Source organism: Frateuria defendens, from assembly GCF_001182895.1.
GTDB classification, from domain to species: domain Bacteria; phylum Pseudomonadota; class Gammaproteobacteria; order Xanthomonadales; family Rhodanobacteraceae; genus Frateuria_B; species Frateuria_B defendens.
This window is the reverse complement of sequence record NZ_LFQR01000036.1, coordinates 1-56,449: the sequence shown is the minus strand read 5'-3', so window position 1 is coordinate 56,449 and position 56,449 is coordinate 1. Positions and strand designations below refer to the sequence as shown.

Genomic DNA, 56,449 nt, shown 5'->3' with positions numbered 1-56,449 from the left:
CGCAGTGACCGGCAGGGGCTCGGCGACGGGCTCGGGCGGCTCGGCGCCCGGCGGCACCACGGCCAGCTCCTCGCGCGCGTCGAGCCAGGGCTTGGCCTTGTCGAGCAGGCGGAACATCAGCGGGTTGATCAGGATGGAGAGGATCGCCGCCGCCAGCAGGATGTCCTGCGCCGTCTCCGTCACCAGCCCGCGCGCGAGGCCCACGCCGATCAGGATGAAGGAGAACTCGCCGATCTGCGCCAGGCTCACCGCGATGGTGAGCGCGGTGCGCAGCGGCCGCTTGAACGCCAGCACGAGGCCGAAGGCGGCCAGCGACTTGCCCACCACGATGATGAAGAGCGCCACGAGCACCGCCAGCGGCGCCTCCAGCAGCACGCGGTAGTTGAACAGCATGCCGATGGAGACGAAGAACAGCACCGCGAAGGCATCGCGCAGCGGCAGTGTTTCCTCGGCAGCGTCGTGGGCGAGCTTGGATTCGCCCATCATCATGCCGGCGAAGAACGCGCCCAGTTCGAACGACACCCCGAACAACCCCGCCACGCCGAACGCGGTACCCAGCGCGATCGCCAGCACCGCCAGCCGGAACAGCTCGCGGGAGCCGGATTTGGCCACCGTCTTCAGAATCCAGGGAATCAACCGCTTGCCGACGATCAGCATCAGCGCGATGAACAGCGCCACCTTGCCGAAGGTGATGCCGACCGTGCGCGCGATGGCGCCGACGGAAAGGCCCTCGCCCTCCCCGCTCAGCGCATCGCCCACCGCCGGCAGCAGCACCAGGGCGAGCACCATCGCCAGGTCTTCTACGATCAGCCAGCCGATGGCGATGCGGCCGCGCTCGGTGTCCATCAGCCGGCGTTCTTCCATCGCGCGCATCAGCACCACCGTGCTCGCCACCGACAGCGCCAGGCCGAACACGAAGCCCTGCGCCACCGGCCAGCCCAGCGCCCAGCCGAGCAGCATGCCGAGCGCGGTGGCCACGGCGATCTGCGCCAGCGCGCCAGGGATGGCGATGCCCTTCACCGAGAGCAGGTCTTTCAGCGAGAAGTGCAGGCCCACGCCGAACATCAGCAGCACCACGCCCAGCTCGGCCAGTTGGTGCGCGAGGTGGCTGTCGGCCACGAAACCCGGCGTGAACGGGCCTGCCACCACGCCGGCAATCAGGTAGCCCGCCAGCGGCGGCAGTTTCAGCTTGTGGGCGGCCGCGGCAAACACGAAGGCCAGCACGATGCCGCCGACGATGGTGGCGATGAGCGGGGCGTCGTGCATCGGGCGGTCCTTGTCGTGGTGAACGGCAGTGCGCAGCAGGCCGCGGAGCGGCACTGTTTTCTTTTATGGGCTGGACGATTAGAACGCAATCCCGCGTCGGCCATTCCCTGGCGGATGGGTAAGGCGAAAGCGCGGGATACGGATGGGCCATCGGGACACGGCCGTCGGCCCGGGCGGGCCGTCACGCTCCGTCACCTGGCTCGCCGCGGGAGTCGATGGGGACTTCGCCGTCGGATAGTTGCGGAACGACTCGGCAGCTTGGCGGGCGAACGCACCATCAAAACGCAGGATGACGGAGGTACCCCAACGACCGCGTGGTGAAACGCGCGATGCGGCACCCGCCAAGGCAACAGGCGCCTCTCGTTCCGCACTACTTTCCGGCCCCAGAGCCTGTTCAAAGTCCTGCCATTGACGCGGCTTGGCTCCTCCCCCTGCTCGCAGCTGCTCGCAGGGGGAGGCTTGGGAGGGGGTGAATCCTTGCCTTAAGGCCAGTGTTTACCCCTCCCCAACCCTCCCCTGCATGCAGGGGAGGGGCAGGTAGGAGAGACTTTGAACTGGCTCTCACGAACTTGGCCGCATAGCACCCGGCACCCGGCGCCCGGCGCCCGGCGCCCGGCGCAAGCATCGCCGTGCGCCGATCAATCCGGCGCGTTGATCACCGCCAGGAAGTCGCGCCCGTAGCGCTTGAGCTTGGCCTCGCCCACGCCGCTCACTTCGCCCAGTTCCGATTCGTTCGCCGGCATCGCGCGCAGCATCGCCAGCAGGGTGGCGTCATGGAATACCACGTAGGGCGGCACACCCTGCTGCTTGGCCAGCTGCGAGCGCAGCGCGCGCAGCGCGTCCCACAGCGGCTGCTCGTAGGCCTCGATGCCGAGGCTGGAACCGGTCACCACCTGGCTGTCGCGGCGGCGGCGCGAGCGGCGCTCTGGGCGCGCGTCCTCGCGCAGCAGCACCTGCTTGCCGCCGACCAGCACCTCGCGGCTGGCGCGGGCCAGGCGCAGGGTGCCGTAGCCGTCCGCATCGGCCTCGAGTAGGCCCGCGGCGAGCAGTTGGCGGAACACCGAGCGCCATTGCTTCTCGTCCATGTCCGCGCCGATGCCGAAGGTGGAGAGCTTGTCGTGGCCGAGGTCGCGCATGCGCTCGTTGTCGTTGCCGCGCAGGATGTCGATCACATAGCCCGAGCCGTAGCGCTGGCCGCTGCGGTAGACCGCCGACAGCGCCTTCTGCGCCGGCACGGTGGCATCCCAGGTCTTGGGCGGTTCGATGCAGTTGTCGCAGTGGCCGCAGGGGCCGTGGTACTGCTCGCCGAAGGCACCGAGCAACACCTCGCGACGGCAGTGCGTGGCCTCGGCGTAGGCCAGCAGCGCCTCGAGCTTCTGCCGCTCGACCCGCTTGCGCTCGTCGGCCGATTCGGACTGCGCGATCATCTGGCTCATCGTCACCACGTCGGACAGGCCGTAGATCATCCACGCCTCCGCCGGCAGGCCGTCGCGGCCGGCGCGACCGGTTTCCTGGTAGTAGCCCTCCATCGAACGCGGCAGGTCCAGGTGCGCCACGAAGCGCACGTCGGGCTTGTCGATGCCCATGCCGAAGGCCACGGTGGCGACCATCACCACGCCGTCCTCGCGCAGGAAGCGCTGCTGGTTGCCGGCGCGCGTGGCGGCGTCGAGGCCCGCGTGGTACGGCAGCGCCCCGAAGCCGGCCTCGGCCAGCCACGCGGCCGTCTCGTCCACCTTCTTGCGGCTCAGTGCGTAGACGATGCCGGCCTCGCCGCGGTGGCCGTCGAGAAACTCCATCAGCTGCCGCCGCGCGTTGTGGCGCTGGCCCACGCGATAGCGGATGTTCGGCCGATCGAAGCTGGACATGAACTGCCGCGCGTCCTGCAGCGCCAGCCGCTCGACGATCTCCTCGCGTGTGCGCGGGTCGGCGGTGGCGGTGAGCGCGATGCGCGGCACCTCGGGGAAGCGCTGGTGCAGGAGAGTGAGTTCGCGGTACTCGGGCCGGAAATCGTGGCCCCACTGCGACACGCAGTGCGCCTCGTCGATGGCGAACAGCGCCACCTCGGTGCGCTCCAGCAGGCCGAGGAAGCGCTGCGTGAGCAGCCGCTCGGGCGCCACGTAGAGCAGGTTCAGCTCGCCCGCCAGTAGGCGCCGCTCCACCTCGCGCTGGTCTTCCGCGCCCAGGCTGGAGTTGAGGTAGGCCGCGGCCACGCCGGCCTCGCGCAGGGCGTCCACCTGGTCCTGCATCAGGGCGATCAGCGGCGACACCACGATGCCGGTGCCCTGCCGCAGCAGCGCGGGAATCTGGTAGCACAGCGACTTGCCGCCGCCGGTGGGCATCAGCACCAGCGCATCGCCGCCCTCGGCCACGTGTTCGACGATGGCCTGCTGCTGACCGCGGAAGGCGGTGTAACCGAAAACGCTGTGGAGGATGTCGAGGGACGAGGCGTGCATCGCACGCATGCTAGCAAATCGAGGCGTGGCGGCTGTCGGCGGCGGCCGTTGGAGGACGATGGGCGGCGGCGCGGCGGCATGTAGGGAAACGGGAGGGGAACGTGCTACTTGGCCGCAGCCGGCAGGGATCGGTTCTCATCGCCGATGCCGCCGTCACGGCCGGAAAGCCGGGATGTCCGCAACGCCACCCAGAGGCACCGCCCATGGAAAGCAGGCGGTAGCCACCTACTCCCCCGGCATCCCCCACAACGCCCGGTCCATGTCCGCATCCAGCCCGAACGCGCTGAGCGCCACGCGGCCGTTCTTCACCGCCACGCCCTCGGCCCGCAGTAATCGGCACTGCTCGCGGAACCCCCGGCTGCCGCGCGGCAGCGCGATCTCGCCGCTGGCGCGCAGCACGCGGTGCCAGGGCAGCTGCATGCCCGCGGGGGTTTCGCCCAGCAAGCGGCCGACCAGCCGCGCCCGGCCCGGCAGGCCCGCGCGGGCGGCGATGGCGCCGTAGCTGGCGACGCGGCCGCGGGGGATGGCGGCGATCGCGGCGTAGACGCGGGCGTGGCTGTCCTGCATGGGCGCGGCTTCGGCAAGCATGGCGGCAGGTTACCATCGGCTTCCGCCAGTCCGAGGAAGCCGCGTCATGCGCCACTTCGAAGCCGTGCGCTCCCATGTCGGCAGCCGGCATGCGCTGCGCCGCAACGACCCGTACGTGATCGGCTTCGACCTCACGCTGCCCGGCGGCCGCCACCAGGGCATCTACCTCGCCGAACTGGAAGACGAGGACGGCGGCCGCTACCTGCGCATCTCCACTCCGATCGGCCCGCTCGCCGGCACCGACCCGCGCCGCTGCCTGCGCTTCAACTGGGCGCAGCGCACCGGCTACCTCGCGCTGGCCGACCTCGACGGCTCGCCCTATCTGCACCTGTGCGAAAACCGCCCCTACGCCTGGTTCGACGCCGGCGAGCTGGACCGCCTGATCGCCGAGCTCGGCGCACTCGGCGACCAGCTCGAACAGGCCGTGGTCAGCAGCGGCGACGACTTCTAGGAGCCGTGCAGACTTGCGGGGCCGCGGCGGCTCGCTGCCCGCCACGCCTACGCGACCGCGGGCCCCGCCACAGCCTGGCTTGCCGGTCGACGAGGGCCTCCGCCGCCCGCTGCCGGATGCGGAAGGAACCCCTACCCGCCCGGCCGCCGCCACTCGCGCGTCAGAAGAACTGCCGCGCCAGCCGCAGGAAGCCGTAGGCCAGCAGCGCGGTGACCGGCAGGGTGAGGATCCAGGCCCACACCATGCGCTCCACCACCGACCAGCGGATCGCGCTGAAACGCTTGGCCGCGCCCACGCCCATGATCGAGGCGGAGACGTTGTGCGTGGTGGACACCGGCAGGCCGAAGGCCGAGGCGGTGAGGATCACCATCGCCGAGCTGCCCTCGGCGGCGAAGCCGTTGATCGGGTGCAGCTTGACCATCTTGTGGCCGAGCGTCTTGATGATGCGCCAGCCGCCGCCCGCGGTGCCTGCGGCCATGGTCAGCGCGCACACCACCGCCACCCATGCCGGCACGTTGAAGCCGCCGTCGGCCGAACCGTTGATGCGCAGGAAGCCGAGCCACGCCGGCAACTGGTCGAACTGGCCTGCCGCGGTGGCGCCGGCCAGCGCGAGCGCGATGATGCCCATGCTCTTCTGGGCGTCGTTCATGCCGTGGGCCAGGCCCATGGCACTGGCCGAGGCGATCTGCGCCTTGCCGAAGAAGGCGTTGACGAACGGCGTGCGCCCGAAGCGGCGCAGGAAACCCTTGCGGTTGGCCAGCCACGAGAACAGCGCGTACAGCGCGCCCATCAGCAGGAAGCCGATCACGAAGCCCAGCAGCGGCGAGATCACCATCGGCACCACCACCTTGGGGATCACGCCCTTGCCCTGCCACCAGTGCGCGCCGTCCTGGGCCCAGATCACCGCGGTGAAGCTGTCGCCGGCGGCGGCGATGGCCGCGCCCACCAGCGAGCCGACCAGCGCGTGGCTGGAACTGGAGGGCAGCCCCAGCCACCAGGTGAAGAGGTTCCACGCCGTGGCCGCCGAGAGCGCGCAGATCAAGAGCTCCGGCCCCACCGCCACGATGTGCGTGTCCACCAGCCCGGCGGCGATGGTCTTGGCCACCGCGGTGCCCCACAGCGCGCCCACCAGGTTGGTGACGGCCGCCAGCAGCACCGCCTGGCCGGGGCTGAGCACCTTGGTGGCCACCACCGTGGCGATCGAGTTGGCGGTGTCGTGGAAGCCGTTGATGTAGGTGAAGGCGAGCGCGATCAGCACCACCACGATGAGGAGGCCGAGACTCATGGGGCGGGCGCCTTAGGAGTTCTTCAGGACGATCGAATAGACGATGTTGCCGACGTCGCGGCACTTGTCGATCGCCTTCTCGATCAGCTCGAACAGATCCTTGGCGAGCACCGCGCGCATGGCGTCGTCGCTTTCCAGGTAGAGCGTGCGGTAGGGCGAGAGCAGCATGCGGTCGCCCTCGGCCTCCAGCGCCTGCAGGCGGTCCTGCAGCTTCTTCACCGGGCCGATGTCGAGCCCGTTGCGCAGCAGGCCGATCATCTCGGCCACCACCGCGGCGGACTGCTCGAGCACCTGCGCGCGCTGGGCGAAGTCCACCCCGCTCATGCGCTCGGCCACGATGCCGTAGCGCTCGGCGAACTTCTCGATGGTCTTGGGGATCTTGTACAGCGCGGAGTTCAACGCCTCGATGTCCTCGCGGTCCAGCGCGGTGACGAAGGTGTTCACCAGCTCCTCGCTGATCTGCGCGGCCAGCGCCTTCTCGCGGGCGCGGGCGCCGGCGAAGGCGGCCATCACCGGGGCGCGGTCGGTGCGGGTGATCAGGTCGAGCAGCGCGCGGGTGCTCTCGCGGGCCGCCTCGGCGCTTTGCTCCAGCAGGCCGTAGAACTTGTCGCCTTTGCCGAAAATCGTCTGCAGTGAAAACATCCGGGCGGTGCCTGAACGGGTGGGGATGGGCGGAAATGTTACAGGACGGCCACACCGCACCGCACCACGCCGGCGTGCCGCAGCCCCCGCGAGGCCGTACACTGCCTCGCATGGAGCCTCCGTCCCGACCCCCGCGATGCTGACCGAGATCGCGCTCGTCATCCTGTTGTCCCTGTGCAACGGCTTTTTCGCGCTGTCGGAAATGGCGCTGGTCGCCTCGCGCAAGAGCCGGCTGAAGGAGCTCTCCCAGCACAGCCGCCGCGCCCGCGTCGCGCTGCGCCACGCGGAAACGCCCGAACGCTTCCTCTCCACCGTGCAGGTCGGCATCACCCTGGTGATGCTGATCACCGGCTCGGTGGCCGGCGACGCGCTGGGCGACCACTTCGCCACCGCTTTACGCAGCAGCAGCGTGGCGTGGCTGGCGCCCTACGCGCATGCCGCCGGCATCGTGCTCGGCTTCGTGCTGATCTCCTTCCTGCAGATCGTGATCGGCGAGCTGGTGCCCAAGCGCCTCGCGCTGGCCTCGCCGGAGCGGTTCTCCGCCGTGGTAGCGGTGCCGATGCTGCTGCTGGCGCGCGTGGCGGCGCCGTTCGTGTGGCTGCTCAACGCCTCCAGCGGCGTGCTGCTCAAGCTGTTCGGCGTGGGCGCACAAGGGCGCGGCGTGATCACCGAGGAGGAAATCCGCCTGCTGGTGGCCGAGGGCGCCGAGCAGGGCGTGCTGGACGCCGACGAGCGCAACATGCTCAACCGCGTGCTGCGCCTGGGCGACCGCACGGTGGACAGCGTGATGACCCCGCGCATGCGCATCGCCTGGCTCGACATCGCCGCCCCGCGCGAGGAGAACATCGCCGCCATGCGGCGCACCGCCTATTCGCGCTACCCCGTGTACCGCGGCGACGAGAGCGAGGTGGTGGGCGTGCTGGAGGTGAAGACCCTGCTCGGCGGCATCGCCAGCGGCATGCCCGAACTGTTCGGCCACCTCGCCAGGCCGGTGTTCGTGCCCGCCACCTCGCGCGCGCTGGACCTGCTGGAAGAGTTCCGCGACGCCGAGACGCCAGTGGCGCTGGTGGTGGACGAGTACGGCGACATCGAGGGCCTGGTCACCCTCAACGACCTGCTCGCCGCGGTGGTCGGCGTGGCCCAGCTCGGCCACGGCGGAGGCGGCGGCGAAGAGCAGCCGATGATCGTGACGCGCGAGGACGGCAGCTGGCTGATCGACGGCTCGCTCTCCAGCGACGATCTGCGCGAGCTGCTGCAGGTGCACCGGCTGCCCGGCGAGGACGAGCACGAATACCGCACCGTGGCCGGCATGGTGATGGCCGCGCTCGGCCACATCCCGCAGGCGGGCGAGGTGTTCGCCTGGCGCGGCATCCGCTTCGAGGTAGTGGACCTCGACGGCGCGCGCATCGACAAGCTGCTGGTCACGCCCGCCCCGCGCACCGAGCCGGCCGACGACGAGCAGTGACGGACTCCGTCGCCGCGGCGCCCGCGCGCTTCGCCGCCGGCCTGTCCACCCTCTGCAGCGCTGCGCGGGAAGCGCCGCAGGCGCCTCGTGCATCCTCACATCGGGTTCAAGCGCCGTCGGCATGATGGGCCGCATGGGCCGCAAACCGCACGACCGCCGCACCACCGAGATCCTCACCGATGCGCTGACCGCGCAGGACGGCGAACGCATCGCGCTCGGCACGCTGATGGCGCCGCTGCAGCGCCGCGCCTTCGGCTTCCTGCTGCTGCTGCTGGCCATCCCCAACTTCATTCCGGTGCCGCTCGGCGTGGGCGGCGTGATGGGCGTGCTGGTGGTCGCGCTGGGGCTGCAGATGCTGGCGGGCCTGGAGCGCCCGTGGCTGCCCGGCTGGCTGGCCCGGCGCATGCTGCCGCGGGCCGCGCTGCTGCGCTTCCTGGCCCGCATCGCGCCCTTCACGCGCTGGCTGGAACGCCTGTGCCAGCCGCGGCTCGAACGCCTCACGGTGCGCCCGCTGACGATCGCCTCCGGCCTGGTGATGGTCCTGCTCGGCCTGCTGCTGGCGCTGCCGATCCCCTTCACCAACTACCTGTTCGGCGGGCTGCTGCTGGCCTTCGCTTTTGCGCTGATCGAACGGGACGGTGCGCTGCTGCTGGGCGTCTGGGCGATCACGCTGACCTGCGTGGCGCTCTCGGCCACCTTCAGCCATGCGCTGGCGGGGCAGTGGCGGGAGTTGTTCTGAGGGCCTGTTCACGCTCATGATGCGCCTCCACCGTAGGAGCGCGCCTTGCGCGCGACAAGCCTACGCAGCGGCAAGGGCGTGGCGCCCCGGTCGCGCGCAAGGCGCGCTCCTACAGATTCGATGCCTTCCAGGCGCTCAGGAACCCGGCCGCCGCGCCAGCCCCGCCATCCGTTGCGCGTCGGCGAGAATGCCGTGCAGGATGCGCAACTCGCGCTCGTCCGGCTGCGCGCGCTGGAACAGGCGGCGCAGGCGCAGCATGATCGTGGTCGGCTCGCGGCCCTTGTGGAACTCGATGTCGTCCAGCGTCGCGGCCAGGTGATGGAAGAACTGCTCCATCTTGGCCGCGTCCGCCGGCGGCTCGTCCTGCGCCACCGGCGCCGGCGGCGCCGCGTCGGCCAGCAGCGCCACGCGCAGTTCGTAGGCCATCACCTGCACCGCCTGGGCGAGGTTGAGCGAACTGTAGTCCTCCACGCTGGGAATGCGCACCATCGCATGGCAGCGCGCCAGCTCCTCGTTCTCCAGCCCCGTGCGCTCGTTGCCGAACACCAGCGCCACCTGCTCGCCGCGCGCCGCCGCGGCCAGCGCCCGCGCCACGCCTTCGCGCGGGTCGAGTTCTTCCAGGTTCACCCCGCGCCGCCGTGCGGACAGGCCGAGCACGAAGCTGGCGCCGGCCAGCCCGTCCGCCATCGTCTCGTGCACCGACGCGGCCGCGAGCACATCGGCCGCGCCGGCGGCCAGGGCATCGGCCTCGCGGTGCGGGAAGCGTTCCGGCCGCACCAGGTCCAGCCGGGTGAAGCCCATGGTGCGGATCGCCCGCGCCGCGCTGCCGATGTTGCCGGGGTGCGAGGTGCGCACCAGCACGAAGCGGAAGCGGGCGGCGAGATCGGTCATGGGCAGCGCAAGGGAGCGAGGAGGGGCCGACAAGCATAGTCGATGCTCCACGGGCGCCCCACCGCGATGCCCGCCCCACCATCAAGCCCCGCCGCGCGCCGCCCCTGCCCTGCATCGCCACGCCAACCACCCGCCTCGCGGCGCAGGCCGGCATCCGGTCCGGCGACGCATGCGAGGCATCCGGCCTCCGCCTTTTTCGCGCCCCGGTCGCCCTGCGTCACCGTGAAACACCCGCAAGCGGCGCCCCGCCGCGCTTTGCGGCCTTGCCGCCCCATGCCTCGCCACACCGCCTCTGCTAGAATCGCCGGCCGCGACCCCGTTCTTTTTCCCAAGCCGAAGCCATGCCAAGACCCGCCGTCACCATCGCGGCGCGCGCCGCGCGCTCCGCAGGCCACGTGATCCTGCGCTACATGAACCGCATCGACGGCCTCAACGTCGTCGAGAAGCAGCGCATGGACTTCGCCTCCGAAGTCGACCGCCTCGCCGAGGCCGAGATCGTCAAGGAGCTGCGCCGCGCCTACCCCACCCACGCCATCCTCGCCGAGGAAGGCGGCGCCATCGGCAAGAGCCCGTTCACCTGGATGGTGGACCCGCTCGACGGCACCCACAACTACCTGCGCGGCATCCCGCATTTCTGCGTCTCCATCGCCCTGTGCGAGAAGGGCGTGCCCACGCACGGCGTGGTCTACGACCCGCTGCGCGACGAGCTGTACACCGCCAGCAAGGGCGACGGCGCCTACCTCAACGACCGCCGCATCCGCGTCGGCAAGCGCGACTCGCTGGGCGGCGCGATGATCGCCACCGGCTTCCCCTACCGCCAGCGCGAACACCTGGACGCGCAGCTCGGCATGACCCGCGCCCTGCTCGGCCAGGCCGAGGACATCCGCCGCTCCGGCTCCGCCGCGCTCGACCTGGCCTACGTCGCCGCCGGCCGCTACGACGGCTACTTCGAGATCGGCCTCAAGCCCTGGGACATGGCCGCCGGCGCCCTGCTGGTGCACGAGGCGGGCGGCCGCTACTGCGACTTCGCCGGCCGCGACGGCCTGCCGGTGAGCGGCAACCTCGTCGCCGGCAACCTGCACGTGACAAAGGCGCTGCTGGACGCCATCGGCGAACAGGCGACGCCGGCGCTGCTCAAGGCCTGAGCCTGCCATGACCGGAACGACGAAGGCGCCTTCGTCGTTCCGGCCGGCCCTTTGCCGGCGCAGGAGCCGGGCACGCACCGCACGGGAGCCAGCGCATCGTGCAGAAGCGCTATGCGGAGCGATGGCCGGAAGTCCATATCGAGTATGGATGAACGCGGCCCTCGCACCCTCCGCCGTGCGCCGCGCGCCCGCCATCACCCCGCCCTGCGCGCATAGCTGACCGTCAGCAGTTCCCAGATGTGCCCGTCGGGCTCGCTCCAGTAGACGATGCGGCCGCCGTGCCGGGTGTTGATCTGCATGTCGGCCGGCCCGAGCGGCGTGCTGCGGTAGCGGATGCCGGCGGCCCCGATCCGTCCGAGAATGGCGTCGAACTCGGCTTCCTCCACGCGGAAGCAGTAGTGGCACGGCGGGAACGGTTCGGTGGCCTGGTCGAAGTCGAGGGTCAGGCCGTCGTTGACGTACACGGGGCAGAACGGTCCGATGCCGCCCTCCGACCACGCCACGCCGAACAGGTCGGCCAGGAGCTTCGCCGCGGCGAACTTGTCGCGGGACGGCACCATGAGGTGATCGAGCTGGATCGTCATGGCAGTTCCTCCCGATCCCGGGGATCGGCCCGTCTGCGGAAGCGGCGTCGGCCGCGTACGAGAAAGCGCCTGCGGCACGCAGTGTATCCCCGCCACCACTCCCGGCGTCACGTCGTCACAGCAGGCACGCCTGCCCGGCCGTCGGGCGGCTCCTTCACAGGGCGCCAGAGGCTGATCTTTGGTTCTTGCAAGAGCGCGCCTGCGCGCGACAAAACCTGCGCAGCGATCACATCCCAACGCCACGGTCGCGTGCAGGTGCGCCGACAGAAGGCAACCCGCCTCAGGATTCCGCCTGCCCCGCCTCGCGCAGGAACCCCCGCAAAAACGGCACCGTGATCCGCCGCTGCGCCGCCAGCGAGGCCTGGTCGAGCTTGTCGAGCAGGTCGAGCAGCGCGCCGAGGTCGCGGGCGTAGCGGGCGAACAGCCAGTCGAGCACGGTGTCGTCCAGCTCGATGCCGCGGGCCGCCGCCTGGGTCTTGAGCACGTCGCGCCGCTCGGCGTCGTCCAGCGGCTTGAGCGCGAACTGGGTGCAGGCGCCCAGGCGCGAGCGCAGGTCGGGCAGGCCGAGACCGAGCTGGGTGGGGATGGCGTCGGCGGCGAACAGCAGGGCGCCGCCCTCCGCGCGGGTCTGGTTGTAGAGGTCGAACAGGGCGTGCTCGGCCTCGCGCTCGCCCGCGATGGCGCCGAGGTCGTCCAGCGCCAGCAGCTCGCTGCCGGCCACGCCGCGGATGGCGGCGGGGCGGTCGGCCAGGGAGGCCAGCGGCAGGTACTGCACGCGCCGGCCGATGGCGCTGGCGGCCTGGCAGGCGGCGATCAGCAGGTGCGTGCGGCCGCTGCCGGCCGGGCCGTGCAGGTACACCCAGGGCGCGCCGGGTTCGAGCGCCAGCGCCTGCACGGCGGCCAGCGCGTCGGCGTTGACGCCGGCGTGGAAATGTTCGAAGCGCTGGCGGCGCGGCCAGCGCAGGGCGAGCGGCAATTGCGGGATCATGGCCGGTCGGAATCGTCCTGCTTGGTGGTCACGTCGACCTCGCCGTCCTTGCGCACGGCGAGGTCCACTTCGGTGATCGTCGGCTCCTCCGGCCCCGTCCCGGTGTAGAGGTCGCTCACGCGGTAGCGCTCCAGCAGATAGCGCAGCAGCACCAGGATCACCGAGGCGGCGGGCAGCGCGAGCAGCACGCCGAGGAAGCCGAACAGGTAGCCGCCGGCCAGCACCGCGAACATCACCGCCACCGGATGCAGGCCGATCTTGTCGCCCACCAGCTTGGGCACCAGCACGTAGCCTTCGAGCAGTTGGCCGATGGCGAACACGCCGCACACCAGTAGCAGGTGGGTCCAGTCGCCGTACTGCACCAGCACGGCGATGATCGCGGCGGCGAAGCCGGCGATGAAGCCCAGGTAGGGCACGAAGCTCAGCAGGCCGGCGACCATGCCGATCAGCGGACCCACCGACAGCCCCACCAGGGCGAGCCCGGCGCCGTAGAACACGCCCAGCGCCACCATCACCAGCAACTGGCCGCGCACGAAGGCGCCGAGCACGCTGTCGGCCTCGCGCGCGAGGTGGGCGACGGTGGGCTCGAGCGGGCGCGGCAGGACGCGGTCGATGTAGGCCACCATGCGGTCCCAGTCGCGCAGCAGGTAGAACGCCACCACCGGGATCAGCACCAGATTGCTGAGCCACATCACCACGCCCACCGAGGAGCGCGAGAGCTTGCCCAGCACCACGGTGGCCACGTTGCCGATCGAGCCCAGGTGCTCGCGCACCGTCGCCATCAGGCGCTGGGGATCGAAGAAGTCCGCGTCCAGGTGCAGCTTGGCCTGGATCCACGGCAGCGCCGTGTGCTGCGCCCAGTCGGCGTAGCGCGGCAGGTTGGCGAGGAGGTTCTCGACCTGGTGCGAGATCAGCGGCACCAGCAGCAGCAGCGCGCCCACCAGCACCAACGCCAGCACCACGAACACGATGCTCACCGCCAGCGTGCGGCCGAGGCCAAGGCGCTCGAGCCGGTCGGCCAGCGGGTCGCCGAGGTAGGCGAACATGCCGGCGACCGCGAAGGGCATCAGCACCGGCGCGAGCAGCCAGACCAGGAAGCCGAAGACGGCGATGATCGCCAGCAGTTGCCAGCGCCGGGAGTTGTCCTGGGTCATGCGGGCACCTCGGCGGAAAGCGGGCTCCGGGCATTCATCGGGCGGTCCGGACGAGCATGGGCGGCGGCGTGCGAAGGCTTCGCATAAGGGCGGCGCGCGCCGGTGTGCGCGAAATCGTTGGGCACTCCCATTGCGACGCTCAGTGCAGCCAGCGCAGGCTGGCGTCGGCGCCGTCGCGCTTGCCGCCCTGGATGGCGCGGCCGCCCGCGGCGAGGTTCGCGGCCAGCACCGGCAGCGGCACGCTGGCCTTCACCGCGAACAGCATGCCGTCGTCCTGCGCGGACAGGGTGGTGACCTGGCGCACGGTGGGGTCGGCGCGCAGCGTGGAGAGCAGCGCGGCGTAGTCCATGGCCGAGCGCAGGTCGCCCACCCAGAGCTTGCCGTCGTTGACGGTGCTGCCGATCACGTTGAGCTGCCTGCCGAGGCGGTCGGCCAGGGCGTTGCCGGCGTCGGCGAGCATCGCGTCCTCGCTCACGCCCTGCGCGGTCCAGTGCTGCGGCTGGCCACCCGAGACCAGGGTCCAGTCGCCGCTGCCGCCCTGCAGCTTGCCGACCAGGATCAGGCCGGTCTTGTACTGCTGGGTGACCGCGGCCAGCGTGGCCGGGTCGCCCGCGGCGAGCTTCTTCGCATCCGGCGCGCGAGCCGGGTCGGGATAGACCACGGTGCCGCCGCGCGCGGCGACGGCCTGGGCCAGCGCTTCGAGCGAATCGCGGCCGAGCACGCCCTCGTCGCTGCCCTGCACCACCGCCAGCACCGGCGGCTTGGCGCCGGCGCCGGCCACGCCGAGCTTGGCGATCAATTGCCGCACCGCGCCCTGGTCGAAGCTCGCCTGCAGCGCCAGCCCCGTGCCGGCGCGCTGGTACTGGTACTGCTGCACCATGCCGGGCGCCCCCTTCAGGGCGTCCGCATAGCCGGGCTTGCTGCGCAGGTCCTGGCCGCCGGCCACCCGCGCCAGCACCTGGGCGAGGCCGTCGGCGAAGGCCGCATCGCGCTGCGCCTCGCTGGTGTCGGTGACGGGCAGGATCACCGTGTACGGCGAGGACTGCCCCTGCGCGTGGAGCGGCGCGACGACGGCGAGGCCCAGCACGAGCAGGGCGAGCAGCAGGCGGGGCAGGCGCATGGGCATGGGGTCGTCCGTGGGGAAAGCGGATGACGAAGTCTGCCCAATCCGCCCGGCAGCGTCCATGCCGGATGGCCGTGCGACACGGCGCGGCCGGCCGCAACACGGCGACATGCGGTAAACTTCATCGTTTCCATCCAGCCGGATCCGCCATGTCCGACGCCCTCACCTACCGCGCCGCCGGCGTGGACATCGACGCCGGCAACGCCGTGGTCGAACGCATCAAGCCGCTGGTCAAGCGCACCTTCCGCCCGGAAGTGATGGGCGGCCTGGGCGGCTTCGGCGGCCTGTTCGACCTCGCCGGCCGCTACCGGGAGCCGGTGCTGGTCTCCGGCACCGACGGCGTGGGCACCAAGCTCAAGCTGGCCCAGCAGCTCGGCCGCCACGACACCATCGGCATCGACCTGGTGGGCATGTGCGTGAACGACGTGCTGGTGCAGGGCGCCGAGCCGCTGTTCTTCCTCGACTACTTCGCCACCGGCAAGCTGGACGTGGACACCACGGTGGCCGTGGTCGGCGGCATCGCCAGGGGCTGCGAGCTGGCCGGCTGCGCGCTGATCGGCGGCGAGACGGCCGAGATGCCCGACATGTACCCGCCGGGCGAGTACGACCTGGCCGGCTTCACGGTGGGCGCGGTGGAGAAATCGCAGTTGCTCTCCGGCGAGGCCATCGTGGCCGGCGACGTGATCCTCGGCGTGGCCGCCAGCGGCCCTCATTCCAACGGCTATTCGCTGATCCGCAAGATCCTCGAGCGCGCCGGCAGCCCGCTGGACCTCGACCTCGGCGGCACCACGCTGGCCGACGCGCTGATGGCGCCCACCACCATCTACGTCAAGCCGATGCTGGCGCTGCTGAAGGCCACGCCCGTGCACGGCATGGCCCACATCACCGGCGGCGGCCTGAAGGAGAACATCATCCGCGTGGTGCCGCAGGGCCTGGGCCTCGCGCTCGACGCCGCCGCCCTCGAACTGCCGCCGGTGTTCGACTGGCTGATGCGCGAGGGCAAGGTGCCGCGCGAGGAAATGTGGCGCACCTTCAACTGCGGCATCGGCTTCACCGTGATCCTGCCGGCCACCGCGGTGGCCGCCGCCGCCGACCTGCTCGCGCAGCACGGCCTGGCCTCGCGGGTGATCGGCGAGGTGGCGGCGGCGCAGGACGGGGAGCGCGTGCACATCGGCTGAAGCCCTCGCGCGCCGAAGCACCGCGTCCGGCCTTGCCGTCGTCCCGGCGCAGAGGCCGGGTTCTGCGAAGCCGCGCCCTGCGAAGCACGCGGCATCCGCATGCCCACGCCCCGGGCTCCCGGCCTGCGCCGGGATGACGATCCACCCCAAGTCGACGCTCGAACACCCATGAGCCCACCCCTGCGCATCGCCCTCCTCGCCTCCGGCCGCGGCAGCAACCTCGCCGCGCTGCTCGACGCGCACGCGCGCGGCGAGCTGCCGGTGGAGTTCGTGCTGGTGGCCAGCGACAAGGCCGAGGCGGGCGCGCTGCGCCTGGCCGAGGCCGCCGGCGTGCCCTCGCTGGCGCTCGACCCGCGCAGCTACCCGAGCCGGCGCGACTTCGACCTCGACCTGTTCGCGCGCCTCGCCGCCAGCGGCGCGGACCTGCTGGTGCTGGCCGGCTTCATGCGCATCCTCGACGGCGAGGCATTGGCGCCGTGGGTGGGCCGGATGATCAACATCCACCCCTCGCTGCTGCCCAAGTACCGCGGCCTGCACACGCACCGCCGCGCACTGGAAGCCGGCGACCCCGAGCATGGCGCCAGCGTGCACTACGTCACCGCCGAACTCGACGGCGGTCCGGTGATCGCCCAGGCGCGGCTGCCGATCGAGCCCGGCGACGACGAGCACCGCCTCGCCGCGCGCCTGCTGGTGCTGGAACACCGGCTGCTGCCCGCCGTGGTGCGCCTGATCGCGGCGCAGCGCCTGGCCCTGCTGCCGCCCGACGGCGTCGCCCTCGACGGCGAGCGCCTGCCCGCGCCGCTGCGCCTCGACGGCGACCGGCTCGCTCCGTAAGCACGGCGGGTTCCGTAAGCGTTTGCGCGAATCTGCACGGCCCGTTCAGGCTCCTCCCGTAGACTCGGGCGCATGACTACCCCGACCCGTTTGCGCAGCTTCGCCGCCGGCCTCGCGCTGGCCTTCACCACCGCCACGGCCGTGGCCGCCACCGCGCCCGCGCCGTTCACCGCGCAGTACCAGGTGCTCCAGGACGGCCAGGCGATCGGCGAGGCCACCGTCAGCCTCAAGCCGCTCGGCGACGGCAACTGGGAATACAGCAACGCCACCCGCGGCACCGCCGGCCTCGCCGCCGCGCTCGGCGCCAGCTCCAGCGAAACCACCCGCCTGCGCTGGAACGGCGGCGCCCCCGAGACGGTGAGCTACGACTACCGCATGAACGCCGCCATCCGCAGCAAGCAGCGCCACGTCACGGTGGACTGGAACGCCAGGCAGGTGACGGTGGACGAAGGCAAGGGCCCGACCCGCTACCCCACCGCGCCCGGCCTGGTCGACCGCAACAGCGCGCCGCTGGCCGTGGGCCTCGCGCTCGGCGCCGGCAGGCAGGAAGTCTCGCTGCCGGTGGCCGTGCGCAAGAACGTGGAGAACCAGCACTTCAAGGTGGCCGCCACCGAGTCCGTGCAGGTGCCGGCCGGCCGCTTCCAGGCCGAGCGCGTGGAACGCACCGACAGCGACCGCGCCTTCAGCGCCTGGTACGTGCCCCGGCAGTACCCGGTGCCGGTGAAGCTGACCCAGCAGGACGGCGGCAACCTGGAGCTGCAGCTGGTGAGCTACCGCAGCCCCTGAGCCCCTTCACCGGGACATGAAAAAGGCCGGCATCGCGCCGGCCTTTTTTTCTTCAACCACCCGATGCGCTCAGCTCGGCAGGCGGCGGATCCGCGCGCCCAGCACGCCGAGCTTCTCCTCGATGTTCTCGTAGCCGCGGTCGATGTGGTACACGCGGTCCACCGTGGTGTCGCCGTCGGCGACCAGGCCGGCCAGCACCAGGCAGGCCGAGGCGCGCAGGTCGGTGGCCATGATCGGCGCGCCGCTCATCTTGTCCACGCCGTGGATGATGGCGGTGTTGCCCTCCAGGCGGATGTCCGCGCCCAGGCGCTGCAGCTCGTGCGCGTGCATGAAGCGGTTCTCGAACACCGTCTCGGTGATCACGCCCACGCCCTCGGCGATGCAGTTGAGCGCGGTGAACTGCGCCTGCATGTCGGTGGGAAACGCCGGGTATGGCGCGGTGACGATGTCCACCGCGCGCGGGCGGCGCCCGCCCATGTCCAGCTCGATCCAGTCCGCGCCGCTGCTGATGTGCGCGCCGGTTTCCTCCAGCTTGCTCAGCACCGCGGTCATGGTGTCGGCGCGGGCGCCGCGGGTGCGCACCTTGCCGCCGGTCATCGCCGCGCCGACCAGGAAGGTGCCGGTCTCGATGCGGTCGGGCAGCACTTCGTATTCGGCGCCGTGCAGGCGCTCCACGCCGTGGATCACCAGCGTGGCGGTGCCGGCGCCCTCGATCTGCGCGCCCATCGCATTGAGGCAGTGGGCGAGGTCCACCACCTCCGGCTCCTGTGCGGCGTTCTCGATGATGGTGGTGCCCTCGGCCAGCACCGCCGCCATCATGATGTTCTCGGTGCCGGTGACGGTGACCATGTCCATGGCGATGCGCGCGCCCTTGAGCCGCTTGGCGCGGGCCTTGATGTAGCCGTTGGCCACTGTGACCTCCGCGCCCAGCGCGTGCAGGCCGCGGATGTGCTGGTCCACCGGGCGCGAGCCGATCGCGCAGCCGCCGGGCAGCGAGACTTCCGCCTCGCCGAAGCGCGCCACCAGCGGCCCCAGCACCAGGATCGAGGCGCGCATGGTGCGCACCAGGTCGTAGGGCGCCACGAAGCTGTCGATGCTGCGCGGGTCCACGTGGATCTTCATGCGGTCGTCCAGCACCAGCTGCACGCCCATGCGGCCGAGCAGTTCGATGAAGGTGGTGACGTCGTGCAGGTGCGGCACGTTGCTGATCGTCACCGGCTCGTCGGCGAGCAGGCAGGCGGCGAGGATGGGCAGCACGGCGTTCTTGGCGCCGGAAATGGTGACTTCGCCGCGAAGCGGCTCGCCGCCGCTGATGAGGATTTTGGCCATGGGGAGCTAGGGAGTCGGGAATGGGAAATAGGGAATGGGAAGAGCCGGAGCGGTGAGGGCGCGGGATCGCTTTTGCGACTCCCGACTCCCTATTCCCGATTCCCGGCCTCGTCCGGCGTCAGGGTCTTGAGCGCCAGCGCGTGGATCGCGCCGCCCATCAGGTCGCCCAGCGTGGCGTAGACCAGCCGGTGCCGGGCCAGCGGCAGCTTGCCGGCGAACTGGCCGGCCACCACGGTGGCCTCGAAGTGCACGCCGTCGTCGCCGCTGACCTCGGCCCGGGCGCCGGGCAGGCCCTGTTCGATCAATGCCTGGATGCGCTCAGCGTCCATCGTGTATCCAAATCGGGAGGGTCGTCGACGGTGCGTCCGCATCCGGAACGGATACTGAATCCAACACGCCGGGATATGACGTTAAAATGCGAATATGTCATGGTAATGGAAATCCGCGGCCACAGAAATGCCGCGCTCGTCCGCGGCGCCGCGGCGTGCATGCCCCGGGCATCGCCCATGGAGAACGAGGACTCATGAACGCACGCATCGCTCCGCACGCCCCCGTCGAACTGGATTCGGACGCCGTGGTGCGCAGCGCGCGCACGGTGATCGCCGCCGAGGCCGCCGCGATCCGCGCGCTGGAGCCGCGCATCGGGCGGGATTTCGTGGAAGCCTGCCGCGCCATCCTCGGCTGCCAGGGCCGGGTGGTGGTGTCGGGCATGGGCAAGTCCGGCCACATCGGCCGCAAGATCGCCGCCACCCTCGCCTCCACCGGCACGCCGGCCTTCTTCGTGCACCCGGGCGAGGCCAGCCATGGCGACCTGGGGATGATCCAGCCGCAGGACGTGGTGCTGGCGGTGTCCTACTCGGGCGAGACCGACGAGCTGCTGTTCATCCTGCCCGTGCTCAAGCGCCAGGGCACCGTGCTGGTCGCCATGACCGGCAACGCGCGCTCCTCGCTGGCCACCCAGGCCAACGTGCACCTGGACGTGAGCGTGGCCGCCGAGGCCTGCCCGCTGGGCCTGGCGCCGACCACCAGCACCACCGCCTGCCTGGTGATGGGCGACGCGCTGGCGGTGTCCCTGCTCGAGGCGCGCGGCTTCACCTCGGAGGACTTCGCCCGCTCCCACCCTGCCGGCAGCCTGGGCCGGCGCCTGCTGCTGCGGATCAGCGACGTCATGCACACCGGCGCGGGCATCCCCAGCATCGGCCAGGGCGCCAGCCTCGCCGAGGCGCTGGTGGAGATGACCCACAAGCACCTGGGCATGACCGCGGTGGTCGATGCACAAGGCCGCCTGACCGGCGTGTTCACCGACGGCGACCTGCGCCGCGCGCTCGACGACGACGCCGTGGACCTGCGCAGCGTCGCCGTGGCCGACCTGATGACCCACCGCCCCAAGACCATCACCGCCGACAAGCTGGCCATCGAGGCCGCCCAGCTGATGGAGAAGCACCAGATCCACGCCCTGCTGGTGGTGGACGGCGACCATCGCGTGGTCGGCGCGCTCAACATTCACGACCTGCTCCGTGCGCGCGTGGTCTGATGGCGAAAGCCGCCGGACACGGCCGGATGGCTGAACCACGAGGCCGCAGCGCCGTCCCGATCCGATAAGCTTGCCGGCCCGGACCGCGCCGCGGCCCCGACGCGCCAGCGGCGCTCCCCCCGACCGACGCACCGGCCCTGACCTCCCGCATCCCTCGCCACGCATGAGCTACCTCTCCGACCTTCCCGCCGACGTCCTCGCCCGCGCCGCCCGCATCCGCCTGGCGGTGTTCGACGTGGACGGCACCCTCACCGACGGCCGCCTGTGGTACGGCGAGGACGGCCACGAGGCCAAGATCTTCCACGTGCACGACGGGCTCGGCCTGAAGCGCCTGCAGGCCAACGGCGTGCAGGTGGCGATCTGCAGCGCGCGGATCAGCCACCCGGTGACGCTGCGCATGGAGGAGCTGGGCATCGCCCACGTCTACCAGGGCCAGGGCGACAAGCGCGCCACCCTCGAAGAACTGCTCGACGCGCTCGGCCTCGCGCCCGAGCAGGCCGCCTTCGTGGGCGACGACCTGCCCGACCTGCCGCCGATGCGCCTCGCCGGGCTCGCGGTGGCGGTGGCCAACGCGCACCCGTGGGTGAGCGAGGCGGCGCACTGGCAGACCCGCCTGCCCGGCGGTCACGGCGCCGTGCGCGAGGTGTGCGACCTGATCATCCAGGCGCAGGGCAAGGGCGACGCCGAGCGGGAGCGCTGGCGATGAACCCGCTCGCCTGGCTGCGCGACCGCCGCCTGCCGGCCGCCATCGTGGTGCTGGCGATCGCCACGGGCGCGGGCCAGCTGCTGCTGTGGTGGATCGGCCCGGGCCCCAGGTCCAACGACTTCGTCGGCCCGCCGCGCTCGGGCTACACGCTGTACAACTTCAACGGCGAGGTCTACGGCCAGGACGGCCTGCCCTCGCTGCGCCTCAACGGCCCGCGCGCGGACCGGCGCGAGGGCGACGACTCGCTCTACCTCAACGCGCCCCGCTTCGACCTGCCCTCCAAGGACCCGGGCGTGCCCGACTGGAAGGGCGACTCCCAGTACGGCTGGGTCGACAAGAGCGGCACCGTGATCAAGCTGCAGGGCAAGGTGAACATGCACCGCCCCGCCTACGCCGACACCGCCGCGGCCGACCTGCACACCAGCGACGTCACCGCCTGGCCCAAGGACAACCGCATGGAAACCGCCGCGCCGGCCCTGATGGTGCAGGGCGCCAGTACAATGAGCGGGGTTGGCATGCGTGCCAACCTCAACGACAAGCATCTGGAGCTGCTCAATGATGTCCGCGCCACTTTCCCGCCGCGCCAACGCAAGCGTTCTTAAGGCCGCCACCCTGGCGCTCGGACTGCTCGCCGCCCTGCCCGCCCTCGCCAAGCAGGACGACCGCAACAAGCCCATGAACGTGGAGAACGCGAACTCCTTCAACGGCTTCCAGAAGCCCAACAGCATCAGCACGCTGACCGGCAACGTGATCATCACCCAGGGCACGCTCAAGCTCACCGGCGACCTCGCCAAGGTGTACTTCGACGCCGAGGAGAACATCAGCCGCATCGTGGTCACCGGCAAGCCGGCGCACGTGCAGCAGCTGGACGACAGCAACAACCTGATGCAGGGCGACGCGGCCACGCTGGACTACGACAACATCAACGGCATCGCCGTGCTCACCGGCAACGCCGTCGTCAAGCAGCAGGGCCGCGGCGAGGCGCACGGCGACAAGCTCACCTACAACACGCAGACCAGCGAGATGACCGGCTCCAGCGGCACCGACGGGCGTGTGCATATGACCTTCCTGCCCAAGAACAAGCAGCCGGCCGGCGCGCCGGCCAAGCCCGCCCCGGCCCAGCCCGCGCCCACCGGGGGCAAGTGATCGATGCTGTCCGCCGAAGGCCTGCAGAAACGCTACCGCTCGCGCCAGGTCGTGCGCGATTTCGGCTTCTCCATCCGCCAGGGCGAGGTGGTGGGCCTGCTCGGCCCCAACGGCGCCGGCAAGACCACCTGCTTCTACATGGTGGTGGGCCTGGTCGAGGCCGACGCCGGCACGATCCGCCTGGACAAGCAGGACATCACCGGCCTGCCGATGCACCAGCGGGCCCGGCTGGGCATCGGCTACCTGCCGCAGGAGCCCTCGGTGTTCCGCCGCCTCACCGTGGCCGACAACATCATGGCGGTGCTGGAGCTGCGCGAGGGCCTGGACGCGCGCCAGCGCAGCGGCCAATTGGAGAGCCTGCTGGACGAGCTCAAGATCGCCCACATCGCCGACCAGAAGGGCATCAGCCTCTCCGGCGGCGAGCGCCGGCGCGTGGAGATCGCCCGCGCGCTGGCCGCCGAGCCGCGCTACATGCTGCTGGACGAGCCCTTCGCCGGCGTCGACCCGATCTCGGTGGGCGAGATCCAGCGCATCGTGCGGCACCTCAAGGAGCGCGGCATCGGTGTGCTGATCACCGACCACAACGTGCGCGAGACGCTGGGCATCTGCGACCGCGCCTACATCCTGAACGACGGCGAGGTGCTCTCGCGCGGCACGCCGGCGCACATCCTCGCCGACGAGAAGGTGCGCGAGGTCTACCTGGGGCGCGAGTTCCGCCTCTGACCCCCGCGATATCCCACCGAACGGCCTAGGCGGACCACTATGGCCGCCTAACAGGCGACGGGTTAGGATGACCCTCCGAGTAGTACCCAGACCCGGCAGGCATGAAACCCGGACTGCAGTTCCGCCTCAACCAGCAGCTCACCCTGACGCCGCAGCTGCAGCAGGCGATCCGGTTGCTGCAACTGTCGCAGCTGGAGCTCGAGGTCGAGTTGCGCCAGATCGCCGAGAGCAACCCGCTGCTTGAGCTGGAAGAGGTCGAGGCACAGGAGGAAACCGCCGAGGAACACGCCGAGGCCTACGACGGCGCGGCCGCCGCGCCGGCCGCCTCCGCGGCCGACCACGACCCCGACGAAGCGCCGGCCTGGGCCGACGGCGACGGCGCCGGCGAGGCGCCGATCGACTTCAGCCTCGGCAGCTTCGGCAACGGCTCCGCCGCCCGCGGCGAGGACGACTTCGAGCCGCAGCGCGCCGCCCCCGAGTCGCTGCAGGAACACCTGCTTTGGCAGCTTAACCTCGCACCCTTCAGCGCCCGCGAGCAAGCCATCGCCACCGTCATCATCGACGCGCTGAACGGCGACGGCTACCTCAGCGACGGCCTCGACGGCGTGCTCGCCGCGCTGCCGCCGCACCTGCACGCCACCCTCGAGGAAGTGGAGGCCGTGCGCCGGCAGGTGCAGCGCTTCGACCCCGCCGGCATCGCCAGCCTCGACCTGCGCGACTGCCTGGGCGCGCAGCTGGAACAGCTCGCCCCCGACACGCCGCGGCGCGAACTGGCGCTGGCCATCGTGGAAGGCGAGCTGGAACTGCTGGCCCGCAACGACATCGCCCGCCTGGCCCGCCGCCTGCGCGCCGCCGAGGAGGACGTGACCGCCGCCTCGCTACTGATCCGCGGCCTGGACCCGCGCCCCGGCGCGGCGCTGGACACCACGCCGGTGGAATACGTCGTGCCGGACGTCTACGCGCTCAAGGACGGCAACCGCTGGCGCGTGGCGCTCAACCCGGACTGCCAGCCGCGCGTGGGCCTCAACCAGCACTACTGCAGCCTGATCGCGCAGGCCCGCGGCGCGGATGCGAGCTGGATGCGCGGCCAGTTGCAGGAGGCGCGCTGGCTGCTGAAAAGCCTCGAATCGCGCGCCGAGACCCTGCTCAAGGTGGCCGAGGCGATCGTGCACCGGCAGAGCGCCTTCCTCGACTACGGCCCCGAGGCGATGCACCCGCTGGTGCTGCGCGAGGTGGCGGAGGAAGTGGGCATGCACGAGTCCACCATCTCCCGCGTCACCACGCGCAAATACATCCACACCCCGCGCGGCACCTTCGAGCTCAAGTATTTCTTCTCCAGCGGCGTGTCCACCGAGGACGGCGGCGGCGCGTCCGCCACCGCGATCCAGGCCATGCTGCGCAAGCTGATCGACGCGGAAGACCCGCGCAAACCGTTCTCCGACCAGGCGATCGCCGAGGAACTGCGCCGCAAGGGCATCCAGGTGGCGCGCCGCACCGTAGCCAAATACCGGGAGGCCCTGCGTATCCCCAGCTCCAGCGAACGCCAGCGCGCCGGCTGAACGCGCGGGAACTTGCGCGCACTGCGGGCGTCTTGCTTCACGAAAGAGCGAGCGCAAAAGTTGAGTCGAGGATGCGGCGATCCGACGCCGTGTCGCTACCACGCCGCCGCAGGCGGCAACTACCCAGGAGGCGCTTATGCAATTCCAACTCAGCGGCCAGCAGATCGAAGTGACCCAGGCCCTGCGCGACTACGCCACCGCCAAGCTCGACCGCTTGACTCGCCTCGACGAGAAATCCATCAATCTCGCCATCGTGCTCTCGGTCGACCGCTTGCAGCAGCGCGCCGACGGCACCCTCACCGTCAACGGCGCCAAGCTCCATGCCGAGGCGGCCGAGCCGAACATGTACGCCTCGATCGATCTGCTGTTCGACAAGCTGGCCGCCCAGTTGCGAAAGCACCGACAAAAGGTCACCAACAAGCAGCAACGCGCCGTGCGCGAGGAACAGCACCAGTTCGTCTGAACCTCCCGCCCCGGCCTATGGATGCGGCCCGCCACTTCGGCGGGCCGTGTTCGTTTTGGCGCTCGCCCCAAAAGCCCGAAAGCCCTCCCGTTGCGCGGCGCCGGCCGTGGAGCGGAGCGCGGCGCCGGGGATCGAGACGCCGGCCCCCTCCCCTTCATCCGGCGCGCCTCGCGGCGTCTTCGCGCGATTCGCCGGGAAAGCAGGCCACCCGCCTTGCCGCCCCGCCGCGGACGACGGTTCGCCGCACCCCGCCCGCACGGCGGTCGGCGGGCCGAACTGGCACAATAGGCGCCTACGGCACAGGAACCGAAGGCTTGGACCGGCTCACCGCACGACAACTGTTCGACGGCGTCCACGAGCGCATGGCGCTGCGCTGGGTGTCCGGCATGCGCGGCGAGGGCCGCGTGCTCGAACGCGGCGCCACCACCAGCCGCCGCCCCTCGCTGATCGGCTACCTCAACGTGATCTACCCCAACAAGGTGCAGATCATCGGCACCGAGGAGCTGAACTTCCTCGACGGCCTCGACTCGCGCTCCCGCTGGGAGGTGATCCACAAGATCGCCGCCTCGCGCCCGGTGGCGCTGATCGTGACCAAGGACCAGCCGATCCCCGCCGACCTGCGCGAGGTGGCGGAGGAAACCGACACCCCGCTGTGGATCAGCTCCAAGCGCGGCCACGAGCTGCTCACCTGGCTGCAATACCACCTGGCGCGCATGCTGGCGCCGCGCATCACCCTGCACGGCGTGTTCCTGGAGGTGTTCTCCATCGGCGTGCTGATCACCGGCGAATCGGGCTCCGGCAAGAGCGAGCTGGCGCTGGAGCTGATCAGCCGCGGCCACCGCCTGGTGGCCGACGACGCCACCGAGTTCACCCTGATCGCCCCCGACGTGATCGACGGCAACTGCCCCGAACTGCTGCAGGACCTGCTCGAAGTGCGGGGCCTGGGTGTGCTCAACGTGCGCGAGATGTTCGGCCACACCGCGGTCAAGCCGTCCAAGTACCTGCGCCTGGTGATCCACCTGAAGCCGCTGCGCGACGGCGAGGACACCGACGCCCTCGCCCGCCTCACCGGCGACGTCGGCCACCGCGAGATCTTCGAGGTGCAGGTGCCGATGATCACCATCCCGGTGGCACCGGGCCGCAACCTCGCCGTGCTGGTGGAGGCGGCCGTGCGCAGCCACATGCTCAAGAGCAAGGGCATCGACCCGGCGCAGACCTTCATCGACCGCCAGGCGCACCAGATGCGCCGGCTGCAACCGTGGTGACCGCATGAGCGAATCCAGCCCGACCAGCCCCAGCGCCGCCAGGGCCATCCACCTCGTCGTGCTCACCGGCATGTCCGGCGGCGGCAAGACGGTGGCGCTGCGCGCCCTGGAGGACCTCGGCTTCTACTGCGTGGACAACCTGCCCACCGGCCTGCTGCCGCAGCTGGTGGAGTCGGCGCGGCGCAACCGCGCCCCGGCCCAGCAGCGCATCGCGGTGGGCGTGGACGTGCGCAACCCCGGCGAGGACCTGCAGCAGATGCCCTACGTGCTGTCCGCGCTGGCGGCCAGCGGCGTGCAGGTGCACCTGGTATTCCTCGACTGCAGCGACGAGGCGCTGGTCAAGCGCTACTCGGAAACCCGCCGCCGCCATCCGCTGGCGCTGCGCGGCGTGTCGCTGGCCGACGCCATCGCCACCGAGCGCCGCCTGCTGCGTCCGCTGATCGCCATCGCCGAGAAGGTGATCGACTCCAGCGAGCTCAACGTGCACCAGCTGCGCCGGCTGATCGCCACCGGCTACGCCCAGGCCGCCGGCGGGCTCACGCTGATGTTCCAGTCCTTCGCCTTCCGCCGCGGCCTGCCGCTGGACGCGGACTTCGTGTTCGACGCGCGCTGCCTGCCCAACCCGCACTGGGAGGCGCCGCTGCGCCCGCTCTCGGGCAAGGACGCGCCGGTGCGCGACTACCTGGAAGCGCAGCCGCTGGTGCGCGAATACTTCGACGACACGGCCCGCTGGCTGGACGCCTGGCTGCCGCGCTTCGAGCAGGACGACCGCAGCTACGTCACCGTCGCCATCGGCTGCACCGGCGGGCGGCACCGCTCGGTCTACCTGGTCGAGAAACTGGCCGCCCACTATCGCGCCCTGCGCGAGCATGAGAGCGTGCTCACCTACCACCGCGAGCTCGGGTGATCCATGCGCCACAGCGAACCCAGCGGAGCACGTCCATGAGCGTCGGCGTGCTGCTGATGACCCACGAGGCGGTCGGCAAGGCGTTGATCTCCGCCGCCCGCCACGTCATGCCCAATCTGCCGCTGCGCGTGGATGCGGTGGAGGTGCCGGCCGTGGCCGACACCGACGTCATGCGCTCGCTCACCGAGCGCCACGCGCGCGAGCTGGACAGCGGCGAGGGCGTGCTGGTGCTGGCCGACCTGTACGGCGCCACGCCCTGCAACATCGGCCTGTCGCTGGGGGAACTGGGAGTGCATCTGCATTGTGTGTCGGGGCTCAACCTGCCGATGCTGCTGCGCGTGCTCAACTATGCGGAGAAACCGCTCGACGAACTGGCGCAGATCGCGGCCAGCGGCGGCCGCGGGGGAATCCTGATCGACCATGCTTGAGAAAGAGATCGTCGTTTCCAACAAGCTCGGCCTGCACGCGCGCGCCTCGGCCAAGCTGGTGCAGCTGGTGCACAGCTTCAGGTCCACCGTGTGGCTGGTCAGCAAGGGCCGCGAGGTCAACGCGCAGAGCATCATGGGCGTGATGATGCTGGCGGCCGGCCTCGGCACGCCGCTCACCGTGCGCGCGGACGGCGCCGACGAGGCCGCGGCGCTGGACGCCGTGGTCGACCTGTTCGACCGCAAGTTCGACGAGGGCGCGTGACGGTGAAGCCGGGAATCGGGAATCGGGAATCGGGAATGGGCGCGGCAGGGCGCGCGGCAGCCAAGCCGCCGGGTCTACCTATTCCCGATTCCCGATTCCCGATTCCCTGCCCCAGAGGGGCGCCCCCATGAGGCACACCCTGTCCGGCACCGCCGCCTCCCGCGGCATGGCCCTCGGCCGCGCCCGGCTGGTGCAGCCCAGCCGCTACCTGGTGGACACCCGCCCGCTGGGCGAGGAGGAGATCGAGGCCGAACTGGAGCGCCTGCACCGCGCGCTCGACATCGCGCGGCAGGAGCTGCATGAGCTGCGCGGCAAGCTGCACGGTGCGCTGGCGCGCGAGGTCAACGAGTTCATCGACGCGCACAGCCTGCTGCTCGACGACGCCGAGCTGCTGCGCGGCCTGGACGAGCTGGTGCGCATCGGCCACTACCGCGCCGGCGTGGCGCTCAAGAAGCAGCGCGACCGCCTGGTCAAGGTGTTCGAGGCGATGGACGATCCCTACCTGCGCAGCCGCAAGGAGGACATCGACCAGGTCATCAGCCGCGTGATCTCCGCCCTGCAGCGCCAGACCACCCGTGAGGAACGCAAGCTGGCCGCGCGCGTGGGCGAGATCCTGGTGGCCGACACCGTGGCCCCGGCCGACATGGCGCACCTGACCGGCAGCGGCCTGCTCGGCGCGCTCACCACCTCCGGCAGCGTGTATTCGCACAGCGCCATCCTCGCCCGCAGCCTCGACCTGCCGATGCTGGTGGGCGCGCGCGACGCGCTGTCGGTGATCCACGACGACGACCTGATCCTGCTCGACGCCGAGCATGGCGAGATCATCGTGCACCCCACCGCGCAGGACCTCGCCCGCTACCGCGCCTGGCAGCGTGAGGCCGCGCAGGAAGGGCGCCGCCTGGCCGCGCTGGCCAATGCGCCCACCCTCACCCGCGACGGCGTCGGCGTCCGCCTGCTCGCCAACGCCGAGATGCCGGCCGACATCGCCATGGCCCGCGCGCGCGGCGCCGACGGCGTGGGCCTGTACCGCACCGAATTCCTGTTCCTGCGCCAGAAGGAGCTGCCCTCGGAAGACGAGCAGTTCATCGCCTACCGCGACCTGGTGCTCGGCATGGGCGGCCTGCCGGTGACCATCCGCACGCTCGACCTGGGCGCCGACAAGGCCGATGCCGCCGGCCTGGTGCTGCGCGGCGAGGACAACCCCGCGCTCGGCGTGCGCGGCGTGCGCCTGTCGCTGCGCTACCCTTCGGTGTTCACCACCCAGATCCGCGCCATCCTGCGCGCCGCCTGCTACGGCCCGGTGCGCGTGCTGGTGCCGATGGTGACCCAGCCGGACGAGCTGATCGCCGTGCGCACCCTGTTCAAGCTGGCGCGCGCCGAGCTCAAGCGCGAGAACGTGGACCTGCCGGAGAAGCTCCAGGTGGGCGCGATGATCGAGGTGCCCGCCGCCGCGCTCAACGTGCGCGCGCTGATGGAGCACGCCGACTTCCTCGCCATCGGCACCAACGACCTCGCCCAGTACGTGCTCGCCGCCGACCGCGGCAACGACGCCCTGGACAACATCTACAACCCGCTGCAGCCGGCCCTGCTGCGCCTGATCGCCTATGTGATCGCGGCCGGCCGCCGCGCCGGCAAGTCAGTGAGCCTGTGCGGCGAGATCGGCGGCGACCCCAACTTCACCGCCCTGCTGCTGGCGCTCGGCCTCACCGAGTTCAGCATGCACCCCGGCCAGATCCTGCACGTGCGCGACCGCCTCGCCGCGCTCGACCACGCCGCCCTGCGTCGCCAGTCGGCGCGCCTGGTGCACGCGAACACCTACGAGGAAGTCGAGGCGCTGCTGGCCGAGATCGCGCCGGCCTGAAGCCTTCGCTTAAGATGGACGTCCAGACGTCCAGACCGCCGGGATCATCCGGTCGCGCCTTTCGTCCCTCCTTCCGCCACTGACGAGCACCGCAGCCCGGCAGTCAGGAGTGAACGCCGGCCTTGGCCTCACGATCCCGCGCTGGCCCCCTTCTCCCCTCGGGAGAAGGTGCCGGCAGGCGGATGAGGGGCCGGACGAAGCGCAAGCCATCACGCCTGCGCTCCGGCCGGACCCTCACCCCAACCCCTCTCCCGACGGGAGAAGGGCTTTATGGCGCCGCCACCTCGTCCTACCCTCACAACGCCCGCAGGAACGCCTCCAGCACCGCGCCGCGGTATTTCTCCCGATGCAGCAGCAGCGAGAGCTTGCGGCGCAGGTCGAGGAACGGGGTCCTGAGCGCCTTGAGGCGGCCGGCGGCAAGGGCGTCGCGCACCGCCACCTGGGGCAGGCAGGCGATGCCCAGGCCCGCCTCCACCGCCTGCTTCATCGCCTCGCTCTGGTCCAGCTCCAGCACGGTATCGCCGGGGGGAAGCTGCGCCAGCACGCGCTCGGTGGTGGCGCGGGTGGCGGAGCCGGGCTCGCGCAGCACCCAGCGCGCGCCGGCGAAGTCGGCGCTCTTGAGGCCGCGCTTGCGCGCCAGCGGGTGGTCGGGCGGCGCGCACACCACCAGCGCATCGTCGCGCCACGGGCGCATCGCCAGCAGCGGGTGCGTCACCGGGCCTTCCACGCAACCGACATCGAGCGCGTGGTCGAGCAGTTCCGCGGCGATGGTCTCGGTGTTGCCCACGCGCAGGCGGATCGCCACCTGCGGCTGCGCGCGCACGAAGTCGCCCAGCAGCTCGCCCACGCGGTAGTTGCCCACCGTGTTGCTGGCGCCGATGCGCAGCTCGCCGCCCAGCGCCTCCGCCTCGCCGCCGCCCAGGCGGCCGAATTCGGCGTGGCGCTCCAGCAGTTCCTGCGCGCGCGGCAGCAGCTCGCGGCCGCGCGCATTGAGGCGCAGCCGGCCGCGCTCGCGGTCGAACAGCGTGACGCCGAGCTGCCGCTCCAGCTCCCCCAGCGCCATGCTGGCCGCCGGCTGGGTCAGGTGCACGCGCGCGGCCGCGGCGCGCACGCTGCCGAGCAGCGCGGTCTGCACGAACACTTCGAGCTGACGCGGACTGATGTTGAGCATAAGTCAAATTTATACCATGCATCAGATATTCTAAGTTTTCCTGATGAACCGTCGGCCGGACAATGTCCGCATCCAAAAGGACTTCCTGCCGATGAACGCCACCGTCGCCGCCGCGCCCACCCTGCCGCAACGCCTGCCCGGGCTCGCCCTGGCCGCCGGCCTCGCGCTGCTCGCGGTATGGCTGGGGCGCCTCGCGCCGCTGCTCGGCGGGCCGGTGATCGGCATCGTGCTGGGGCTGGCGGTGCGCAACGCGGCCGCGCCGGGCGCCGCGTTCGCGCCGGGCATCCAGTTCGCCGGCAAGCAGGTGTTGCAGTGGTCGATCGTGGCGCTGGGCTTCGGCTTGAGCCTCGGCCAGGTGGCGAAGACCGGCTTCGACTCGCTGGCGGTGACGCTGGTCACCGTCACCGCCGCCTTCTTCGCCGCCTGGGGCCTGGGCCGGCTGCTCGGCGTGCGCGACAAGCTGAAGCTCCTGATCGGCGTGGGCACCGCGATCTGCGGCGGCTCGGCCATCGCGGCGGTGACGCCAATCGTGAAGCCGGACGAGCACGACACCGCCTTCGCCATCTCCACCATCTTCCTGTTCAACCTCGCGGCGGTGCTGCTGTTCCCGCTGCTGGGGCACGTGCTGCACCTGTCCGACCTCGGCTTCGGGCTGTGGGCGGGTACCGCGATCAACGACACCTCCTCGGTGGTGGCCGCAGGCTACAGCTACAGCAAGCAGGCCGGCGACTACGCCACCATCGTCAAGCTCACCCGCGCCACGCTGATCATCCCGGTGTGCCTGGCGCTGGCGGTCGCGGTGGCGGTGCGCGCGAAGAAGCAGGGCGCAGGCGACTTCAGCCTGTGGCGCATCTTCCCCTGGTTCATCCTGTGGTTCCTGGTGGCCTCGGCGCTGCGCACCGCGGGCCTGGTCCCGGCGGCGCTGCTGCCGGTGCTGCACGCGGCGGCGGAGTTCCTGATCGTGATGGCGCTCACCGCCATCGGCCTCTCCGCCGACCTGCGCCGCATGGCCACCACCGGCGCGCGGCCGATCCTGCTGGGCCTGGGCGTGTGGGCGGCGGTGGCGCTCTCCAGCCTCGCCGTGCAGCGGTTGATCGGCCAGTTGTAAGGAGCGCGCTTGCGCGCGAAAAGCCTACGCAGCGGCGACGCCGCAAAATCCGGTCGCGCGCCAGGCGCGCTCCTTATCTACACATGAAGGTACCGGGACGTCAGGCCTTGCCCCGCTCCACCAGGGTCAGCGCCACCTTGTCGCGCAGGTAGACCGGCAGCGCCTGCTCGGGCGGCAGCGCGCGGCCGGCGCGGAACTCGCGCACCGCCAGCTCCGCCACGTGCCGCGCCTGCGGATAGCACGCGCCGTCGGCCGCGAGAGGCTCGACGCCCAGGCGCTCGCGCAATATCTCGGCATAGGCGGCCCAGCCGCTGCCAACCACCTGCCAGGCTTCCGCCGCCGGAAGCACCAGTGCCTCGGGGGCGCACACGCGCTCCGTGTCGAGCGGCTGCAGCGTGCCGTCGTCGCCGCGGCGGTAGCAGGCCGCGTAGACTTCGCCCATGCGCGCGTCGATCACCGCGAGGATGGCCGCGTCCTCGCGCGGCGCCTCCAGCGCCAGCGCGGCCAGCGAGGATACCGGCACCACCGGCACGTCCAGCGCCAGCGCCATGCCCTGCGCCAGCGCCACGCCGAGGCGCACGCCGGTGAACGCGCCCGGCCCGCGGCCCACGGCGATGGCGTCCAGCGCATGCCGGCCCACGCCGGCCTCGGCGAGCAGCGCGTCGGCCATCGGCAGCACCAGCTCGGCGTGGCGGCGCGGCGCAAGTTCGCTGCGCGCGATCACTTCCTCGCCGTGCACGAGGGCGACGGAGCAGGCTTCGGTGGAGGTTTCGATGGCGAGCAGGTTCATCGGGCCATTTTCGCATCCCTCCGGCGACGGAGGACAGCGCGCCTTGACGCAACGCTGATCGGCCCGCCGCGACACTGCGGCTTTGCCCGCGATGGATGCCGCCCATGCACGTCAGCACGCTCGCCGCCTGGTGGAACGATCATCCGTGGACGGGCCTCGGCATCGCCGTGGCCGCCGCCCTGGTCGTCGCCTTCCTGCTCAACCTGGCCGCCCACGCCCTGCTGCACCGGCTGGCGCCCACGCATCCCTACGCCGCCGGCGTCATGCGCCGCGCCAGTGCGCCGATGCGCTGGCTGATGCCGATGCTGATGCTGGTGATCGCACTGCGCACGCTGCCCGAAAACGCCGAGCTGCCGTGGCTGGCCGGCGTGCACCAGTTCCTGCTGACCGCGCTGATCGGCGTGTGCGCGTGGCTGGCGGTGTGCTGCATCGGCGCGGCGGAGGATCTCGCCCTGCGGCTCTATCCGGACGACATGCAGGACAACCTGCGCGCCCGCAGCGTGCGCACCCAGGTGCGCGTACTGAGCCGCACCGGCATGGCGCTGGCCGTGCTGTTCGGCGTGGCGGCGGTGCTGATGACCATCCCCGGCGTGCGCCAGTTCGGCGCCAGCCTGCTGGCCTCGGCGGGGCTGGCCGGCCTCGCGCTCGGCCTCGCCGCCAAGCCGGTGCTGAGCAACCTGATCGCCGGCCTGCAGATCGCGCTGACCCAGCCGATCCGCCTCGACGACGTGGTGATCGTGCAAGACGAATGGGGCCGCATCGAGGAGATCACCGGCACCTACGTGGTGGTGCGCATCTGGGACGAACGCCGGCTGGTGATCCCGCTCACCTGGTTCATCGAGAACCCGTTCCAGAACTGGACGCGGCAGACCGCGCAGCTGATCGGCACGGTGTTCCTGTGGGTGGACTACCGCCTGCCGCTGGCGCCGCTGCGCGAGGAACTGGAACGGCTGTGTCACGCCGCGCCCGAATGGGACGGCCGCGTGTGCCTGCTACAGGTGGTGGAGGCCGGCACGCAGGGGATGCAGTTGCGCGCGCTGGTCAGCTCGATCGACTCCGGCCGCAGCTGGGACCTGCGCTGCCGCATCCGCGAGGGGCTGGTGGCCTTCGTGCAACAGGCGTATCCCGACTGCCTGCCGCGCTGGCGCGGGCAGCTGGAGGATGCCGCGCCGCCGGCGCCGGCCAGGCCCGGGGCCGTGTACTGAATGCCCGTTCGCCACCCTGCGCCGGCGGCGATGCGATAGCCGTCGGCGCGGAAGTCAGCCGACCAGGCGATCGGCCGTCTCGACGCGGAAGAACGCCTGCACCGCCGCCGGCTCGCGCGTGCGCGGCATCGGCGGCAGGCTGGCGAGGAACAGGCGGCCGTAGCCCTTGGTGGTCAGGCGCGGGTCGCACAGCACCAGCACGCCGCGGTCGTGCACGTCGCGGATCAGGCGGCCCGCGCCCTGCTTGAGCGCGATCGCCGCGCTGGGCACCTGCCAGCCCATGAAGGGGTTGATGCCCGCGCGTTCCAGCGCGTCGAGCCGCGCCTGCAGCACCGGGTCGTCGGGCGCGGCGAACGGCAGCTTGTCGATCACCACCACGCTGAGCGCCTCGCCGGCCACGTCCACGCCCTCCCAGAAGCTGGCCGCGCCGAGCAGCACGCCGTGACCGCTGGCGCGGAAATCTTCCAGCAACTGGTGGCGCGGCGCGGTGCCCTGCACGAACAGCGGCCACGGCACGCGCGCGGCCAGCAGCTCGGCGGCGCGACGCAGCGCGCGGTGCGAGGTGAACAGCAGGAAGGCGCGGCCGTCGGAGGCTTCGAGCACCGGCAGCACGGCCTCGACCACGCGCTCGGTGTAGTCGCGCGCGGCCGGGTCGGGCAGGCCCGCCGGCAGGTAGCACAGCGCCTGCCGCGCGTAGTCGAACGGGCTCTCCAGGCTGAGCGTCTGCGGATCCTCCAGCCCGAGCTGGCGCGCGAAGTGCTCGAAGCTGCCGGCCACCGACAGCGTGGCCGAGGTGTGGATCCACGCCGCCGCCGTGCGCTCGCGCATCGCGCGCAGCGGCGCGGCGAGGTCGAGCGGCGTGGCGTGCAGGGCGAAGCCGCGCGGGAACTGCTCGTACCAGCGCACGTCCTGCGCGGCCTGCTCCTCGACCAGGCGGTCGAGCCGCGCGCTCAGCACCTCGGCGCGCTCGTGCGCGTTCATCAGCCCGCGCGAGCGCTCCGCCTGCGCGGCCAGCGCGTCGGCCAATGCGGCCAGCGCCTCGCGCAGTTCGTGCAGCGCGGCCGGCGCCTCGCCGCGGCGTTCGAGTTCGTGGAACGGGCCGCGCTGCGGCAGCGCGTCGAGCGCGAGGCGCAGCTTGCGCACCGCCGCGTGCACCGCCTCCACCGGCTCCAGCACCAGGCCGATGGCGCCGGTGACGCCCTGGCATTCGGCCAGCGCGTCCCGTGCCAGCTCGGTGAGCTGGCGCGCGCTCACGCTCTGCGAGAAGAACTGGCCGGCCAGCTCGGGAATCTGGTGCGCCTCGTCGAGAATGAAGGCCGAGGCGCCCGGCAGGATCTCGCCGAAGCCCTCCTGCTTGAGCGCGAGGTCGGCGAACAGCAGGTGATGGTTCACCACCACCAGGTCCGCCTCCTGCGCCTCGCGCCGCGCGCGCACCACGTGGCAGTCGTCGAAGAACGGGCACTCCACGCCCAGGCAGTTCTCCGGCGTGGAGGTCACGCGCGGCCACAGCGGCGACTCCTCCGGCACCTCGGCCAGCTCCATGCGGTCGCCGCGGCGGGTGCGCGCCGACCAGGCGCGGATCGCCGCCAGCTGGTTGGCCTGCACAGCGTCGAAGCCGGCGCCCTCGCGCACGGTCTGGTCGAGCCGGTACAGGCACAGGTAGTTGGCGCGGCCCTTGAGCAGCGCGGTCTTGACCCGCGCGCCGAGCACCGAGCGCACCCGGGGCAGGTCGCGGAAATAGAGCTGGTCCTGCAGCGCCTTGGTGCCGGTGGAGACGATCACCCGCTCGCCGGAGAGCAGCGCGGGCACGAGGTAGGCGTAGGTCTTGCCGGTGCCGGTGCCGGCCTCGGCCACCAGCGTCTCGCGCTCGGCGATGGCGTGCTCCACCGCCTCGGCCATGCGCTGCTGCGCGGCGCGCGGGGCGAAGCCGGGCAGCTCGCGGGCGAAGGGGCCCTCCGCGCCGAGCAGCGCGGCGATGTGGTCCGGATCGTTCATCCGCGCAGTATCGCCCAGGGGGTGGCGGGCGGCGAGCCGGGCGAGCCCGGAAGGACGGACTGGCCGGTGCCACGACCCGAGCCGCTCTCGCCCCGTCGCCCTCCCTCGTCATCCGGCGGCCCTGCACATCCGCATGGCGGAGCAACAAGATTGCCATGGCAATTAATAGATAGCTATCATATACGGCCATGGACGACCTGCGCCGCCTCCGCCTCGACCTCACCAGCAGCCTGCTGCAGGCCGGCCGCCACTGGCAGCGCCTGGCCAACCAGGCGCTGCAGGGCTACGGCATCTCGGCGGCCTGCACCGAGCCGCTGATCCTGATCGGCCGCTCCGGCGGCGGCATCCACCAGGTCACGCTGGCCGAGCGGCTGGGCGTGGCCGGGCCTTCGCTGGTGCGCGCGCTGGACAAGCTGTGCGCCGCCGGCCTGGTGCGCCGCGAGGAAGACGCCAGCGACCGCCGCGCCAAGACGCTGTGGCTCACGGCGGACGGGCAGCGGCTGGTGTGCCGGCTGGAGGAACGTCTGACGCTGCTGCGCGAGGACGTGCTCGGCCACCATACGCGCAAGGAGCTGGAGGCCGCGCTCGGGTTCTACCGCAGCTTCGCCGCGGCCGCCGGCCAGGCCGCGCGCGCGCCGGCGCAGGATGACGGGGCCGAGGCATGAGCTTCCCCAACTGGCGCGAGTGGCTGTATTCGGCCAAAGCCTTCGTGGCGGCCATGCTGGCGCTGTTCATCGCCCTGGCCGGCTCGCTGCCCAACCCGTACTGGTCGGTGGTGACGGTCTACATCGTCTCCCACCCGCTCTCCGGCGCCACCCGCTCCAAGAGCGTGTACCGCGTGTTCGGCACGGTGCTGGGCGCGGCCGCCGCGGTGGCGATGGTGCCCAACCTGTCGCAGGCGCCGGTGCTGCTGTGCGTGGCGATGGCGCTGTGGATCGCCGGCATGATGTACCTGGCCCTGCTCGACCGCACGCCGCGCAGCTACGTGTGCATGCTGGCCGCCTACACCATGCCGCTGATCGGCCTGCCCACGCTGATGCAGCCGGACACCATCTTCGACGTCGCCCTGGCCCGCTCGGAGGAGATCCTGCTCGGCATCGTCTGCGTCAGCGTGGTGAACACGGTGCTGTTCCCCAACCGCGTGGCGCCGGTGGTGAGCCGGCAGATGGCGCAGCTCACGCGTGCCGCGGCGGAGTGGTCCGCGGCGGTGCTGGCGATCCGCGAGCCCTTCGGCGCCCCCCACGCCCAGCGCAACCGCCTGCTGGCCGACGTGGCCGCGCTGGACGGGCTGATCAAGCAGCTCTCCTACGACAGCACGCACTACGGCGAGGCCGAGCACGTGCGGCAGATGCGCCTGCGCATGACCATGCTGATCCCGCAGGTGTCGGCCCTGTTCGACCCGCTGCTGGCGCTGCGCCGCCAGCAGGGGCCGCGGCTCGACGCCCTGCGCGCACTGGTGGCGCGGCTGACGGCGTGGATGCACGAGGGCAGCGCCGACGACCCGGACGCGGCCGCCGCCGCGCTGCGCGGCGAGGCCGCCGCCATCGCCGCCGCGCTGCCGGCCGAGCGCGCGATGGACGACGCACTGGTCTCCAACGCCCTGATGCGCGTGGGCGAGCTGATCGACCTGTGGCAGGACTGCATGCACCTGCAGCGCGTGTACGCCAGCCGCGCCCCGCTGCCGCCGCTGCGCTACCGCTCGGGCCAGCTGATCGGCACCACCCTGCACTACGACCACGGCCTGCTGCTGTTCTCCGCCTGCGCCGCCGCCGGCGCCGCGCTGGTCGCCAGCCTGGCGTGGATCGCGCTCGGCTGGCCCGCCGGCGCGGGCGGCGTGATCCTGGCCGCGGTGTCGTGCTGCTTCTTCGCCGCGCAGGACAACCCGGCGCCGATGATCGGCCGCTTCCTCTACTGGGTGGTGGTGAGCGTGCTGCTGGCGGGCGTGTACCTGTTCGCCGTGCTGCCCCGGGTGGACAGCTTCCCCGTGCTGGCGGCCTCGCTGGCGCTGCCGCTGCTCCTCGCCGGCGCCTTCACCGGGCGGCCGCAGCTCAACATGTCGGTGCTGCTGTTCACCTCGCAGACCATCGCCGACCTGCAGCTCAACAACAGCTACAACGCGGATTTCCAGAGCTTCGCCAACAGCAGCCTGTCGAGCGTGCTGGGGCTGGTGTTCGCCATCGCCTGGACCACCGTCACCCGGCCCTTCGGCGCCGAGGTGGCGGCGCGGCGGCTCACCCACGACGGCTGGCGCGACCTGGTGGGGCTGTCCTCGGCCAGCCTGCGCGACGACCACACCGCCGCCGCCGCGCGCCTGATCGACCGCACCACGCAGCTGCTGCCGCGCCTGGGCCTGATCCGCGACCAGTCGCTGGCCCGCATGGACGCGGTGCGCGACCTGCGCATCGGCCTGCGCATCCTCGACCTGCAGCGCCTGCGCCGCACGGGTTCCGCCGCGGTGGAAGAAGCGATCGGCGCGGTGCTGCGCGAGCTGTCCGCGCACTACGCCGAGTGCATCCGCCGCCACCATCCGCTCGACCCGCCGCCCTCGCTGCGCGCGCGGCTGGATGCCGGCATCGGCCGCCTGCTGCACGCCACCGACGAGGCCTGCCACGACGCCGTGCAGGCGCTCATCGGGCTGCGCCTGGCGATGTTCCCCGACCTCCCCGCCCGCGGCGAGGCCGCGCCGCTCGATCCGCTCTCCCCGTCCCCTGTCCCGAGTCGCTCCTGATCCCATGCACGGACAATTCAGCCTCTACGGCGTCTACATCCCCACCCTGCTGGGCCTGATGGCCGTCGCCTACCTGCTCAAGGGTGCGCTGCGCCACGCGCTGACGCGCCTGGGCGCCTACCGCTGGATCTGGCACCCGGCGCTGTTCAACCTCGCCCTCTACATTGGCCTGCTCGGTCTGCTGGTGGCGCTGCTGCGCCGGGGGCAGCCATGAACATCAAGAAATACTTCCAGTCCGTCGCCTCGGCGCTGATCACCCTGGGCGCGGTCGCCCTCGCCCTGGTGGCGCTGAAGTCGCTGTGGGACTACTACATGGACGAGCCGTGGACACGCGACGCCCACGTGCACGCCGACGTGGTGCAGATCGCCCCCGACGTCTCCGGCCTGGTCGCTGAGGTGCACGCCCGCGACAACCAGATGGTCCACCGCGACCAGCCGCTGTTCGTGATCGACCAGGCCCGCTACCGGCTGGCCCTGCGCCAGGCCGAAGCCGCGCTGGCCGAGCGCCGCGCCACCCTCGCGCAGCTGCGCCGCGAGGACGCGCGCAACCGCACGCTGCGCGACCTGGTCTCGAAGGAAGTGACGGAGGAAGGCCGCTCCAAGGTCGAGCAGGCCGAGGCCGCGCTCGCCACCGCCGAGACCGCGGTGGACGTGGCCCGGCTCAACCTCGAGCGCACCGTGGTGCGCAGCCCGGTGGAGGGCTTCCTCGGCGACCGCTCGGTGCGCCTGGGCGACTACGTGTCGGTGAGCCGCCCCGTGCTCTCCATCGTCGACACCGGCTCGTTCTACGTCGATGCCTACTTCGAGGAGACCAAGCTGCGCGGCGTGCACGTGGGCCAGCCGGTGAGCATCCGCCTGATGGGCGAGCCCGGCAACCTGCCCGGCCACGTGCAGAGCGTGGCCGCCGGCATCGAGGACCGCGACCGCAGCAGCGGCGCCAGCCTGCTGCCCAACGTCAACCCGGCCTTCAACTGGGTGCGCCTGGCGCAGCGCATCCCGGTGCGCATCGCCATCGATCAGACGCCGCCGGACCTGCGCCTGATCGCCGGCCGCACCGCCACCGTCACCATCCTGCCCGACGCCGCGCCCGCCAAGCCCGCTCCCGCCGCGGCAGCGTCCGCCGCCACCCGGAGCGCGCCGTGAAGGCCCTGCTGCGCCACGGCCTGCTCGGCCTCGCGCTGGGCGCCCTCGCCGCCTGCAAGACGGTGGGCCCGGACTACCGCCTGCCGGCGAACGCGGCGATCAACCGCCCCGCCGCGCAGGGCGACTTCGTCGACGCCGCCGGCCGGCGCGGCATCGACCTCGCGCCGGTGCCCGGGGACTGGTGGAAGCTCTACGACGACCCGCTGCTCGACCAGCTGGTGCGCCAGGCACTGGCCTCCAACGCCGACCTGCGCGCGGCCGGCGCCAACCTCGGCAAGGCCTACGCCCTCTACGAGGAAGCCCAGCACGCCGGCGGCTTCACCTACGGCGCCAGCGCCAGCCTGGACCGCGCGCAGCTCTCCGGCGAGAGCTACCTGCAGTTGCACAAGCTGCCGGTGTACAACCTGGGCGACGCCGGCCTCAGCGTGTCCTACGAGTTCGACCTGTTCGGCAAGCTCAAGCGCGCCGCCGAGGCCGCCGGCGCCGACGCCCAGGCCAGCCAGGCCGCCGTGGACCTGGCGCGCATCGCGGTGGTGGCGCGCGTGGCCGGCACCTACATGGAAACCTGCCACGCCAACCGCGAGATCGCCGTGGCCGGACACTCGGTGGCCCTGCAGCAGCGCAGTGCAGAAGTGGCGCAGCGGCTCTACGAGGCCGGCCGCGGCACCGTCACCGACGCCACCCGCGCCCGCGCCCAGGTCGACCTGCTCGAGGCATCGCTGCCGCCGCTGCGCGCACGCAAGAAGGCCGCCGAGTACGAGCTGGCCGCCCTGCTCGGTCAGACGCCGGGCCAGCTGCCCGCGGGCGTCGACGCCTGCGGCGAGGCGCCCGCGCTCGCCCGGCCCCTCCCCGTCGGCAACGGCATGGCCCTGTTGCAGCGCCGCCCCGACGTGCGCCAGGCCGAGCGCGAACTGGCCGCCGCCACCGCGCGCATCGGCGTGGCCGTGGCCGAGCTTTACCCCGACGTGCAGATCGGCGCCGGCGCCGGCGCCAGCGGCCTGCTGGAAGACTTCGGCAACGCCGCCACCCGCCGCTGGAGCATCGGCCCGCTGATCGCCTGGACCTTCCCCTCGCGCAGCGCGCACGCCCGCGTGGCCGCCGCGCGGGCCGGCGCCGACGCCGCCCTGGCCCACTTCGACAGCGTGGTGCTGAACGCCCTGCGCGAAACCCAGACCGCGCTGGAAACCTACGCCCAGGACCTCGACCGCCAGGACGACCTGCGCCGCGCCCGCGACGAGGCCCGCGACGCCGCCGGACAGAACCGCACGCTCTACCGCGGCGGCCGCACGCCCTACCTCGCCAGCCTCGACGCCGACCGCACCCTGGCCGCCGCCGAGGCGCAACTGGCCGATGCCGACAGCCAGATCTCGATCGACCAGGTGCGGCTGTTCCTCGCCCTGGGCGGCGGCTGGAAGAACCAGGATGGAAAAGCCGCCACCGCCACCGGCGCGAACGCGGCCACGGCCAGCCACGCGGACTGAACATCGCAGGCCGGATCACCGGCCCGCCCCAATGGCGAACCGGTGACCCGGCGCCCTGCGCGCCCTTACCCTTGCGGATACCTGCAACCGTGCGCCCGGCCAGCCTGCGGCGGCTCCCTCGAAATCGAAATCGCACCTGCCGCGCGGCCCTCCGCAGCCGCCAGTGAGGCGCCGACGTCCATGATCCACGGCGGCCGATCGACCGATGAGATACCCCCTGCGGCATCCCTGCGGCGCGTCCCCGAGAACCGGCGCGGCAAGTGCCAAATGAAACTTGCATAGCAAATTACGTTTGTCAATCGGGACGGCGGCGCTTGCCAGAATGGCCGCGCCTTTCGCCCAGCCGCTTCCGTCGCGATGCCTCCGTCCACGCCCTATGCCGCCTTCGCCGATCGCCTGCATCGCGCCTGCGACAAGGCCGGCGTGCCCGCCGGGCGCCAGCGCGTGACGGCCATGGCCGACCGCTTCGGCGTGGCCCGCGAGACGGCCCGGCTGTGGTTCGCCGGCCGCGCCCTGCCGGAACTGTCGCGGCTGATCGAGATCGCGGGCGAGCTCGATTGCAGCCTGGACTGGCTGGCCATGGGCCGCGGCACGCCCCAGCCCGGCGCCAAGCCGAGCCGCCGCGTGGCCGACCCGGCCGCCACCTACGACGCACTCACGCCGCAGGAGCGCGCGGTGGTAACGGCCATGCGCGACCTCAGCGAGAAACGCCGCGCCGGCCTGGTGGCCTTGCTGGCGGAGCGCTGAGGCGCGGCACGGCGAGCCGGGGCAAGCCAGCCGCGCTCCCGCGGGCACTCCCCCTTCAGCCGTCTTCGCCCCGCGTACCCATAGGGCGCGGGAGCCAAGGCTGGAAAGCCCCCAATCCCGCCTCTCCCCGCCCCCAAACCGCCATCATCCCCACCCCGGTATTCAGATGCCCGCCGGGTGCCGCCCCCTATGATCGAAGGAACGTAACTCCCCGGACCGCCTCGCCTTGGACTTCCTGACCCGCCTCCGCACGATCGCGCGCGCCAGCTGGCCGTGGGTGCGCATTCCGTTCTGGATCGCCCTCGGCCTGCTCGTCGGCTTCGTGCTGCCCTACACGCTGATCCTCAACAAGCGCGTGCAGGATCGCTTCAACGAGCTGGTGTTCGCGGTGCCCACGCGGGTGTACGCGAGGCCGCAGGAGCTTGCGCCGGGCACGCCGATGACGCCGGCGGCGCTGGAGCTGGAGCTGACCTTCGCCGGCTACGGCAACGACGGCCGCGGCCAGGTGCCCGGCAGCTGGGCGAAGGACGGCGCGCGCTACCGGATCGCCTCCCGCGGCTACGCCGGCCCGGACGGCGGCGAGCTGCCCAAGCGCATCCGCGTGACGCTGGGCAAGGGCCAGGTGCAGAGCGTGACCGACGCGGCCACCGGCAACGCCATCAAGGCGACCCACCTCGACCCCGCGCGCATCGCCACCGTGTACGGCGCGCAGCAGGAGGAGCGGCGCATCGTGCACCTGGGCGACGTGCCGCCGCTGCTGGTGACCGGCCTGCAGGCGGTGGAGGACCGCGACTTCAAGCACCACATCGGCCTCGACTTCGGCGCCATCCTGCGCGCGAGCTTCGCCAACCTGCGCGCCGGGCACACCGTGCAGGGCGGCTCCACGCTGACCCAGCAGCTGGTGCGCAACCTGTTCCTCGACCGCGGGCAGAACCTCACCCGCAAGTTCAACGAGGCGCTGCTCTCGCTGCTGATCGAGGCGCACTATCCGAAGGACCGCATCCTGGAGGCCTACGTCAACGAGGTCTTCCTCGGCCAGCAGGGCAGCCAGGCCGTGCACGGCTTCGCGGCCGGCGCGGAGTTCTACTTCGGGCGGCGGCTGGAGGACCTGCGCCCGCAGGAGATCGCGCTCCTGATCGGCATGGTGAAGGGGCCGAGCTACTACGACCCGCGCCGCTACCCCGAGCGCGCGCTGGCGCGGCGCAACCTGGTGCTGCAGCAGTTCGTGGAAACGGGCCTGCTCTCGGCCGAGCAGGCCAGGGCGGCGCAAGCCGCGCCGCTCGCCATCGCCGCGGCGGGGCAGCTGCCGCACAACCGCTTCCCGGCCTTCATGCAGCTGGTGCGCGCGCAGATCACCAGTGACTTCGACGACGGCACGCTGAGCGCCGGCAACCTGTCGGTGTTCACCACGCTGGACCCGGCCGCGCAGCTCTACGCCGAGCAGGCTATCGACACCTCGATGAAGGGCCTGGGCAAGCGCGGCGCGGCGGCGCAGGCGGCGGCAGTGGTCACCGACGCGGACAGCGGCAACGTGCTGGCGATGGTGGGCAGCAAGACCCCGGGCGACCAGGGCTTCAACCGCGCGATGGACGCGCGCCGTTCGATCGGCTCCACCATCAAGCCGTTCGTCTACCTGGTGGCGCTGGCCCAGCCCGGGCGCTGGAACCTGGCCAGCCTGGTCGACGACAGCCCGATCAGCATGCGCCAGCCCGACGGCACGCAATGGACGCCGCAGAACGACGAGCACGACGTGCACGGCCAGGTGCCGATGCTGGACGCCCTGGTGCACTCGTGGAACCTCGCCACCATCCACCTGGGGCTGAGCGTGGGGCTGCCGCGGATCAAGGCGTTCCTCGAGTCCTTCGGCCTTACCGACGTCAACCCCAGCCCCTCGCTGCTGCTCGGCGCGCAGGACCTCGCGCCGCTGCAGGTGGCGCAGCTCTACCAGTACCTCGCCGCCGACGGCCACGCGCTGCCGCTGCTCGCCGTGCGCGGCGTGGTGGACGGCAACGGCCGCACCATCAAGCGCTACGAGGTCGAGGCGGGCCAGGGCGAGTACCAGGGCGCGGTGCGGCTGGTGACCTGGGCGATGCAGCAGGTGGCGCGCAGCGGCACCGCGGCAGCCATCGGCAACTCGGGCCTCTCCTGGCTCAACGCCGCCGGCAAGACCGGCACCAGCAACGACATGCGCGACAGCTGGTTCGCCGGCTTCACCGGCAGCCACCTGGCGGTGTTCTGGATGGGCCGCGACGACAACAAGCCCACCGGCCTCTACGGCGCCACCGGCAGCCTGCGCGCGTGGATGGAGCTGTTCCGCAAGCTGCCCACGCGGCCGCTGCAGGCGGCGCCGGGCGAGGGGCTGGAGCTGGCCTGGATCAACCCGGCCGACGGCAAGCGCACCGATGCCACGTGCGAAGGGGCCCGCCAGTTCCCTATCATGGCCGGCTCGTTGCCGGCGGATACCGAAGGGTGCTTCTGGCAGCGCGTCGGCAACTTCTTCGGCGGCGGCAGCGACGCGCAGCCCGCCCCGGTCACCACCGCGCCCGTCAGGGACTGATCGCTAATGACGCCTCGCACCGCTCTTCGCCTCGCCGCCCCCTTCCTGCTCGCCGCCGTGCTGGCGGCCTGTGTCCCGCCGGCGCCGCCCGTGCCCACGCGCCCGTCCCGGCCGAGCTACGACCTCGTCGCGGCGATCCGCACCGCGGGCGATCACGAGAAGTCGGTGATTGACGTGAACCCGCTGCGCGACCCGGGCGTGGCCGGGCTGCAGGACGCGGCGCAGGCGGACGAGCGCGCCGGCCGCTATGCCGACGCGGCGGCCAGGCTCGACCAGGCGATCAAGCTCAGCCCCGACTCGCCCGACCTGCTGCAGGACCGCGCCGAGATCGCCGTGCGCCTGAAGGACTACGGCAGCGCCGAGAAGCTCGCCCACCGCTCGTGGGAGCTCGGCCCCAAGCTCGGGCCGCTGTGCGCGCGCAACTGGCAGACCATCGTGGAGATGCGCCTTGAGGCCGACGATGCGGCCGGCGCCGCCAGCGCGCGCAAGTGGGTGGCCCAGTGCCACAAGGAAGGCGTGCCGCGCTACTGACGCGACCGATGGCCGCGCGCGGCGCGCCGCCCGTGCGCGGTAGGCTGCGCGCGAAACCTTCCACGAGGCACCGCTCCTGAGCATTCCCGCACACCCCACCATCGGCCTGGTCGGCAGCCAGGGTGCCTATGGCCGCTGGCTGCGCCGCTTTTTCGAGGCGCGCATGGGCCTGCGCGTGCTCGGCCGCGACCCGGCGGGCGACACCGCGCTCGGCGAGCGCGAACTGATCGAGGCGGCCGACGTGCTGGTGTTCGCCGCGCCGATCCGCCATACGCCCGCGCTGATCCGCCGCTACGCCGAACTGGCCGCCGGTGCCGAGCGCGGCAAGCTGTGGCTGGACGTCACCTCGACCAAGGCCGAGCCGGTGGCGGCGATGCTGGCCTCGCAGGCCGAGGTGGCCGGCCTGCACCCGATGAGCGCGGCACCCAAGGCGCCGACCCTGCGCGGGCGCGTGATGGTGGTGTGCGAGGCGCGGCTGGCGGCATGGCGGCCGTGGCTGGAAAGCTTTCTCGCCGCCACCGAGGCCGCATGCGTGCGCGCCGAGCCGGCCCAGCACGACCGCGTGATGGCACTGGTGCAGGGCATGGTGCACGCCGCCCACATGGCGCAGGGCGCGGTGCTGCGCGAGCTGGCGCCGGCGGTGGGCGGGCTGGCCGGCATCCGCCCGTTCCGCTCGGTGGGCTACGAGCTGGACGAGGCGGTGACGCGGCGCATCCTCGCCAGCAACCCGGCGATCTACCAGGACATCCAGTTCGAGAACCCCTACGTGGCGCCGATGCTGGAGCGGCTGGCCGCGCACATCGAGCGCCTACGCGACCTGGTGCGCCAGGGCGACGATGCGGCCCGCGCGGCGATGCGCGAGGAACTGCTGGCGCAGAGCGGCGATTTCGTCGGCGCACGGGCGCTGGCCGAGGGCAGCTACGCCTTCGAGCGCCTGGGCTACCTGCTGGCCGACCTCAGCGAACCGCGCTACTTGAGCGTGTTCCTGCCGCAGGACCAGCCCGGCTCGCTGCGCGCGCTGCTGTCGGTGTTCGAGCAGCGCGGCATCAACCTCGACTCCATCCATTCCTCGCGCAGCGCCGACGGCGAGCTGCACTTCCGCATCGGCCTGGACCGCGCGGTGGACGCGGCGGCGCTGGCGGCGGCGACGCGCGCGATCGAGGAGGAGGGCATCGGGCGAGTGGTGGCGCGCTCGGACGCGGCGGCGTCCTGAAAGCCTGTTCAAAGTCTTGCCGTTGACGCGGCTTGGCGCCTCCCCCTGTTTGCAGGGGCAGGCTGGGAAGGGGTGAAGTCTGGCCTCGAGGCAAGGGTTGACCCCTCCCCAACCCTCCCCTGCACGCAGGGGAGGGAGCAGGTGGGAGAGACTTTGAACAGGCTCTCAGAGCCATGCTCACGATCGTCCTGCTGAGCCTGCGAGGGAAGGCCCGCAGTGTTGTTGAAGCCCCGGCCAGGATGCAAAAGCGCACAACAAGCGAGCCCCCCCACGGGCCCGTCCCAAACCTCACCCCCAACACCCCGCATCCGGCTCGAACCCCCTGGGCCGAACCCCCAGCAGCCGCTCCAACTCACTATTGTCCGCCACCAGATCCGCATCGAGCCGCTGCACCGGCCCGCGCAAGCGCGACCACAGCAGGCCGGCCGCGTGGAGCAGGACGGCGGGCAGCGGCAGCGGCACGGTAGCGATGGGCAGGCTGCGCCGCACGCGGGCGAACATGGCGGCGGCGGTGAGGCGTTCGCCGCCGCCGAGCGGGAGGATGCGGCCGGCGGCGGCCGGCGTGTCGAGCGCGGCCAGTACGGCGAGGGCGATGTCGGCGGCGTGCACCGGCTGGCGCAGGCCGCGGCCGGCGGGCAGCGGGAACACACGCGTGCGCAGGGCGCGGCGGGCGATCGGGGTGAGGCTCTTGTCGAGGCCGGCGCCGTAGATCAGCGTGGGCCGGAACACCGTCCACGCATAGCCGTGCCGCTCGCAGGCCCTCGCCAGTGCGGCCTCGCCGTCGCGCAGCTGCTGCGAGATGGCGCGCTCGTGCGGCACGCTCGAGGCGGCCTTGCTCTCGGCGCTCATCGAGCTGGTGGCGATCACCCGCGGCGAGCCGGGCAGGCCCGCCGCCTCCAGCCACTGCGCGAACGGCAGCAGCGGGCCGAAGCTGATCACGGCCGAGAGCGAGGCCGGCAGCGCCGGCAGGCGGTCGAGCAGCCAGCCTTCGCGCCACTGCACGTGGCTGGTGGAAGTCTGCGGATGGCGGCTCACCGCCAGCACCGGTACGCCGTGCGCCTCCAGCGCGGGCAACAGGAAGCGGCCGATCTGGCTGCTGCCGCCGAACACCAGGACCGTCATGCGCGGGCTCTCAATGCGCGCCCTGCAGGCGACCGGCGAGTTCCTGCACGCGCGCCAGCGTCGGCGCGATGCGGCGCGCCTGGTCGAGCGACTGCGAGGCGCCGGCGCGGTCGCCGCGGGCGAGCTGCTGCTCGCCCTGGTCCAGCCACGCATCGGCCAGGCGACGGCGGCGCTCGTCCTGGCCGGCGTCGCCGGGGGCGAGGTCGCCGAGGTCGGCCAGCAGCTCGCCGGCGCGGGCGAGGTCCCCGTTGGCGAGCGCCTGGCCGAACTGCTGCGCGGCCAGGTTGGGCAACGCCTGCAGGCCGCGCCGCGCCGCGTCGTTGTTGCCGTCGATGGCGAGCGCGCTGCGGTAGAGGTCGTAGGCGCTCTCGCCGGGCGGCAGCATGATCTGGCCGCGCTGCGCGGCGAGCTGGGCGCTCTTGAGCAGGCGCGCGACCTCCGCGCTCTGCTGCGGGCTGAGCGGCGCGGGCGCCGGCGGCGCGCTTTCGGCCGGCGCGGGGGCCTGGCCGGCGGCGGCCGGCGGCGACTTGCCGTCGCCCAGGCGCGCGCGCGCCGCGGCGAGGTCGGCCGACTTCGGCGCGAGCTGCGCGGCCCGGTCCAGCAGGCTCGCGGCCTGCCCGCGGTCGTCGCTGTCGAGCGCGGCGCTGGCCTGCACGATCAGCGCCTGCGCCACCTGACCAAGCCCGGCCCTGGCCTGCGCGTTGTCCGGATCGAGCGCGAGCGCCTGCTTGAAGTGGGCGAACGCGGTGTCCTCGCCCTCGCCGTCGATGCGGCCGGCGCGCAAGGCGTCCTCGCCCTGCTGCAGGGCCTGGGTCAAGGCTTCGGCGGACTGCTGCTGGGCCTGCGCCTGCGCCGCGCGCAGCGCGGGCAGTTCGCCGTAGTTGGGCAAGAGCGCGGCCAGCTGGTCGATGCCGGCGGCGGCGCCGGCCGCGTCGTTCGCGGCCAGCGCGGCGCGCACCTTGGCAGCCAGCGCGGCGCCGACCTTGTCCAGGCCGTGCGCGGCCACGGCGTTGCCGGGGTCGGCGGCCAGCACGCGCCGGTACAGCGCGCCGGCGCCATCCTCGCCGCTCAGCCGGCCGGCGTCCAGGGCTTCCTGCGCCTGGGCGATCTGGCCTTCGAGCTGTTCGACGCCGCCGTGCGCGCGCGCCATCTGCTGGCTCAGGCGATCGACGTCGTCGCCGCCGCCGAGCAGTTCGCGCGCGGCGCCGAGCCGCTGCTGCGCCTCGTCGGTGCGGCCGGCGCGGAACGCCGTATCGGCCAGCGACAGCTCGGCCTGGCCGACCTGGTGCAGGCCGGTGCGGGCGCGGTCGTTGTCCGGCTCCTGCTCGCTCACCCATTCGAACAGGGCGCGGGCGCCGTCCTGGCCGTCCAGACGTCCATCGCGCAGGGCCTGCTCGGCGCGGCCCAGGGTGTCGTTGAGTTCGGTGTTGGGCACCAGGCTGCGCAGGCGGTCCTGGCCGAGCCACAGCGCGAGCAGCGCCACCGCCACGCCGAGCAGCAGCCACGGCCACGCGCGGCGCGGCGCCTTGTGCGGCGGCGGCCGCCGCATGGGGGCATCGACGCGGCGCGATGGCGGCTCCACGGTGATGGAGGGCAGATCGTCCTGCGGCGCCTCGGCAGGCGGCGGCGCGTGCAGTTGGTCCAGGTCGCCCAGGCGCGGCTCGACGCGGCCCGGCGGGTCTTGGCGATGGTCTCGGCGTCCGCTCATGCAGGGAAGTGTCGAAAAGGAACCCATGCAGCTTAGCATCGCCGTTCCGCGCCGCCCGCCGCGTGCGGCGCCGCGTTCAGCTGGCGCTGACGCGCTTGGCCTCGGTGACGTTGGGCAGCGCCTGCAGCTTGTCGAGCAGGCCCGAGAGCTGCTCGAAATCGCGCACGCGCAGGGTGAAGCGCATGTCCACCACGCCGGTGCGCGGGGCCACGCGGCTGTTGAGCGCGAGGATGTGCACGCCGGCGTTGCTGACCGTGCCGGTGACGTCCTTCTGCAAATCCTTGCGGTCGTAGGCGATCAGCTCCACGTCCACCTCGTAGGCCTGCTCGGCGGCGGCGCCCCACTCCACCTCGATCACCCGGTCCGGCTCGCGCCGCGCGAGGCGCGCGAGGCTGGCGCAGTCGGCGCGGTGCACGGACACGCCGCGGCCCTTGGTGATGTAGCCGCGCACCGCGTCGCCCGGCAGCGGCTGGCAGCAGCGCGCCAGCACCGTGAGCAGGTTGCCCACGCCCTCGATGCGCAGCGCGCTGTGGTCGGGCCGGCTGTGGCGCGCCACGGTGGCGGGCAGCGACGGCGAGGGCCCGGGCGGGTGCGCGGCCTCCTGCAGCGCGCGCGCCACCTGGCCGGGCGAGAACTCGCCCAGGGCCACGGCGATCAGCAGCTCGTCCAGGGTCTTCAGGTGGAAATGCGGCGGCAGCTTGCCCAGCTCCGCACTGAGCGCGGCCGGCAGCGCCAGGCGCTTGAACTCGCGCTCCAGCAGCGCGCGGCCGGCGGCGAGGTTGGCGTCGTGGGCGAGGCGGCGGAACCAGATGCGCACCTTCTCGCGCGCGCGGCTGGTGTTGAGGTAGCCGTGGTGCGCCGAGAGCCAGTCGCGGCTGGGCTCGGCGTTCTTGGCGGTGATGATCTCCACCCGGTCGCCGCTGTGCGGCTGGTAGGTGAGCGGCACGATGCGCCCGTTCACCCGCGCGCCGCGGCAGCGATGCCCCACCTCGGTGTGCACGTGGTAGGCGAAGTCGAGCACGGTGGCGCCGCGCGGCAGGTCGAACACCTCGCCCTTGGGCGTGAGCAGGTAGACGCGGTCTTCCAGGAGTTCCGTCTGCAGGCCGGCGGCCAGCTCCGCGTCGTCGCCGGCGCGCGGTTCCAGCAGCTTGCGCATCCAGGCGATCTTGGCCTCGAACTCCGCATCGCCCGCGCCGCCCTCCTTGTAGCGCCAGTGCGCGGCCACGCCCAGTTCGTTGGCGCGGTGCATGGCGTGGGTGCGGATCTGCACCTCCAGCGTCTTGCCGTGCGGGCCGACCACCGCGGTGTGCAGCGACTGGTAGCCGTTGCCCTTGGGCCGCGCGATGTAGTCGTCGAACTCGCCCGGCAGGTGCGGCCACAGCGTGTGCACCACGCCGAGCGCGGCGTAGCAGTCGGCCACGCTGTCCACCAGCACGCGCACGGCGCGGATGTCGTAGAGGTGGGAGAAGTCCAGCGCCTTGCGCTGCATCTTCTTCCAGATCGAATAGATGTGCTTGGGGCGGCCGGCGAGGTCGGCATGGATGCCGGCGGCGCCGAGCGCGCGGCCCAGTTCGTCCAGCGCCTCGCGGATGAAGCCCTCGCGGTCGGCGCGGCGCTCGTCGAGCAGCCTGGCGATGCGCTTGTAGGTGTCCGGCTGCAGGTAGCGGAAGGCGAGGTCTTCGAGCTCCCACTTGAGCTGCCAGATGCCGAGGCGGTTGGCGAGCGGCGCGTGGATGTCGCGGGTGAGCCGCGCCAGCGCCTGCCGCTCCGTCTCCGGCAGCGCCATCGCGGCGCGCATGCGCGCGAGCTGGCGCGCCAGCAGCACGAACACCACGCGCAGGTCGCGGATAATCGCCAGCAACAGCCGGCGCAGGCCCTCGGTGCCGCCGGCCGAGCGCTGCGCGTGCAGCGCCCACACCTTCTGCGCGGCCACCTGCCCCGCCACCAGCCGCTGCATGCCCTCCGGCAGGCGCGGCGCGATGGCTTCCCAACGCGCCGCATCGGCGCGGGCCAGCGCGAACCACACCGCCGAGGCCAGCGTCTGCGCATCGCAGCCCAGGTCCGCGAGCAGGTCGAGCACGTCGCACAGCTCGACCTCGTTCACCGCCACGCCGGCCACGGCGTCCAGCGCCTCGGCCAGCTCCGGCGCCGGCACGGGCGAGCGCTCGCGCCAGAGCGCGAGGCTGGAAGCAGTGGCGGGGGCGGCTTGGACCATGGGGCGACGATGCATCCTTGTAAGCGGCAATTATAGGCCCCTGGCATGAACGGCCCACGGCGCCGCGCGGCATGCCCGAAAAGCCCCGCCGCTGACGCTGCATGGCGCCCCCTGCCCGCAGGAGGGGTAGGCCCTAGCCTCGAGGCAAGGGTTCACCCCTCCCCACCCTCCCCGGCATGCAGGGGAGGGTGCAGGCGGCGGGCCTTGGGCAGGTTCGGAGAGGCCCTGCGGCACGGGGCTAGCCCAGCGCCTCCAGGGCGCGGGCCAGCCGCTTGGCCGACACCGGCTCGGCGGTCTTCAGCTCCTGCGCGAACAGCGACACGCGCCATTCCTCGATCAGCCAGCGCAGCTCGCCGAGGCCCCCGGTACCGGCGGCGCGGTGCTTGAGGTACTCGCGCCAGTACGGCAGCACCTGCAGCATGCGCTGCTGGTCCTTGGCCGGGTCCTGGCGCAGGCGCTCGGCGCGCAGGCGCATGGCCTTCAGGTAGCGCGGGACATGGGCGATGCGCGCGGTGGGCAGTTCGCGCAGGAAGCCCGGTTCCAGCAGCGCGTCGAACTGCTCGCGCAGGTCGTCGTAGCTGGCGCGGGCGAAGCCCATCAGCGGCGGTTCCAGCCAGGGCTTGACGTCCGCCTGCGCGGCGATGATCGGCTCGGCGAGCTTGAGCCGCTCCACCGCGGCGGCGAACAGCTCGCGCGCCAGCTGCGCGTGCAGCGCCTCGAAGGCGCCGGCGGTGCGCGCATCGAGATCATGGCGGGCCAGCAGGTCGGTGAAGCCGCCCTCGACCAGGTCCTCGCGCAGCCCCTCGACGCTGCCCAGCGGCGCGTACTTGAGCGAGAGCGCGCTGGCGATCGGCAGGCGCCGGCGGGCCTGCTTGAAGTCGCTGGCGAGCGCGTTGCGCAGCAGCCGCTCCACGCCCTTCACGTGCGCCGCCTGCGCCTCGTCGCGGCGCTCGAACACGCGCAGCGCGGCCGCCTCGCCCAGGTCCACCAGCGCGGGGAAGGCGAGCAGGCCGCCGGCGGAGCGCACCTGCGCGGGGATCTCGTCGAAGTCCCAGCGCGCCACGTCCTCGCGGGTCAGCTCGATGTCGGTCTTGCGCGAGAACGCCTCGCGCGCCTGGCCCTCCCACTGCGCGCGCAGCGCGGCGAGGTCGCGGCTGGCGGCGAGTGTCTTGCCCTGCTCGTCGTGCAGGCGGTAGCGCATCAGGAAGTGCGGTGCGAGTGCCACACCGTCGAACTCGGCCGGGTCGAGATCGACGCCGGTGGCGCGCTTGAGGAAGGCGGCGAGCGCGCGGGCGAGCGGCGTGTCGCGCGGCGCTTCCGCCTCCACGAAGGCGCGCGCGAAATCCGGCGCCGGCACGAAGTTGCGCCGCAGCGCCTTGGGCAGGCCGCGGATCAGCTCGGCCACCTTCTCGCCGAGCAGGCCGGGCACCAGCCACTCGCAGCGCGCGGTGGGCAGCGCGTTGAGCATGGCCAGCGGCAGCTGTAGGGTGACGCCGTCGGCCTCGTCGCCGGGCACGAAGCGGTAGTCGAGGCGGTAGCGCTGCGCCCCCGATGCCTCGCCGGCGGACGGCGCGATCTCCAGCGTGGCCGGGAAGGCTTTCGGATCGAGCCCGTTGCCGCCGGCCAGCACGTCCTCCAGCGACCAGCGCAGCACGGCCTGCCCGGCCGGCGCGGCGTGGCGGTACCAGGCGTCGAGCGCGCGGCTGCCGGCAATGTCTTCGGGCAGCTTGCCCTCGAAGAAGGCGGCCAGTTCGTCCTCGCTGCGGATCAGGCCTTCGCGCCGCTGCTTGGCCTCGATGCCCTGGGCCTCCTCCAGCACACGCGCGTTGGCGCGCACGAAATCGGCGCGCGCGTCGAGGTCGCAGCGCGCCAGCGCCTCGCGCAGGAAGATGGCGTGGGCGAGCCCGGGGTCCTGCTGCTGGAAGGTCACGGCGCGGCGCTCGACCAGGGTGAGGCCGAACAGGCTCACCTGCTCGTAGGCCACCACGGTGCCGCGCTTCCTCGACCAGTGCGCGTCGCGGCAGCTCGTGCGCAAGAGGTGCGCGGCCTGCTGCTCGATCCACAGCGGCTCCACGCGGGCGCACATCATGCCCCACACCTTGCCGCCCACGTCGAGGATCTGCGCCGCGAAGATCCAGTTCGGCGGCAGCTTGCCCAGGGACGAGCCGGGGAAGACCTGGAACTTGCGCTCGCGCGTGCCCTGGTAGATGCCGCGCTCGTCCTTGCGCCCCACCTGCGTGGGCAGGCCGGCGAGCAGGCTGCGGTGGATGGCCTCGAACCGCTGGTCGGCGGCGGCCTGGTCGTCTTCCTCCGCCCGCGTGGCCACCGGCTGCCCCGCCCTCGCCGGCTGCCGGCTCTTGCCCCCTCTCCCCGCCGGGGAGAGGGTTGGGGGCTCGCGGGAACCGGTCTGCGGAGCGCGCCCGTCCTTGCCACGCCTGCGCGACCTCGCCCCCTCATCCCGACCTTCTTCCCCGAGGGAAGAAGGAGCAACGCCCGCACCATCCAGCTTCCAACCCATCTCCTGCACCACCAGCAACAACTGCCGATGCAGCTCGCGCCACTCGCGCATGCGCAGGAAGGAGAGGAAGTGCCGCGAGCACCAGTCGCGCAGCTTCGACTGCGTCAGCGCCTCGTGCGCGTCGTGGTAGGCGCGCCACAAATTGAGCACGCCGACGAAATCGGACTTGGGATCGGCGAACGCCGCATGCGCCGCATCGGCCTGCGCTCGCGCGTCGGCCGGCCGCTCGCGCGGGTCCTGGATGCTAAGGAAGCTGACGATGGTGAGCAGCTCGCGCAGGCTGCCCAGCCGCTCGCCCTCCACCAGCATGCGCGCCAACTGCACGTCGATCGGCAGCCGCGCCAGCGTGCGGCCGGTGGCGGTGAGCACGCGCGCCTCGTCGATGGCGCCGATCTCGGCCAGGCGGCGGTAGCCGTCGGCCACCACGCGCGGGTCAGGCGCGTCGAGGAAGGGGAACTCGTCCACCTCGCCGAGCTTGAGCGCCAGCATGCGCAGGATCACGTTGGCGAGCGAGGCGCGCAGCAGTTCGGGGTCGGTGTAGAGCGGACGGGCGTTGTAGTCCGCCTCGTCGTACAGCCGGTAGCACACGCCCGGCCCGATGCGCCCGCAGCGGCCCTTGCGCTGGTCGGCGGCGGCTTGCGAGACGGGCTCGACGTGCAGGCGTTCGAGCTGGCTGCGCTGGCTGTAGCGCTTCACGCGCGCGCTGCCGGTGTCCACCACGTAGCGGATGCGCGGCACGGTGAGCGAGGTCTCCGCCACGTTGGTGGCGAGCACCACGCGGCGCTTGGGGCCGGGCTTGAACACGCGGTCCTGGTCGCCGGCGGAGAGGCGCGCGTAGAGCGGCAGGATCTCCGTCTCGCGGTACTGCCGGCGCGAGAGCACGAGGTGGGCGTCGCGGATCTCGCGCTCGCCGGGCAGGAACACCAGCACGTCGCCCGGGCCGCCGCCCAAGGACCGGTCAGCCATGATCTCGTCCACCACCGCGGCGATGTGCTCGGCACTGCCCTGGCTCATCTCGCGGCCGCCGCGGCGCTCGCCCAGCTCGTCCAGCGAACGCCAGCGCAGCTCCACCGGGTAGGTGCGCCCTTCCACCGACACCACCGGCGCGCCCTCGAAATGCTCGGCGAAGCGCGCGGTGTCGATGGTGGCCGAGGTGACGATGATCTTGAGGTCCGGCCGCTTCACCGCCAGACGCTTCAGATACCCCAGCAGGAAGTCGATGTTGAGGCTGCGCTCGTGCGCCTCGTCGATGATGATCGTGTCGTAGGCCGACAGCCACGGGTCGTTCTGCGTCTCCGCCAGCAGGATGCCGTCGGTCATGAACTTCACCAGCGTGCGCTCGGACACCTGATCGGTGAAGCGCACCTGGAAGCCCACCTGCTCGCCGAGCGGCGTGCCCAGCTCCTCCGCCACGCGCCGCGCCACCGAGCGGGCGGCCAGGCGGCGCGGCTGGGTGCAGCCGATCAGCCCGGCCTCGCCGCGGCCGGCGGCCAGGCACAACTTGGGCAGCTGGGTGGTCTTGCCCGAGCCGGTCTCGCCGGCGATCACCACCACCTGGTGTTCGCGGATCAGCTTGACGATGTCGTCGGCGCGGGCGCTGATCGGCAGCGACTCGTCCAGGCGGATCGCCGGCTTGGCCTCGGCGCGCGCGCGCCGCCGCGCGGCGCTGGCGGCGATGTCGGCGGCCAGCGCCGTGAGCTTCTTCTCGTCCGGGCGGCGCGAGAGGCCGCGCCAGCGCCCGAGCAGGCGGCCGAAGTCGCGGCTGCTCACGGTATCGAGCGCCTGGCGCAGCGCGCGCAGGCCGGGATGGGAGGTGGGGGAAGCGGTGTCGTTCATGAGACCGGACATGATAGCGGCTGGCTATCGGCGACATCGTAAGGATGCATTTCCATGGCATGATCGCGGCCGCTATCCTGCTCTCCAACCCCCATCGACGACACATAGAAGGAGCGGTTCATGGCCACACAGATCGGTATCGCCAAGAAGGATCGCGAAGCCATCGCCAAGCAGCTGTCCAAGCTGCTCGCCGATACCTATTCGCTGTACCTGAAGACCCACAGCTTCCACTGGAACGTCACCGGCCCGCAGTTCAACAGCCTGCACAACATGTTCGAGACGCAGTACAACGAGTTGTGGCTGGCGGCGGACGAGGTGGCCGAGCGCATCCGCACGCTGGACGTGTTCGCCCCCGGCTCCTACAGCCAGTTCGGCAAGCTCACCTCGATCAAGGAAGAGCCGGGCGTGCCGGACTGGAAGGCCATGGTGGGCCAGCTGGTCGATGGCCACGAGATCGCCGCCGCCACCGCGCGCGGCGCGATCAAGGTGGCCGACAAGGCCGGTGACGAGGGCACCGCCGACATGCTCACCGGCCGCCTGAAGGAGCACGAGAAGACCGCCTGGATGCTGCGCTCGCTGTTGCAGTAAGCCTGCGCACGCATCACGCCCGAAACGATGAAGCCGGC

At 72.0% G+C, this 56,449-nt stretch carries 50 protein-coding genes (1 of these 50 cut by a window edge); 31 read left to right on the top strand and 19 right to left on the bottom strand.

The genetic code is table 11. The annotated features are described in order from the left end of the window. The 3 genes from ACH65_RS05995 to ACH65_RS05985 all read right to left on the bottom strand — a co-directional run. On the bottom strand, positions 1-1,266 hold the 5' portion of the coding sequence (locus tag ACH65_RS05995) for a cation:proton antiporter domain-containing protein (RefSeq protein ID WP_049621680.1). Its footprint begins 456 nt before the window's first position; the window shows 1,266 of its 1,722 coding nt (coding positions 1-1,266); its start codon is at positions 1,264-1,266; its stop codon lies off the left edge, out of view. 638 nt (positions 1,267-1,904) lie between these two features. After that, the gene (gene recQ, locus ACH65_RS05990; protein WP_049621679.1) at positions 1,905-3,719 is read right to left on the bottom strand and encodes a DNA helicase RecQ; all 1,815 of its coding nucleotides are present in this window, start codon (positions 3,717-3,719) and stop codon (positions 1,905-1,907) included. 225 nt (positions 3,720-3,944) lie between these two features. After that, positions 3,945-4,286 (bottom strand): MGMT family protein, encoded by a 342-nt coding sequence (locus ACH65_RS05985; protein ID WP_049621678.1) that lies wholly within the window; start codon positions 4,284-4,286, stop codon positions 3,945-3,947. 67 nt (positions 4,287-4,353) lie between these two features. On the opposite strand from ACH65_RS05985, the gene ACH65_RS05980 reads away from it, so the two are divergent. After that, a complete protein-coding gene (locus tag ACH65_RS05980) occupies positions 4,354-4,758 on the top strand; it encodes a hypothetical protein (protein ID WP_049621669.1) in 405 nt (134 codons plus the stop codon). A gap of 160 nt (positions 4,759-4,918) precedes the next feature. Here ACH65_RS05980 and ACH65_RS05975 read toward each other — a convergent pair whose 3' ends face one another. Next, a complete protein-coding gene (locus ACH65_RS05975) occupies positions 4,919-6,043 on the bottom strand; it encodes an inorganic phosphate transporter (protein ID WP_049621668.1) in 1,125 nt (374 codons plus the stop codon). A 12-nt stretch (positions 6,044-6,055) separates the two neighbouring features. Beyond that, a complete protein-coding gene (locus tag ACH65_RS05970; RefSeq protein ID WP_049621667.1) occupies positions 6,056-6,685 on the bottom strand; it encodes a DUF47 domain-containing protein in 630 nt (209 codons plus the stop codon). 136 nt (positions 6,686-6,821) lie between these two features. On the opposite strand from ACH65_RS05970, the gene ACH65_RS05965 reads away from it, so the two are divergent. Beyond that, the gene (locus ACH65_RS05965) at positions 6,822-8,150 is read left to right on the top strand and encodes a hemolysin family protein (RefSeq protein WP_049621666.1); all 1,329 of its coding nucleotides are present in this window, start codon (positions 6,822-6,824) and stop codon (positions 8,148-8,150) included. Positions 8,151-8,283: 133 nt separating this feature from the next. Continuing rightward, positions 8,284-8,889, top strand: coding sequence for an exopolysaccharide biosynthesis protein (locus tag ACH65_RS05960; RefSeq protein ID WP_053096178.1), 606 nt, complete (start codon positions 8,284-8,286; stop codon positions 8,887-8,889). Positions 8,890-9,024: 135 nt separating this feature from the next. Here the strand turns inward: ACH65_RS05960 and ACH65_RS05955 are convergent, their stop codons facing one another. Further along, entirely contained in the window at positions 9,025-9,780 is a 756-nt protein-coding gene (locus ACH65_RS05955) for an RNA methyltransferase (protein ID WP_049621665.1), read from the bottom strand. A 341-nt stretch (positions 9,781-10,121) separates the two neighbouring features. On the opposite strand from ACH65_RS05955, the gene ACH65_RS05950 reads away from it, so the two are divergent. Then, entirely contained in the window at positions 10,122-10,925 is an 804-nt protein-coding gene (locus tag ACH65_RS05950) for an inositol monophosphatase family protein (protein ID WP_049621664.1), read from the top strand. A gap of 194 nt (positions 10,926-11,119) precedes the next feature. Here the strand turns inward: ACH65_RS05950 and ACH65_RS05945 are convergent, their stop codons facing one another. The 4 genes from ACH65_RS05945 to ACH65_RS05930 all read right to left on the bottom strand — a co-directional run bounded on the left by ACH65_RS05945 (position 11,120) and on the right by ACH65_RS05930 (position 14,777). Beyond that, entirely contained in the window at positions 11,120-11,509 is a 390-nt protein-coding gene (locus ACH65_RS05945) for a VOC family protein (protein WP_049621663.1), read from the bottom strand. A gap of 280 nt (positions 11,510-11,789) precedes the next feature. Further along, positions 11,790-12,497 carry a DnaA regulatory inactivator Hda gene (gene hda, locus ACH65_RS05940; RefSeq protein WP_049621662.1) on the bottom strand — a complete coding sequence of 236 codons (708 nt, stop codon included), beginning with the start codon at positions 12,495-12,497 and terminating at the stop codon, positions 11,790-11,792. Then, positions 12,494-13,651 carry an AI-2E family transporter gene (locus tag ACH65_RS05935; protein WP_049621661.1) on the bottom strand — a complete coding sequence of 386 codons (1,158 nt, stop codon included), beginning with the start codon at positions 13,649-13,651 and terminating at the stop codon, positions 12,494-12,496. The genes hda and ACH65_RS05935 overlap by 4 nt, the downstream gene beginning before the upstream one ends. A gap of 139 nt (positions 13,652-13,790) precedes the next feature. Then, a complete protein-coding gene (locus ACH65_RS05930; RefSeq protein WP_237561455.1) occupies positions 13,791-14,777 on the bottom strand; it encodes a DUF2066 domain-containing protein in 987 nt (328 codons plus the stop codon). A 146-nt stretch (positions 14,778-14,923) separates the two neighbouring features. Between ACH65_RS05930 and purM the strand changes: the two genes are divergently transcribed. The 3 genes from purM to ACH65_RS05915 all read left to right on the top strand — a co-directional run bounded on the left by purM (position 14,924) and on the right by ACH65_RS05915 (position 17,572). Further along, positions 14,924-15,952 carry a phosphoribosylformylglycinamidine cyclo-ligase gene (purM, locus tag ACH65_RS05925; RefSeq protein ID WP_049621660.1) on the top strand — a complete coding sequence of 343 codons (1,029 nt, stop codon included), beginning with the start codon at positions 14,924-14,926 and terminating at the stop codon, positions 15,950-15,952. 168 nt (positions 15,953-16,120) lie between these two features. Further along, on the top strand, positions 16,121-16,786 hold the full coding sequence (gene purN, locus ACH65_RS05920) for a phosphoribosylglycinamide formyltransferase (RefSeq protein ID WP_049621659.1): 666 nt from the start codon (positions 16,121-16,123) through the stop codon (positions 16,784-16,786). Between the two features lie 72 nt (positions 16,787-16,858). Next, positions 16,859-17,572, top strand: coding sequence for a DUF3108 domain-containing protein (locus ACH65_RS05915; RefSeq protein WP_053096176.1), 714 nt, complete (start codon positions 16,859-16,861; stop codon positions 17,570-17,572). A 69-nt stretch (positions 17,573-17,641) separates the two neighbouring features. Here ACH65_RS05915 and murA read toward each other — a convergent pair whose 3' ends face one another. Next, complete coding sequence (gene murA / locus ACH65_RS05910) at positions 17,642-18,901, bottom strand: UDP-N-acetylglucosamine 1-carboxyvinyltransferase (RefSeq protein WP_049621658.1); 1,260 nt, start codon at positions 18,899-18,901, stop codon at positions 17,642-17,644. Positions 18,902-18,990: 89 nt separating this feature from the next. Continuing rightward, the gene (locus tag ACH65_RS05905) at positions 18,991-19,230 is read right to left on the bottom strand and encodes a BolA family protein (protein WP_049621657.1); all 240 of its coding nucleotides are present in this window, start codon (positions 19,228-19,230) and stop codon (positions 18,991-18,993) included. Between the two features lie 194 nt (positions 19,231-19,424). Between ACH65_RS05905 and ACH65_RS05900 the strand changes: the two genes are divergently transcribed. The 12 genes from ACH65_RS05900 (at position 19,425) to ptsP (ending at position 29,755) form a co-directional block, all read left to right on the top strand. Further along, a complete protein-coding gene (locus tag ACH65_RS05900) occupies positions 19,425-20,435 on the top strand; it encodes a KpsF/GutQ family sugar-phosphate isomerase (protein ID WP_049621656.1) in 1,011 nt (336 codons plus the stop codon). Positions 20,436-20,598: 163 nt separating this feature from the next. After that, a complete protein-coding gene (locus ACH65_RS05895; RefSeq protein ID WP_049621655.1) occupies positions 20,599-21,141 on the top strand; it encodes a KdsC family phosphatase in 543 nt (180 codons plus the stop codon). Then, positions 21,138-21,743: an LPS export ABC transporter periplasmic protein LptC gene (gene lptC, locus ACH65_RS05890; protein WP_049621654.1), complete on the top strand. Its 606-nt coding sequence runs from the start codon at positions 21,138-21,140 to the stop codon at positions 21,741-21,743. Before ACH65_RS05895 ends, lptC begins: the two co-directional genes overlap by 4 nt. Further along, positions 21,697-22,287, top strand: a complete 591-nt coding sequence (gene lptA / locus ACH65_RS05885) for a lipopolysaccharide transport periplasmic protein LptA (protein WP_049621653.1) — start codon at positions 21,697-21,699, stop codon at positions 22,285-22,287. Before lptC ends, lptA begins: the two co-directional genes overlap by 47 nt. A 3-nt stretch (positions 22,288-22,290) precedes the next feature. Next, a complete protein-coding gene (gene lptB / locus ACH65_RS05880) occupies positions 22,291-23,010 on the top strand; it encodes an LPS export ABC transporter ATP-binding protein (protein ID WP_049621652.1) in 720 nt (239 codons plus the stop codon). 101 nt (positions 23,011-23,111) lie between these two features. Further along, positions 23,112-24,569 (top strand): RNA polymerase factor sigma-54, encoded by a 1,458-nt coding sequence (locus ACH65_RS05875; protein ID WP_049621651.1) that lies wholly within the window; start codon positions 23,112-23,114, stop codon positions 24,567-24,569. Between the two features lie 136 nt (positions 24,570-24,705). Next, positions 24,706-25,032, top strand: a complete 327-nt coding sequence (gene hpf, locus ACH65_RS05870; RefSeq protein ID WP_049621650.1) for a ribosome hibernation-promoting factor, HPF/YfiA family — start codon at positions 24,706-24,708, stop codon at positions 25,030-25,032. Between the two features lie 314 nt (positions 25,033-25,346). Next, complete coding sequence (hprK, locus tag ACH65_RS05865; RefSeq protein ID WP_082190162.1) at positions 25,347-26,297, top strand: HPr(Ser) kinase/phosphatase; 951 nt, start codon at positions 25,347-25,349, stop codon at positions 26,295-26,297. Between the two features lie 4 nt (positions 26,298-26,301). After that, the gene (rapZ, locus tag ACH65_RS05860; protein WP_049621649.1) at positions 26,302-27,204 is read left to right on the top strand and encodes an RNase adapter RapZ; all 903 of its coding nucleotides are present in this window, start codon (positions 26,302-26,304) and stop codon (positions 27,202-27,204) included. 35 nt (positions 27,205-27,239) lie between these two features. Further along, on the top strand, positions 27,240-27,632 hold the full coding sequence (locus ACH65_RS05855; RefSeq protein ID WP_049621648.1) for a PTS sugar transporter subunit IIA: 393 nt from the start codon (positions 27,240-27,242) through the stop codon (positions 27,630-27,632). Further along, positions 27,625-27,894 carry an HPr family phosphocarrier protein gene (locus tag ACH65_RS05850; RefSeq protein ID WP_049621647.1) on the top strand — a complete coding sequence of 90 codons (270 nt, stop codon included), beginning with the start codon at positions 27,625-27,627 and terminating at the stop codon, positions 27,892-27,894. The genes ACH65_RS05855 and ACH65_RS05850 overlap by 8 nt, the downstream gene beginning before the upstream one ends. Positions 27,895-28,021: 127 nt before the next feature. Continuing rightward, a complete protein-coding gene (gene ptsP, locus ACH65_RS05845; RefSeq protein WP_049621646.1) occupies positions 28,022-29,755 on the top strand; it encodes a phosphoenolpyruvate--protein phosphotransferase in 1,734 nt (577 codons plus the stop codon). 295 nt (positions 29,756-30,050) lie between these two features. On the opposite strand, the gene ACH65_RS05840 is transcribed toward ptsP, so the two are convergent. Then, positions 30,051-30,926 carry a LysR family transcriptional regulator gene (locus tag ACH65_RS05840; RefSeq protein ID WP_049621645.1) on the bottom strand — a complete coding sequence of 292 codons (876 nt, stop codon included), beginning with the start codon at positions 30,924-30,926 and terminating at the stop codon, positions 30,051-30,053. A 91-nt stretch (positions 30,927-31,017) separates the two neighbouring features. Here ACH65_RS05840 and ACH65_RS05835 point away from each other — a divergent pair, with 91 nt between their 5' ends. Next, a complete protein-coding gene (locus ACH65_RS05835; protein ID WP_049621644.1) occupies positions 31,018-32,034 on the top strand; it encodes a YeiH family protein in 1,017 nt (338 codons plus the stop codon). Between the two features lie 100 nt (positions 32,035-32,134). Here the strand turns inward: ACH65_RS05835 and tsaB are convergent, their stop codons facing one another. Continuing rightward, complete coding sequence (tsaB, locus tag ACH65_RS05830) at positions 32,135-32,824, bottom strand: tRNA (adenosine(37)-N6)-threonylcarbamoyltransferase complex dimerization subunit type 1 TsaB (RefSeq protein WP_049621643.1); 690 nt, start codon at positions 32,822-32,824, stop codon at positions 32,135-32,137. Between the two features lie 104 nt (positions 32,825-32,928). Here tsaB and ACH65_RS05825 point away from each other — a divergent pair, with 104 nt between their 5' ends. Beyond that, on the top strand, positions 32,929-34,029 hold the full coding sequence (locus ACH65_RS05825; protein WP_053096174.1) for a mechanosensitive ion channel family protein: 1,101 nt from the start codon (positions 32,929-32,931) through the stop codon (positions 34,027-34,029). A 54-nt stretch (positions 34,030-34,083) separates the two neighbouring features. Here the strand turns inward: ACH65_RS05825 and yoaA are convergent, their stop codons facing one another. Beyond that, on the bottom strand, positions 34,084-36,024 hold the full coding sequence (gene yoaA, locus ACH65_RS05820; protein WP_049621641.1) for a DNA repair helicase YoaA: 1,941 nt from the start codon (positions 36,022-36,024) through the stop codon (positions 34,084-34,086). A 188-nt stretch (positions 36,025-36,212) separates the two neighbouring features. On the opposite strand from yoaA, the gene ACH65_RS05815 reads away from it, so the two are divergent. The 9 genes from ACH65_RS05815 to ACH65_RS05775 all read left to right on the top strand — a co-directional run bounded on the left by ACH65_RS05815 (position 36,213) and on the right by ACH65_RS05775 (position 46,424). Next, positions 36,213-36,689, top strand: coding sequence for a MarR family winged helix-turn-helix transcriptional regulator (locus tag ACH65_RS05815; RefSeq protein ID WP_049621640.1), 477 nt, complete (start codon positions 36,213-36,215; stop codon positions 36,687-36,689). Continuing rightward, positions 36,686-38,752, top strand: a complete 2,067-nt coding sequence (locus ACH65_RS05810) for an FUSC family protein (protein ID WP_049621639.1) — start codon at positions 36,686-36,688, stop codon at positions 38,750-38,752. Before ACH65_RS05815 ends, ACH65_RS05810 begins: the two co-directional genes overlap by 4 nt. 4 nt (positions 38,753-38,756) lie before the next feature. After that, positions 38,757-38,966: a DUF1656 domain-containing protein gene (locus ACH65_RS05805; RefSeq protein ID WP_049621638.1), complete on the top strand. Its 210-nt coding sequence runs from the start codon at positions 38,757-38,759 to the stop codon at positions 38,964-38,966. 2 nt (positions 38,967-38,968) lie between these two features. Further along, positions 38,969-39,895 carry an efflux RND transporter periplasmic adaptor subunit gene (locus ACH65_RS05800; RefSeq protein WP_049621673.1) on the top strand — a complete coding sequence of 309 codons (927 nt, stop codon included), beginning with the start codon at positions 38,969-38,971 and terminating at the stop codon, positions 39,893-39,895. Continuing rightward, positions 39,892-41,376 (top strand): efflux transporter outer membrane subunit, encoded by a 1,485-nt coding sequence (locus ACH65_RS05795; protein WP_049621637.1) that lies wholly within the window; start codon positions 39,892-39,894, stop codon positions 41,374-41,376. Before ACH65_RS05800 ends, ACH65_RS05795 begins: the two co-directional genes overlap by 4 nt. Positions 41,377-41,733: 357 nt before the next feature. After that, entirely contained in the window at positions 41,734-42,123 is a 390-nt protein-coding gene (locus ACH65_RS05790) for a helix-turn-helix domain-containing protein (RefSeq protein ID WP_064504821.1), read from the top strand. Between the two features lie 226 nt (positions 42,124-42,349). Next, positions 42,350-44,680 (top strand): penicillin-binding protein 1B, encoded by a 2,331-nt coding sequence (gene mrcB, locus ACH65_RS05785; RefSeq protein WP_049621636.1) that lies wholly within the window; start codon positions 42,350-42,352, stop codon positions 44,678-44,680. 6 nt (positions 44,681-44,686) lie between these two features. Further along, positions 44,687-45,211 carry a tetratricopeptide repeat protein gene (locus ACH65_RS05780; protein ID WP_049621635.1) on the top strand — a complete coding sequence of 175 codons (525 nt, stop codon included), beginning with the start codon at positions 44,687-44,689 and terminating at the stop codon, positions 45,209-45,211. Positions 45,212-45,293: 82 nt separating this feature from the next. Beyond that, entirely contained in the window at positions 45,294-46,424 is a 1,131-nt protein-coding gene (locus ACH65_RS05775; RefSeq protein ID WP_049621634.1) for a prephenate dehydrogenase, read from the top strand. Between the two features lie 288 nt (positions 46,425-46,712). On the opposite strand, the gene ACH65_RS05770 is transcribed toward ACH65_RS05775, so the two are convergent. From ACH65_RS05770 to hrpA, 4 genes are all read right to left on the bottom strand, one after another. Then, entirely contained in the window at positions 46,713-47,546 is an 834-nt protein-coding gene (locus ACH65_RS05770; RefSeq protein WP_049621633.1) for an SDR family oxidoreductase, read from the bottom strand. Positions 47,547-47,556: 10 nt separating this feature from the next. Beyond that, a complete protein-coding gene (locus ACH65_RS05765; protein WP_049621632.1) occupies positions 47,557-49,254 on the bottom strand; it encodes a hypothetical protein in 1,698 nt (565 codons plus the stop codon). A gap of 76 nt (positions 49,255-49,330) precedes the next feature. After that, the gene (locus ACH65_RS05760) at positions 49,331-51,469 is read right to left on the bottom strand and encodes a RelA/SpoT family protein (RefSeq protein WP_082190161.1); all 2,139 of its coding nucleotides are present in this window, start codon (positions 51,467-51,469) and stop codon (positions 49,331-49,333) included. Positions 51,470-51,707: 238 nt separating this feature from the next. Further along, a complete protein-coding gene (hrpA, locus tag ACH65_RS05755) occupies positions 51,708-55,835 on the bottom strand; it encodes an ATP-dependent RNA helicase HrpA (RefSeq protein WP_425478266.1) in 4,128 nt (1,375 codons plus the stop codon). A 108-nt stretch (positions 55,836-55,943) separates the two neighbouring features. On the opposite strand from hrpA, the gene ACH65_RS05750 reads away from it, so the two are divergent. After that, positions 55,944-56,411, top strand: coding sequence for a Dps family protein (locus tag ACH65_RS05750; RefSeq protein WP_049621629.1), 468 nt, complete (start codon positions 55,944-55,946; stop codon positions 56,409-56,411). Positions 56,412-56,449: the final 38 nt, after the last annotated feature.

Bases quoted from the DNA above. Each gene is read 5' to 3' on its own strand.
- recQ (WP_049621679.1), bottom strand. From the start codon at position 3,719: ATGCACGCCTCGTCCCTCGACATCCTCCACAGCGTTTTCGGTTACACC.
- ACH65_RS05985 (WP_049621678.1), bottom strand. From the start codon at position 4,286: ATGCAGGACAGCCACGCCCGCGTCTACGCCGCGATCGCCGCCATCCCC.
- ACH65_RS05980 (WP_049621669.1), top strand. From the start codon at position 4,354: ATGCGCCACTTCGAAGCCGTGCGCTCCCATGTCGGCAGCCGGCATGCG.
- ACH65_RS05975 (WP_049621668.1), bottom strand. From the start codon at position 6,043: ATGAGTCTCGGCCTCCTCATCGTGGTGGTGCTGATCGCGCTCGCCTTC.
- ACH65_RS05970 (WP_049621667.1), bottom strand. From the start codon at position 6,685: ATGTTTTCACTGCAGACGATTTTCGGCAAAGGCGACAAGTTCTACGGC.
- ACH65_RS05965 (WP_049621666.1), top strand. From the start codon at position 6,822: ATGCTGACCGAGATCGCGCTCGTCATCCTGTTGTCCCTGTGCAACGGC.
- ACH65_RS05960 (WP_053096178.1), top strand. From the start codon at position 8,284: ATGGGCCGCAAACCGCACGACCGCCGCACCACCGAGATCCTCACCGAT.
- ACH65_RS05955 (WP_049621665.1), bottom strand. From the start codon at position 9,780: ATGACCGATCTCGCCGCCCGCTTCCGCTTCGTGCTGGTGCGCACCTCG.
- ACH65_RS05950 (WP_049621664.1), top strand. From the start codon at position 10,122: ATGCCAAGACCCGCCGTCACCATCGCGGCGCGCGCCGCGCGCTCCGCA.
- ACH65_RS05945 (WP_049621663.1), bottom strand. From the start codon at position 11,509: ATGACGATCCAGCTCGATCACCTCATGGTGCCGTCCCGCGACAAGTTC.
- hda (WP_049621662.1), bottom strand. From the start codon at position 12,497: ATGATCCCGCAATTGCCGCTCGCCCTGCGCTGGCCGCGCCGCCAGCGC.
- ACH65_RS05935 (WP_049621661.1), bottom strand. From the start codon at position 13,651: ATGACCCAGGACAACTCCCGGCGCTGGCAACTGCTGGCGATCATCGCC.
- ACH65_RS05930 (WP_237561455.1), bottom strand. From the start codon at position 14,777: ATGCCCATGCGCCTGCCCCGCCTGCTGCTCGCCCTGCTCGTGCTGGGC.
- purM (WP_049621660.1), top strand. From the start codon at position 14,924: ATGTCCGACGCCCTCACCTACCGCGCCGCCGGCGTGGACATCGACGCC.
- purN (WP_049621659.1), top strand. From the start codon at position 16,121: ATGAGCCCACCCCTGCGCATCGCCCTCCTCGCCTCCGGCCGCGGCAGC.
- ACH65_RS05915 (WP_053096176.1), top strand. From the start codon at position 16,859: ATGACTACCCCGACCCGTTTGCGCAGCTTCGCCGCCGGCCTCGCGCTG.
- murA (WP_049621658.1), bottom strand. From the start codon at position 18,901: ATGGCCAAAATCCTCATCAGCGGCGGCGAGCCGCTTCGCGGCGAAGTC.
- ACH65_RS05905 (WP_049621657.1), bottom strand. From the start codon at position 19,230: ATGGACGCTGAGCGCATCCAGGCATTGATCGAACAGGGCCTGCCCGGC.
- ACH65_RS05900 (WP_049621656.1), top strand. From the start codon at position 19,425: ATGAACGCACGCATCGCTCCGCACGCCCCCGTCGAACTGGATTCGGAC.
- ACH65_RS05895 (WP_049621655.1), top strand. From the start codon at position 20,599: ATGAGCTACCTCTCCGACCTTCCCGCCGACGTCCTCGCCCGCGCCGCC.
- lptC (WP_049621654.1), top strand. From the start codon at position 21,138: ATGAACCCGCTCGCCTGGCTGCGCGACCGCCGCCTGCCGGCCGCCATC.
- lptA (WP_049621653.1), top strand. From the start codon at position 21,697: ATGATGTCCGCGCCACTTTCCCGCCGCGCCAACGCAAGCGTTCTTAAG.
- lptB (WP_049621652.1), top strand. From the start codon at position 22,291: ATGCTGTCCGCCGAAGGCCTGCAGAAACGCTACCGCTCGCGCCAGGTC.
- ACH65_RS05875 (WP_049621651.1), top strand. From the start codon at position 23,112: ATGAAACCCGGACTGCAGTTCCGCCTCAACCAGCAGCTCACCCTGACG.
- hpf (WP_049621650.1), top strand. From the start codon at position 24,706: ATGCAATTCCAACTCAGCGGCCAGCAGATCGAAGTGACCCAGGCCCTG.
- rapZ (WP_049621649.1), top strand. From the start codon at position 26,302: ATGAGCGAATCCAGCCCGACCAGCCCCAGCGCCGCCAGGGCCATCCAC.
- ACH65_RS05855 (WP_049621648.1), top strand. From the start codon at position 27,240: ATGAGCGTCGGCGTGCTGCTGATGACCCACGAGGCGGTCGGCAAGGCG.
- ACH65_RS05850 (WP_049621647.1), top strand. From the start codon at position 27,625: ATGCTTGAGAAAGAGATCGTCGTTTCCAACAAGCTCGGCCTGCACGCG.
- ptsP (WP_049621646.1), top strand. From the start codon at position 28,022: ATGAGGCACACCCTGTCCGGCACCGCCGCCTCCCGCGGCATGGCCCTC.
- ACH65_RS05840 (WP_049621645.1), bottom strand. From the start codon at position 30,926: ATGCTCAACATCAGTCCGCGTCAGCTCGAAGTGTTCGTGCAGACCGCG.
- ACH65_RS05835 (WP_049621644.1), top strand. From the start codon at position 31,018: ATGAACGCCACCGTCGCCGCCGCGCCCACCCTGCCGCAACGCCTGCCC.
- tsaB (WP_049621643.1), bottom strand. From the start codon at position 32,824: ATGAACCTGCTCGCCATCGAAACCTCCACCGAAGCCTGCTCCGTCGCC.
- ACH65_RS05825 (WP_053096174.1), top strand. From the start codon at position 32,929: ATGCACGTCAGCACGCTCGCCGCCTGGTGGAACGATCATCCGTGGACG.
- yoaA (WP_049621641.1), bottom strand. From the start codon at position 36,024: ATGAACGATCCGGACCACATCGCCGCGCTGCTCGGCGCGGAGGGCCCC.
- ACH65_RS05815 (WP_049621640.1), top strand. From the start codon at position 36,213: ATGGACGACCTGCGCCGCCTCCGCCTCGACCTCACCAGCAGCCTGCTG.
- ACH65_RS05810 (WP_049621639.1), top strand. From the start codon at position 36,686: ATGAGCTTCCCCAACTGGCGCGAGTGGCTGTATTCGGCCAAAGCCTTC.
- ACH65_RS05805 (WP_049621638.1), top strand. From the start codon at position 38,757: ATGCACGGACAATTCAGCCTCTACGGCGTCTACATCCCCACCCTGCTG.
- ACH65_RS05790 (WP_064504821.1), top strand. From the start codon at position 41,734: ATGCCTCCGTCCACGCCCTATGCCGCCTTCGCCGATCGCCTGCATCGC.
- ACH65_RS05780 (WP_049621635.1), top strand. From the start codon at position 44,687: ATGACGCCTCGCACCGCTCTTCGCCTCGCCGCCCCCTTCCTGCTCGCC.
- ACH65_RS05770 (WP_049621633.1), bottom strand. From the start codon at position 47,546: ATGACGGTCCTGGTGTTCGGCGGCAGCAGCCAGATCGGCCGCTTCCTG.
- ACH65_RS05765 (WP_049621632.1), bottom strand. From the start codon at position 49,254: ATGAGCGGACGCCGAGACCATCGCCAAGACCCGCCGGGCCGCGTCGAG.
- ACH65_RS05760 (WP_082190161.1), bottom strand. From the start codon at position 51,469: ATGGTCCAAGCCGCCCCCGCCACTGCTTCCAGCCTCGCGCTCTGGCGC.
- hrpA (WP_425478266.1), bottom strand. From the start codon at position 55,835: ATGTCCGGTCTCATGAACGACACCGCTTCCCCCACCTCCCATCCCGGC.
- ACH65_RS05750 (WP_049621629.1), top strand. From the start codon at position 55,944: ATGGCCACACAGATCGGTATCGCCAAGAAGGATCGCGAAGCCATCGCC.